The organism is Methyloceanibacter caenitepidi, assembly GCF_000828475.1.
Classification (GTDB): Bacteria; Pseudomonadota; Alphaproteobacteria; order Rhizobiales; family Methyloligellaceae; genus Methyloceanibacter; species Methyloceanibacter caenitepidi.
Genome location: NZ_AP014648.1, coordinates 795618 through 852865 on the forward strand (window position 1 = coordinate 795618; position 57248 = coordinate 852865).

General features: G+C 63.1%; 52 protein-coding genes and 1 tRNA gene (2 of these 53 cut by a window edge). 17 read left to right on the top strand and 36 right to left on the bottom strand.

Annotated features, from left to right (window positions below):
* The 3 genes in view from fmt to murJ are tightly spaced (at most 39 nt apart) and all read left to right on the top strand, a layout consistent with a single transcriptional unit that may run on beyond the window.
* Positions 1 to 166, top strand: partial view of a methionyl-tRNA formyltransferase gene (gene fmt, locus GL4_RS03740; protein WP_052464094.1) — the 3' end only. Its footprint begins 761 nt before the window's first position; 166 of the gene's 927 nt are visible here — the last part of the coding sequence; its start codon lies beyond the left edge, outside the window; its stop codon occupies positions 164 to 166.
* A gap of 14 nt (positions 167 to 180) precedes the next feature.
* The gene (truA, locus tag GL4_RS03745; RefSeq protein ID WP_045364699.1) at positions 181 to 918 is read left to right on the top strand and encodes a tRNA pseudouridine(38-40) synthase TruA; all 738 of its coding nucleotides are present in this window, start codon (positions 181 to 183) and stop codon (positions 916 to 918) included.
* 39 nt (positions 919 to 957) lie between these two features.
* Positions 958 to 2592 carry a murein biosynthesis integral membrane protein MurJ gene (gene murJ, locus GL4_RS03750; protein WP_082025761.1) on the top strand — a complete coding sequence of 545 codons (1635 nt, stop codon included), beginning with the start codon at positions 958 to 960 and terminating at the stop codon, positions 2590 to 2592.
* 16 nt (positions 2593 to 2608) lie between these two features.
* Here murJ and murI read toward each other — a convergent pair whose 3' ends face one another.
* From murI to rpmH, 10 genes are all read right to left on the bottom strand, one after another.
* Positions 2609 to 3439, bottom strand: coding sequence for a glutamate racemase (murI, locus tag GL4_RS03755; protein ID WP_172653286.1), 831 nt, complete (start codon positions 3437 to 3439; stop codon positions 2609 to 2611).
* Complete coding sequence (dapE, locus tag GL4_RS03760; protein ID WP_045364704.1) at positions 3429 to 4619, bottom strand: succinyl-diaminopimelate desuccinylase; 1191 nt, start codon at positions 4617 to 4619, stop codon at positions 3429 to 3431. The genes murI and dapE overlap by 11 nt, the downstream gene beginning before the upstream one ends.
* Positions 4620 to 4771: 152 nt before the next feature.
* Positions 4772 to 5218, bottom strand: a complete 447-nt coding sequence (locus tag GL4_RS03765) for a DUF805 domain-containing protein (protein WP_045369372.1) — start codon at positions 5216 to 5218, stop codon at positions 4772 to 4774.
* A 172-nt stretch (positions 5219 to 5390) separates the two neighbouring features.
* A complete protein-coding gene (dapD, locus tag GL4_RS03770) occupies positions 5391 to 6233 on the bottom strand; it encodes a 2,3,4,5-tetrahydropyridine-2,6-dicarboxylate N-succinyltransferase (RefSeq protein ID WP_045364707.1) in 843 nt (280 codons plus the stop codon).
* 24 nt (positions 6234 to 6257) lie between these two features.
* Entirely contained in the window at positions 6258 to 7043 is a 786-nt protein-coding gene (locus tag GL4_RS03775) for a pyrimidine 5'-nucleotidase (RefSeq protein ID WP_045364710.1), read from the bottom strand.
* On the bottom strand, positions 7040 to 7903 hold the full coding sequence (gene argB / locus GL4_RS03780; protein WP_082025762.1) for an acetylglutamate kinase: 864 nt from the start codon (positions 7901 to 7903) through the stop codon (positions 7040 to 7042). The genes GL4_RS03775 and argB overlap by 4 nt, the downstream gene beginning before the upstream one ends.
* 149 nt (positions 7904 to 8052) lie before the next feature.
* On the bottom strand, positions 8053 to 8727 hold the full coding sequence (yihA, locus tag GL4_RS03785; protein ID WP_045364712.1) for a ribosome biogenesis GTP-binding protein YihA/YsxC: 675 nt from the start codon (positions 8725 to 8727) through the stop codon (positions 8053 to 8055).
* A gap of 52 nt (positions 8728 to 8779) precedes the next feature.
* The gene (gene yidC / locus GL4_RS03790; RefSeq protein ID WP_082025449.1) at positions 8780 to 10846 is read right to left on the bottom strand and encodes a membrane protein insertase YidC; all 2067 of its coding nucleotides are present in this window, start codon (positions 10844 to 10846) and stop codon (positions 8780 to 8782) included.
* A 51-nt stretch (positions 10847 to 10897) separates the two neighbouring features.
* On the bottom strand, positions 10898 to 11284 hold the full coding sequence (gene rnpA / locus GL4_RS03795) for a ribonuclease P protein component (protein WP_045364716.1): 387 nt from the start codon (positions 11282 to 11284) through the stop codon (positions 10898 to 10900).
* A 24-nt stretch (positions 11285 to 11308) separates the two neighbouring features.
* A complete protein-coding gene (gene rpmH / locus GL4_RS17090) occupies positions 11309 to 11443 on the bottom strand; it encodes a 50S ribosomal protein L34 (protein WP_082025450.1) in 135 nt (44 codons plus the stop codon).
* Between the two features lie 299 nt (positions 11444 to 11742).
* Between rpmH and GL4_RS03800 the strand changes: the two genes are divergently transcribed.
* From GL4_RS03800 to GL4_RS03810, 3 genes are all read left to right on the top strand, one after another.
* Positions 11743 to 12534, top strand: a complete 792-nt coding sequence (locus GL4_RS03800) for a TVP38/TMEM64 family protein (RefSeq protein WP_045364719.1) — start codon at positions 11743 to 11745, stop codon at positions 12532 to 12534.
* 43 nt (positions 12535 to 12577) lie between these two features.
* Positions 12578 to 14002, top strand: coding sequence for a dihydrolipoyl dehydrogenase family protein (locus GL4_RS03805; RefSeq protein ID WP_045364722.1), 1425 nt, complete (start codon positions 12578 to 12580; stop codon positions 14000 to 14002).
* A 146-nt stretch (positions 14003 to 14148) separates the two neighbouring features.
* A complete protein-coding gene (locus tag GL4_RS03810; protein ID WP_045364725.1) occupies positions 14149 to 15609 on the top strand; it encodes a sensor histidine kinase in 1461 nt (486 codons plus the stop codon).
* Between the two features lie 31 nt (positions 15610 to 15640).
* On the opposite strand, the gene GL4_RS03815 is transcribed toward GL4_RS03810, so the two are convergent.
* Entirely contained in the window at positions 15641 to 16012 is a 372-nt protein-coding gene (locus GL4_RS03815; protein ID WP_156137376.1) for a hypothetical protein, read from the bottom strand.
* 87 nt (positions 16013 to 16099) lie between these two features.
* Positions 16100 to 16477 (bottom strand): YkgJ family cysteine cluster protein, encoded by a 378-nt coding sequence (locus tag GL4_RS03820; RefSeq protein ID WP_244462674.1) that lies wholly within the window; start codon positions 16475 to 16477, stop codon positions 16100 to 16102.
* Positions 16478 to 16753: 276 nt separating this feature from the next.
* Here GL4_RS03820 and GL4_RS03825 point away from each other — a divergent pair.
* Positions 16754 to 16830, top strand: a tRNA-Arg gene (locus tag GL4_RS03825).
* 90 nt (positions 16831 to 16920) lie between these two features.
* Here the strand turns inward: GL4_RS03825 and GL4_RS03830 are convergent.
* From GL4_RS03830 to GL4_RS03895, 15 genes are all read right to left on the bottom strand, one after another.
* Entirely contained in the window at positions 16921 to 20100 is a 3180-nt protein-coding gene (locus GL4_RS03830; RefSeq protein ID WP_045364747.1) for an efflux RND transporter permease subunit, read from the bottom strand.
* 26 nt (positions 20101 to 20126) lie between these two features.
* The gene (locus GL4_RS03835; protein ID WP_045364749.1) at positions 20127 to 21251 is read right to left on the bottom strand and encodes an efflux RND transporter periplasmic adaptor subunit; all 1125 of its coding nucleotides are present in this window, start codon (positions 21249 to 21251) and stop codon (positions 20127 to 20129) included.
* Positions 21252 to 21485: 234 nt separating this feature from the next.
* Complete coding sequence (locus GL4_RS03840; RefSeq protein WP_045364751.1) at positions 21486 to 22499, bottom strand: alpha/beta fold hydrolase; 1014 nt, start codon at positions 22497 to 22499, stop codon at positions 21486 to 21488.
* A gap of 8 nt (positions 22500 to 22507) precedes the next feature.
* Positions 22508 to 23869 (bottom strand): type III glutamate--ammonia ligase, encoded by a 1362-nt coding sequence (gene glnT / locus GL4_RS03845; protein WP_045364752.1) that lies wholly within the window; start codon positions 23867 to 23869, stop codon positions 22508 to 22510.
* 106 nt (positions 23870 to 23975) lie between these two features.
* Entirely contained in the window at positions 23976 to 24152 is a 177-nt protein-coding gene (locus GL4_RS17695; protein WP_172653287.1) for a hypothetical protein, read from the bottom strand.
* Between the two features lie 39 nt (positions 24153 to 24191).
* Positions 24192 to 25505: an ammonium transporter gene (locus tag GL4_RS03850; RefSeq protein ID WP_045364754.1), complete on the bottom strand. Its 1314-nt coding sequence runs from the start codon at positions 25503 to 25505 to the stop codon at positions 24192 to 24194.
* A 239-nt stretch (positions 25506 to 25744) separates the two neighbouring features.
* Positions 25745 to 27100 (bottom strand): type III glutamate--ammonia ligase, encoded by a 1356-nt coding sequence (gene glnT / locus GL4_RS03855; protein ID WP_045364755.1) that lies wholly within the window; start codon positions 27098 to 27100, stop codon positions 25745 to 25747.
* Positions 27101 to 27225: 125 nt separating this feature from the next.
* Complete coding sequence (locus GL4_RS03860) at positions 27226 to 27954, bottom strand: FadR/GntR family transcriptional regulator (protein ID WP_052464096.1); 729 nt, start codon at positions 27952 to 27954, stop codon at positions 27226 to 27228.
* A 52-nt stretch (positions 27955 to 28006) separates the two neighbouring features.
* The gene (locus tag GL4_RS03865; protein WP_244462675.1) at positions 28007 to 28507 is read right to left on the bottom strand and encodes a GNAT family N-acetyltransferase; all 501 of its coding nucleotides are present in this window, start codon (positions 28505 to 28507) and stop codon (positions 28007 to 28009) included.
* Positions 28507 to 29811, bottom strand: a complete 1305-nt coding sequence (gene glnT, locus GL4_RS03870; protein WP_045364758.1) for a type III glutamate--ammonia ligase — start codon at positions 29809 to 29811, stop codon at positions 28507 to 28509. The genes GL4_RS03865 and glnT (GL4_RS03870) overlap by 1 nt, the downstream gene beginning before the upstream one ends.
* 60 nt (positions 29812 to 29871) lie before the next feature.
* The gene (locus GL4_RS03875) at positions 29872 to 31197 is read right to left on the bottom strand and encodes an FMN-binding glutamate synthase family protein (RefSeq protein WP_045364761.1); all 1326 of its coding nucleotides are present in this window, start codon (positions 31195 to 31197) and stop codon (positions 29872 to 29874) included.
* Positions 31197 to 31886, bottom strand: a complete 690-nt coding sequence (locus tag GL4_RS03880; RefSeq protein ID WP_045364764.1) for a GltB/FmdC/FwdC-like GXGXG domain-containing protein — start codon at positions 31884 to 31886, stop codon at positions 31197 to 31199. Before GL4_RS03880 ends, GL4_RS03875 begins: the two co-directional genes overlap by 1 nt.
* A gap of 2 nt (positions 31887 to 31888) precedes the next feature.
* Positions 31889 to 32779, bottom strand: a complete 891-nt coding sequence (locus tag GL4_RS03885; protein WP_045369380.1) for a class II glutamine amidotransferase — start codon at positions 32777 to 32779, stop codon at positions 31889 to 31891.
* A gap of 115 nt (positions 32780 to 32894) precedes the next feature.
* Positions 32895 to 33596 (bottom strand): helix-turn-helix domain-containing protein, encoded by a 702-nt coding sequence (locus tag GL4_RS03890; RefSeq protein WP_045364767.1) that lies wholly within the window; start codon positions 33594 to 33596, stop codon positions 32895 to 32897.
* Positions 33597 to 33693: 97 nt separating this feature from the next.
* Positions 33694 to 34650 carry a GlxA family transcriptional regulator gene (locus GL4_RS03895; protein ID WP_045364775.1) on the bottom strand — a complete coding sequence of 319 codons (957 nt, stop codon included), beginning with the start codon at positions 34648 to 34650 and terminating at the stop codon, positions 33694 to 33696.
* A gap of 192 nt (positions 34651 to 34842) precedes the next feature.
* On the opposite strand from GL4_RS03895, the gene GL4_RS03900 reads away from it, so the two are divergent.
* The 6 genes from GL4_RS03900 (at position 34843) to GL4_RS03925 (ending at position 42585) form a co-directional block, all read left to right on the top strand.
* On the top strand, positions 34843 to 36093 hold the full coding sequence (locus tag GL4_RS03900; RefSeq protein WP_045364779.1) for a sarcosine oxidase subunit beta family protein: 1251 nt from the start codon (positions 34843 to 34845) through the stop codon (positions 36091 to 36093).
* A 9-nt stretch (positions 36094 to 36102) separates the two neighbouring features.
* On the top strand, positions 36103 to 36366 hold the full coding sequence (locus tag GL4_RS03905; protein ID WP_045364782.1) for a sarcosine oxidase subunit delta: 264 nt from the start codon (positions 36103 to 36105) through the stop codon (positions 36364 to 36366).
* 7 nt (positions 36367 to 36373) lie between these two features.
* Complete coding sequence (locus GL4_RS03910; RefSeq protein WP_045364784.1) at positions 36374 to 39346, top strand: sarcosine oxidase subunit alpha family protein; 2973 nt, start codon at positions 36374 to 36376, stop codon at positions 39344 to 39346.
* Complete coding sequence (locus GL4_RS03915) at positions 39339 to 39941, top strand: sarcosine oxidase subunit gamma (protein ID WP_244462676.1); 603 nt, start codon at positions 39339 to 39341, stop codon at positions 39939 to 39941. The genes GL4_RS03910 and GL4_RS03915 overlap by 8 nt, the downstream gene beginning before the upstream one ends.
* Before the next feature lie 182 nt (positions 39942 to 40123).
* On the top strand, positions 40124 to 40558 hold the full coding sequence (locus GL4_RS03920) for a hypothetical protein (RefSeq protein ID WP_156137377.1): 435 nt from the start codon (positions 40124 to 40126) through the stop codon (positions 40556 to 40558).
* 278 nt (positions 40559 to 40836) lie between these two features.
* Complete coding sequence (locus GL4_RS03925; RefSeq protein WP_045364793.1) at positions 40837 to 42585, top strand: cation:proton antiporter domain-containing protein; 1749 nt, start codon at positions 40837 to 40839, stop codon at positions 42583 to 42585.
* A 20-nt stretch (positions 42586 to 42605) separates the two neighbouring features.
* Here the strand turns inward: GL4_RS03925 and GL4_RS03930 are convergent, their stop codons facing one another.
* The 3 genes from GL4_RS03930 to adh form a co-directional block, all read right to left on the bottom strand.
* Positions 42606 to 42974, bottom strand: a complete 369-nt coding sequence (locus tag GL4_RS03930; protein WP_045364796.1) for a DUF779 domain-containing protein — start codon at positions 42972 to 42974, stop codon at positions 42606 to 42608.
* The gene (locus tag GL4_RS03935; protein ID WP_045364800.1) at positions 42967 to 43377 is read right to left on the bottom strand and encodes a DUF779 domain-containing protein; all 411 of its coding nucleotides are present in this window, start codon (positions 43375 to 43377) and stop codon (positions 42967 to 42969) included. Before GL4_RS03935 ends, GL4_RS03930 begins: the two co-directional genes overlap by 8 nt.
* 84 nt (positions 43378 to 43461) lie before the next feature.
* Positions 43462 to 44982, bottom strand: coding sequence for an aldehyde dehydrogenase (adh, locus tag GL4_RS03940; RefSeq protein ID WP_045364803.1), 1521 nt, complete (start codon positions 44980 to 44982; stop codon positions 43462 to 43464).
* A 399-nt stretch (positions 44983 to 45381) separates the two neighbouring features.
* Between adh and GL4_RS03945 the strand changes: the two genes are divergently transcribed.
* Complete coding sequence (locus tag GL4_RS03945; protein WP_045364805.1) at positions 45382 to 46545, top strand: FIST N-terminal domain-containing protein; 1164 nt, start codon at positions 45382 to 45384, stop codon at positions 46543 to 46545.
* Positions 46545 to 47891: an ATP-binding response regulator gene (locus GL4_RS03950; protein WP_342016318.1), complete on the top strand. Its 1347-nt coding sequence runs from the start codon at positions 46545 to 46547 to the stop codon at positions 47889 to 47891. Before GL4_RS03945 ends, GL4_RS03950 begins: the two co-directional genes overlap by 1 nt.
* A 37-nt stretch (positions 47892 to 47928) precedes the next feature.
* Here GL4_RS03950 and GL4_RS03955 read toward each other — a convergent pair whose 3' ends face one another.
* The 4 genes from GL4_RS03955 to GL4_RS03970 all read right to left on the bottom strand — a co-directional run bounded on the left by GL4_RS03955 (position 47929) and on the right by GL4_RS03970 (position 50783).
* Positions 47929 to 48603 (bottom strand): response regulator, encoded by a 675-nt coding sequence (locus GL4_RS03955; RefSeq protein ID WP_052464097.1) that lies wholly within the window; start codon positions 48601 to 48603, stop codon positions 47929 to 47931.
* Between the two features lie 102 nt (positions 48604 to 48705).
* Positions 48706 to 49704, bottom strand: a complete 999-nt coding sequence (locus GL4_RS03960; protein ID WP_045369381.1) for a zinc-dependent alcohol dehydrogenase family protein — start codon at positions 49702 to 49704, stop codon at positions 48706 to 48708.
* Positions 49705 to 49727: 23 nt separating this feature from the next.
* Positions 49728 to 50144, bottom strand: a complete 417-nt coding sequence (locus tag GL4_RS03965; protein WP_172653288.1) for an Ivy family c-type lysozyme inhibitor — start codon at positions 50142 to 50144, stop codon at positions 49728 to 49730.
* 72 nt (positions 50145 to 50216) lie between these two features.
* Positions 50217 to 50783 carry a hypothetical protein gene (locus tag GL4_RS03970; RefSeq protein ID WP_045364810.1) on the bottom strand — a complete coding sequence of 189 codons (567 nt, stop codon included), beginning with the start codon at positions 50781 to 50783 and terminating at the stop codon, positions 50217 to 50219.
* A 532-nt stretch (positions 50784 to 51315) separates the two neighbouring features.
* Here GL4_RS03970 and apbC point away from each other — a divergent pair.
* Positions 51316 to 52512, top strand: a complete 1197-nt coding sequence (apbC, locus tag GL4_RS03975; RefSeq protein WP_045364811.1) for an iron-sulfur cluster carrier protein ApbC — start codon at positions 51316 to 51318, stop codon at positions 52510 to 52512.
* Positions 52513 to 52626: 114 nt separating this feature from the next.
* Entirely contained in the window at positions 52627 to 54624 is a 1998-nt protein-coding gene (gene asnB, locus GL4_RS03980) for an asparagine synthase (glutamine-hydrolyzing) (RefSeq protein WP_045364814.1), read from the top strand.
* Positions 54625 to 54686: 62 nt separating this feature from the next.
* On the opposite strand, the gene GL4_RS03985 is transcribed toward asnB, so the two are convergent.
* Both GL4_RS03985 and moaA read right to left on the bottom strand, forming a co-directional pair.
* Positions 54687 to 56642, bottom strand: a complete 1956-nt coding sequence (locus tag GL4_RS03985; protein ID WP_052464099.1) for a putative bifunctional diguanylate cyclase/phosphodiesterase — start codon at positions 56640 to 56642, stop codon at positions 54687 to 54689.
* 205 nt (positions 56643 to 56847) lie between these two features.
* Positions 56848 to 57248, bottom strand: the end of a protein-coding gene (moaA, locus tag GL4_RS03990; protein ID WP_045364817.1) for a GTP 3',8-cyclase MoaA. Its footprint extends 604 nt past the window's final position; only the last 401 of its 1005 coding nucleotides appear in the window; its start codon lies beyond the right edge, outside the window — the gene reads right to left on this strand; the stop codon is at positions 56848 to 56850.

Consider the following 57248-nt stretch of genomic DNA (forward strand, 5'->3'; position numbering starts at 1 on the left):
GAAAGGGCGCGGGGCGCCCGGTCAGTTGCTCGACGATCGCCTGACCGTTGCCTGCGCCGATGGCGCTGTGCGCCTGACCCGCGTCCAGCGTGCCGGCAAGAAGCCGATGCTGGCGGACGCGTTTCTACGCGGCGTCGATCTGCCGGTCGGCAGTACGCTTCTCTAGGCGGGCGCGCGATCATGCCCCGCTACAAGCTCCTTCTAGAATATGACGGCACGCCGTTCGTCGGCTGGCAGTTGCAGGACGGCCAGATGTCGGTTCAGGGGCGGCTTGCGCAAGCGGTCGAGGCCTTCTCCGGCGAGGGGGCGATCCCGCGCGGGGCCGGACGAACTGACGCGGGCGTTCATGCAACGGGGCAGGTGGCCCATCTCGATCTCGAGAAGGATTGGGAACCGGCGCGGGTGCGCGATGCTCTCAATGCGCAGCTGCGTCCAGATCCGATCGCCGTGCTGTCGTGCGAGAAGGTCACCGAGGCGTTCGATGCGCGCTTCTCGGCCAAGGCGCGACACTATCTCTATCGCATCGTCGATCGCCGCCCGCCTTTGGCGCTGGAGCGCGACCGGGCCTGGGGCGTGTTTAAGCCGCTCGATGCCGAGGCCATGCATGCGGCCGCGCAGACCCTTCTTGGCCATCACGACTTCACGACGTTCCGCTCCTCGGAGTGTCAGGCGGCATCCCCCAAGAAGACGCTCGATCGGCTCGACGTCTCGCGGCATGGCGAGATCATCCGGGTCGAAGCCTCGGCGCGCTCGTTCCTGCACAATCAGGTGCGCTCCATGGTCGGCTCGCTGAAATGCGTCGGCGAAGGGCGCTGGACGGCCGGTGAGCTGAAATCGGCCTTGGACGCGCGCGACCGGGCGGCCTGCGGACCCGTCGCTCCGGCTTGCGGCCTTTACCTGGTCAAGGTCGACTATTAATCCTGGATGGGCGCCCGAGCGGGCGAAGGGGACACATCCATGATCAGGCGCATTGCCACCGTCGGCGGGCTGACGCTCGTATCGCGCCTCTCGGGTTTCATTCGCGATGTGGTGATGGCCGCCATTCTCGGCGCCGGGCCCGTCGCCGACGCCTTCTTCGTCGCCTTCCGGCTGCCGAACCATTTCCGCGCGATCTTCGCCGAAGGCGCGTTCGCGGCAGCCTTCGTGCCGGCCTATGCCCATACACTGGAGAAGGCGGGGCTGCCTGCGGCGAAACTCTTCGCCGATCAGGTCGGCGCCGCGCTCATCACCATCAACCTCGTCCTGCTGGCGATCGCGCTCCTGTTCACACCGGACGTGGTGATGCTGCTGGCGCCGGGCCTGTCCGACGATCCCCAACGCTTCGACCTCGCTGTCGCGCTCACGCGCATCACATTTCCTTACCTGGCGCTTGTGTCGCTGGAGACGCTGTTCGCAGGCATCCTCAATGCCAACAATCGTTTCGCGTCCGCCGCCGGCGCTTCCATTCTGCTCAACGTCTCGCTGATAGCCACCCTGGCGCTCGCACCCTATTTCGAGAGCGCGGGTCACGCGGCCGCATGGGGCGTGCTAATCGCAGGCGTTGCCATGGTGCTGCTGGTCGGCGGCGACGCGGAGATGCACGGCTACGGCATCCGCCTGCGCATGCCGCGGCTCGACGAGCCCACGAAGCGGTTCTTGAAAGCGCTCGGCCCCGCGATCATCGGGGCGGGCGGCGTGCAACTGGCGCTCTTCGCCGACACGGTGATCGCATCCTTCCTGCCGGCCGGCGCACTATCAGCGCTCTACTACGCCGACCGCATCAACCAGCTTCCCATCGGTGTCGTGGGCATCGCGGTCGGCACGGTGCTGCTGCCGGAAATGTCGCGGCGCCTCGCGGCGGGCGACATCAAGGGTGCGGCATCGGCGCAGGCGCGCGGTATCCAGCTGGCGCTCCTGCTGACGCTCCCGTGCGCGGCGGCAGCGATCGCGATTCCCGATCTGATCATGCGGGCGCTGTTCGCCCGCGGTGCTTTCACGAGCGAAGACGCGCTATCCGCGGGTCATACGCTCGCCGCCTATTCGCTCGGCCTCATTCCCTTCGTGCTACTGCGGAGCTTCACCGCGCCCTTCTACGCGCGCGGGGACACGGCGACCCCCGTGAAGGCCGCGCTACTGGCCGCCGCCGTGAACATCGCGCTGAAGGTTGCTCTGATGGGCCATCTCGCCCAAGTGGGCCTTGCGCTGGCGACCAGCATCGGCGCTTGGATCAATCTGATCCTGCTCGCGGTCTTGGCGCGCCGCCAAGGCTTTGCCGTGTCCGGCGGGGCCATTCGCGGTCCCGTGGCCAAGCTCGCCGCCATCGGTATCGCCTTCGCCGTCGCGCTCTATTTCGGGGGCCTCGCGCTGGAGAATGCCTTGGCCTCCATGACCAAGTTCCGCGAGGAGTCGATACTCGGCATCCTTGTCGTGGTAGGCGGCATCCTCTATTTCGCGGCAGTCTTCCTCATCCTGGGGTGGGGTTGGTTCGCCGGTCTCATGAAGGAGATCGAGCACGAGGCATCGCTGCCCGCGCCGATCAAGCCGGACCTTATCGAAGACCCGACGGATGCGTCGGAAAGCCTTCCGGACTCCGAACCGCCGCCCAAGCTCTAGCCGATCGCGTCTCGGCCTAAGCCATCTTCAGATCGACAAGCGTCACGGCGCCGTCGTCGATGTCTTGCCCGAAGAAGATCGCGCCGATCCGCGCAAAGCGCTCCGGCGAGTCCGTGGCGAAGAAGCGGACGGTGCGGGGCGCGCCGCTAATTCCAGCCTGCAGTGTCGAATTCGCCAGTGTCTCGGCGACCGCCGCCGCCGTGGTCTCGGCCGAATCCACGAGCGTGATGGTGTCGCCTACATGGCGCTGGATGGCGCCTGCGAGGACAGGAAAATGCGTGCAACCGAGCACCAGCGTGTCGGGTGCGTCGGGCCGCGCGAACAGCGGCTCGAGATAATCCTCCACAGCCGCAGTGGTGGCACGCGTGTCCGCCCAGCCTTCCTCGGCCAGCGCGACGAAGACCTGGCACGGTAGCTGGGTGATCTCGGCATCGGCCATGAGACGGTGAATGGCGCGCGCGTACGCCCCGCCTTTGACGGTGCTCTCGGTCGCCAGCACGCCGATGCGCTTGTTACGGGTAGCCGCGACGCCGGCACGCGCGCCCGGTTCGATCACGCCGATCACGGGCACGGGCGCCAGCCCCTCCTGCAGCGCCTCCAGCCCCACCGACGAAGCAGTATTGCAGGCGATCACCACCATCTTCACGTCCTCGCCGAGGAGAAGGTGTGTCGCCTGAAGTGCATAGGCGCGGACGGTGTCCGGGCTTTTGGTGCCGTAGGGGAGACGCGCCGTGTCGCCGAGATAGACGAAGTGCTCGTCCGGCAACCGGGCAGTCAGTGCCCGCAGGACCGTCAAGCCGCCCATACCGGAATCGAAGACGCCGATGGGGCGCGGATCACCGTTCATTGGCGTTCCCAAAGGTCTCGAAATAGCGCGCGATGAACCGGCGGTAGATCGCGGTCAGCGTTTCGAGGTCGGCAAGCACGGCGTTCTCGTCCGTCTTGTGGATCGTCTCGGTCGTCAGTCCGAATTCCACGACGGGGCAATAGTCCTTGATGAAGCGCGCATCGGATGTGCCGCCGTCGGTGGAGAGGACAGGCGTCTTTCCGGTGAACTCTGTCACGGCCTCGGCGAGAAGTTCATCCAGCGCGCCGGGCTTCGTCACGAACGCGTCGCCATGCGGCGCAAAATCCAAAGAGAACGAGAGCGCGGTGCCGGACAGCGCCGCGCCGATGCTCTCGTGGAGCATGGCCTTCAAGGTTTCGGCCTCATGGTTGTCGTTGAAGCGGATATTGAAATGCGCTTCTGCCCGCGCCGGGATCACATTGGTCGCCGGGTTGCCCACGTCGATGCTCGTCACCTCGAGATTGGAGGGCGAGAAGTGGGGGCTGCCGGTGTCGAGAGGCGTCGCATACAGCTTGGCGAGCGCCGTGACGATACCCTTCACAGGATTGGCCGCAAGATGCGGATAGGCCACGTGGCCTTGTTGTCCGGTCACTGTGAGGTGCCCGGTGAGGCTCCCGCGCCGGCCGATCTTGATCGTTTCGCCGAGAACGCTTGGGTTGGACGGCTCCCCCACGAGGCAATGATCGGGGACGAGGTTCGCTTCCTCCATCCAGGCCAAGACCTTTTTCGTGCCGTTGATGGCCGTGCCTTCCTCGTCGCCAGTGATGAGGAGGCTGATCGTGCCCGGCACCTGGCCGCCGCGCTCGGCTACGTAGTCGATCGCCGCGGCGGCGAAACAGGCGACCGCGCCCTTCATGTCCGAGGCACCGCGTCCATAGAGTCGCCCATCGGCGATCTCGGCGGAAAAGGGCGCATGGGCCCACGACGTTTCGTCGCCAGGCGGAACCACGTCCGTATGGCCGGCGAAACACAGATGCGGGGCGCCGCCGCCGATGCGCGCCACGAGGTTGTCGACATCCGCCGTCCCGTCCTCGGTGAAGGTCAGCCGGTCGCACGCAAAGCCGGCCGCCACGAGAGGCCGGGCGAGCGCATCCAAGGCGCCTGCGTCCACCGGCGTGACGCTGGGGCACCGGATGAGGCTTTGCGCGATGGCGACCGCGTTGTCGGCGGGCGATGACATGACCAATGTCCTTAGAATTGCAGCGCGCCCGCACCAGGCGCGGCCACGAACATGACCGCGCGCGCGTCCTATGGCAAGCAGCGGAAAGGGCGGAAATGGGGCGGTTTGCGTGACGAGGATGGCCCGTCGACGGCCTCAGGGTCTCAAGAGACCTAGGTCAGGGCCGCGAGCGGGTCGCCGCCATATTGGTTGGATCCCGGTGTGCCTTTGAGAATGCCCAACTCGATCAGGAACCACAGGCCCACGCCGAGATTCACGAGTACGCAAAGCCAGCCGATAATGTTGAGCTGATCGCCTATGCCGGTCAGGCCCCAGCCGTCGAGCAGGCTTGCGATAAGGGACGGAACCAATCCGTACAGAGCCATCTTCCCGGGCTTGTCCCGGTCCTGGAAGCGCTTGGCGCAGACGGCATAGCTGGGGAAGAACAACGCCAGCGCCACGACGGTCGCCAGGAACCCACCGAAGAAGCCCGTTCCGAAGATCACTTCGATCAGCACGCCGAGAATGATGCTGATAATGCCGAGGATCACCACACCAGCCCACCATTTAGCGCGGTTGATGCGGCCCTCCAGCGACGTGAAGATGTACTGCAGATCCATTGTTTCCCCCATTGTCAGCCTCTGACGCAGGTCTCACGTTTTAGGCCCGAATCGTGACATTGCGAAGGGCGCGAGTCGAATCGCAATCTGTTCAATCTGGTCCTTATGAACCGCAACGCCGCCGGTCGGTCTTGGCCTAAGCCGCCAGACCGCGACCGAACTGCGTGCATTTCTAGTCGCGCAGCAACTCGTTTATGGACGTCTTGGAGCGGGTCTGCTCGTCGACGGTTTTCACGATCACCGCGCAATAGAGCGAAGGGCCCGGCGTTCCGTCCGGCAAGGGCTTGCCCGGCATGGAGCCTGATACGACCACCGAATAAGGCGGCACGCGGCCCTGGTGAACGAAGCCCGTGGCCCGGTCGATGATCTTGGTGGACTGGCCGATATAGACGCCCATGGACAGCACCGAGCCCTCGCCCACGATCACCCCTTCGGCCACTTCGGCGCGGGCGCCGATGAAGCAGTTGTCTTCGATGATCACGGGATTGGCCTGTAGCGGCTCGAGCACGCCGCCAATACCGGCGCCGCCTGACAGATGCACGTTCTTGCCGATCTGCGCGCACGATCCGACGGTGGCCCAGGTATCGATCATGGATCCGCTATCCACATAGGCCCCGAGATTGACGAAGGACGGCATCAGGACGACGCCCGGCGCGATAAAGGCCGAGTGGCGCACGAGGCAGCCCGGTACGGCCCGGAAACCCGCTTCCTTGAAGTCCTTGGCCTTCCATTTCTCGAACTTCATGGGGACCTTGTCCCACCAGGACGAGTCGCCCGGCCCGCCGTCCATCCGCTTCTGATCGTTCAGCTTGAATGAGAGCAGGATGGCCTTCTTGACCCATTGATTGACGACCCACTCGCCGTCGATCTTCTCCGCCACCCGCAACTCGCCCTTGTCGAGCAGGCCCAGAACCTCCTCGACGCCGTCGCGCACCACGCCTTTCGTGTCCGAATTAATATCGGACGCGTGTTCGAATGCGCCGTCGATGAAGTTCTTCAGATGATCGTGCGACATGGACCTCTCCCAAAACTCTCCAGATTATTGTGGGTCCCGCGGGCCGTCGGCAGCCTTGCTGCTCGCCGCGTCCTCCGCGAGCGAAGCGCCGATAGCAGCAACGAAAGGCGCGAGCGCTTCCGTGCGGTGATGAATGTGCTCGGGCAATTCCGCCCAGTCCTCGTGCGCGACATGTTCGGGCCGGCCCATCGCGCGGCAGTCGATCCAGATGGTGGTCATGCCAAGCGCATGCGCGGTCTCGAGATTGTGCGGCAGGTCGTCGAAGATCGCGGCCCGGCTGCTCTCGACCCCATGGGCGGCGACGAAGCGCTCGAAGGCCTCCCGCGACGGCTTGGGGTTCACGTATTCGAGGGCGTGGATGTCGAAAATGTCCTCGAACAAGTCCCGGACCCCGAGCTTGGTGGTGACGCGTTCGGCGTGCTTGCGGCAACCGTTCGTGAAAACCAGCTTCCGCCCCGGCAGCGCCTCGATGGCGGTCCCGAGCTCCGGCGACGGGTCCACCACGCCGAGGTCGATGTCGTGGACATAGTCGAGGAAGTCATGCGGCTTGACGCCATGCAGACGGATCAGTCCGGCCAGCGTCGTTCCGTGCTCGAAATAGTACTTCTTGCGCAAGGCGTGCGCGTCGTCCAGCGTCAGACCTAAAGTTTCGGCGATGAACGAGCCCATGCGGTGGTCGATTTGCGAGAAGAGATCGCACTCGGCCGGGTAGAGCGTATTGTCGAGATCGAAGACCCAAGTCTCCACATGACCGAAGCCGCGCTCCGCGATCGTGTTTGGCTCAAGCGTCGTTTGCGCCGCATCCGTCATGGCTGCCTCGTGCGGTAGCCGTGGGGCCGCCGCCGCTCGATCAGCGTACCGGCGCCATGCTCGGTGAAGAGCTCGAGCAGGACCGAATGGGGCACCTTGCCGTTAATGATGACCACGGCTTCCACGCCCTCGGAGATCACGTCGATGCAGCTCTCGATCTTGGGGATCATGCCGCCAGTGATCGTGCCGTCGGCGATCAGATCAAGCGCTTCCGACGTGGTCATGGAGCGGACCAGCGCTCCATCCTTGTCCAGAACGCCGTCCACGTCCGTGAGCAGCAGCAGACGCTTGGCCTTTAGCGCGACCGCGATGGCGGCGGCGAAGGTGTCTGCATTGATGTTCAGCGTCTCGCCCTCGGGGCCGACGCCGATGGGGGCGACCACGGGGATAAGATCGGACTGAATGATTACGTCGATGATGTGGGGCTCGACGAGGCCGGGCTCCCCCACGAATCCGAGATCGAGAACCTTCTCGATATTGGAGTCGGGATCGCGCACCCGCCGTTCGAGCTTCTTCGCCCGCATCAGATTGGCGTCCTTGCCGCAAATGCCCACGGCCTTGCCGCCCTGGTCGTTGATGGCGGAGACGATTTCCTTGTTGACCGACCCCGCCAGGACCATCTCGACCACGTCGACCGTCTGCCGGTCCGTGACCCGGAGGCCGTCCTGGAACTCGGACTTGATATTGAGGCGCTCCAGCAGCCGGCCGATTTGCGGGCCGCCGCCATGCACCACCACGGGGTTAACGCCGGCCTGCTTGAGCAGCACCACATCGCGCGCGAAATCCTTCGCAAGCTCCGGATCGCCCATGGCGTGGCCGCCATATTTTACGACGACCGTCTCGCGGTCGTAGCGCTGCATATAGGGCAGGGCCTCGGACAGGATCTTGGCCTTATCGTGCACCGAGCCGAGCGCGTCCGTCAGCGCGGCGCCGGTCGCGTCTGTGTCCTGGCCCGAAGGCGGTTTCGAGGTCGTATCTGTCACGGGTGCGCTTATAGCGGCGGAAGGCCTTAAGGTTCAACGTCGTTCGATGTGAGGCCGGCGATTGTCGCCCGGAGTTCAGGGATGCCGACGCCCTCCTTGGCCGAAGTCACAAGGAGATGGGGGAACGCGGCGGGGTGCTTGGCGAGTTCCGCCTCCGTTTTGGCGATGACGGCCTCCAGCTCGCTCAGTTTCGGCTTGTCGGCCTTGGTCAGGACGCCTTGATACGACACGGCGGACTCATCCATGAGCTTCATCGTGTCCCGGTCGTTGGCTTTCAGGCCATGGCGCGCGTCGATCAGGAGGAATACCCGCTTCAGTTCCCGGCGGCCCTTCAGATAGTCCTCGATCAGGCGCGTCCATCCTTTGACGGCAGACCGCGAGACCTTGGCGTAGCCATAACCAGGCATGTCCACGAGGTAGGCGCTGCCGTTCCCGTCGGGCCCTTGGGCGCCCAGCGTGAAGAAATTGAGCTCGCGCGTCCGGCCCGGGGTCACGGAGACGCGCGCCAGCGTCTTGCGGCCGGTCAGGGCGTTGATGAGGCTCGATTTGCCCACGTTCGAGCGCCCGGCAAAGGCGATCTCGGGACGCCCGTCAGCGGGGAGGCCGTCGACGGCCACGGCGCCCAGGACGAAGTCGCAAGGCGCACGAAACAGGGCTTCGCCGCGCGCAAGCTCGCTTTCGGTGAATTCGAAATCGGTCATGGGTATGAAGTGCCCGGCTTCGCGGGCGACCTCAAGCGGAAAGCGCCGGCGCTTACGCCGGGCTTTCTCCGTCTGCTTCGCTGCCGGCCGCCTTGGGGGCGCTCTTCTTGGCCGCCCGCTTGCGCGGCGCGCCCTTCTTCGGTGAGGCCTTCTTGGGCGCCGGGGCCGCGGCTTCGGCGCCGTTGACGGCGTCGTCGGACTCTGCGGCCGCATCGTCGGTTTCGGCAGCGGTTTGCTTGGCAGCCCGCTCCGCGCGCCGCGAGGCCTTGGCGCTGCGCTTCTCCTCGGCCGCCTCGCGCGCCGATTTCGCGTCTTCCGTGTCGTCCACGGGATCCGCTTTCGGCTTCAGGCCGAGATTCTCAAGAAGCGGGATGTCCACGCCCTGACGCCACATGATGACCGATTGCTGAAGGATCGACAGGAAGTTGTTCCACGCCCAGTAGATCACGAGGCCCGACGGGAACGATGCAAGCATGTATGTGAAAACCACCGGCATCCAGCCGAAGATCTTTTGCTGAACCGGATCCGGGGGCGCCGGGTTCAGCTTCATCTGGAACCACATGGTCAGCCCCATGATGATCGGCCATGCGCCGACCATGAGGAACATCGGCGGATCCCACGGAATGAGTCCGAAGAGGTTGAAGACCGTCGTCGGGTCCGGCGCCGAAAGGTCCTGGATCCAGCCGAAGAACGGCGCATGCCGCATTTCGATGGTGACGAACAAGACCTTGTAGAGCGCGAAGAAGACGGGAATTTGCACGAGGATCGGCAAGCAGCCCGAGGCCGGGTTCACCTTTTCCTTCTTGTACAAATCCATCATCGCCTGCTGTTGGCGCATGCGATCGTCGCCGTAGCGCTCCTTGATCTTCTGCATCTCGGGCGCGAGCTTCTTCATCCGGCTCATCGACACGTAGGATTTGTTCGCGAGCGGGAAGAGCACGAGCTTGATCAGCACGGTCACGATCAGGATCGATACGCCGAAATTGCCGACGAGCTTGTAGAAGTAGTCGAGCGCGTAAAAGAGCGGCCTGGTCAGGAAGTAGAACCAGCCCCAATCGATCAGGAGGTCGAACTTCGGGATTTCGTAAGTCGCGGCATACCCGTCCACCACGTTCACTTCCTTGGCGCCGGCGAACACTTGCCCCGATAGGGACACCGTCGCGCCCGGCGGCACGTCCATGGCCTGCATCAGATAATCGGTCTGGAAGTGCTGGCGCCCGCCCTTGTCCGATCCCTTGAACGTAGCGTCGAATGGAATGCCCTGGGCCGGGATTACGGTCGTGGCCCAATACTTGTCGGTGATGCCGAGCCAGCCGCTCTTGCTCTTGAAGGTCGCTGCCGGATCCTCGAGCGCGCTGCTGTAACTGATTTCCTCAAGGCCGTCGTCGACGACGCCGATCAGGCCTTCATGCAGAATGTAGAAGCCTTGGACGTTGGGCAGTTCGTGCCGGGAAACGAGGCCGTAAGGGTAGATCGTCGCCTTTTCGGTCCCTGTGTTAGCCACCTTGTCGTCGATCGTGAACATGTACTTGTCGTCGACGGAAATTGTGCGCGTAAATGTCAGGCCTTCGCCGTTGTCGTAGGTGAGCGTGATCGGCGTATCGGGCGTGAGCTTCCCGTCGCCCTCGGCGGTCCACAGCGTGTCGCCGGTGGGCAACGGCATCTTGTTGCCGGGATCGCCCACATAGCCGCGCTCGGCATAATAGGCATGAGGGCCGCCGGCCGGAGACAGTAGGATCACTTGCGGGCTGTCCGGATCGACCGTCACCCGGTAGTCCTTGAGCGTCAGGTCGTCGATCCGGGCGCCCTTCAGCGAGATCGAGCCGCGTACGCTCGGCGTGTCGATGGCGATGCGGGGCGAGGCCGCGAGTGCCTCCTTCCGGGTCATGCCGGTGGGGGCGCCCTCAGGCTGCGGCGCCGTGCTCGCGCTCGGGCGTGGTGCCTGTCCGGCTGCCGATGAGGTGGGCGTCGTCGCCTCGCCGGACGTCTGGGTCTGCCCTGTCTGAGCGGCTTGCTGCTCCTTGGGCGGCTTCGTCGGCACGAAGAAGAACTGCCACGCGAAAAGCACGGTCATCGACAGCACGATCGCCAGGATAAAATTGCGGTTGTTCTCGTCCATGTCGTCTTTGGGCCCGGTGGCTGTTGTCGTGCTCGTCTGGTCAAATCGGCGCTAGGCCGAAGGAGGTTTGCGGTGCCGCTTCCCCGAAGAGGGCTCGTGCACCTTGGTCAGCGCGCGCTGAAGATCTTTGATCACCTCGGTGAAGGGCCGTTGTACCGCGCCCCCGCGCGCGATCAACACATAATCATAGCCTTCGAGGACCTGGCCGGCGGCCGTCAGGCGCACGGCCTCCTTGAGTCGCCGCCGCGCGCGGTTGCGCACCACGGCGCCTCCGAGGCGTTTCGTCGCGGTAAAACCAAAGCGGGCCAATTCGGGGCTCTGTCCGGTGCCAGGCACGCGCCGACGGGCCTGCAGTACGAGCGAAGGCGTCGCGAAGCGCGTTCCGCCCTTCACGAACATATATTCAGACCGGGTCTTGAGGCGTCCGATGGCCGTCACCGGGGTGAGGCGGTTTGACTCCGCCTAGGCTGACAAGCTCTTGCGGCCCTTGGCTCTCCGGCGCGCAATAACCTTGCGGCCGCCCTTGGTGGCCATACGCGCGCGAAAACCATGGCGGCGTTTGCGGACGAGCCGCGAGGGTTGATAAGTGCGTTTCACGGACTTTCTCCTGCCATCCGTCCACGCCGCTCACAAAAGGAATGCGGGCCTCGGAGGCGAAATGGTTCGGAGCGGCTTATAGGTGCGGGAGGCGGGCAAGTCAATCAATCGGATGACATTTTGGCTCTGAGCGCCCCGAAAAACAGCCTGGGATGACGTCGAGAGGCCGGAATCGCTTCACGGACGCTGACGGACCATCACAAGGCTGCGACAGGCCATTCCCCCGGCCGTTTGGTAGGCTCTATCTATAGACGGCCGGAAATCGAGGAGTCCTTATCCCCCGAAAGGAGCCGGTCGGCATGGAGCGCACAGAGAATATGGCTTTGGGGCCTGCAAATTGGCTGAAACGGCTTTGGCCGCTGCTGCTGTTGGTGGCTGTTACCACCCTGGTCGTCACCATGGGCTGGCACCGCTATCTGACCCTGGAACAGCTGGCGGCGAACCGCGAGAGCCTGCGGGCACTGATGGACGACCACTACGTGCTCGCCCTGACGGCATTCACGGCCCTGTACGCCGTAACGGTCGCTCTTTCGATTCCAGGTGGCGTCGTCCTCACGGTCGCCGCGGGTTTCTTGTTCGGCTGGTTGCTCGGCGGCGTTCTGTCCGTGGTCGGAGCCACGATCGGCGCAACGGCCGTCTTTCTGGTCGCTCGGAGCGCGCTGCGGGATGTCTTGGTCGAGAAGGCCGGCCCGAAGCTGCAACGCTTCGCCGATGGATTTCGCGAAGACGCGACGAGTTACCTTCTCTTCCTCCGGCTCATCCCTGTATTTCCGTTCTGGCTTGTGAATCTCGCGCCCGGGCTCCTGGGCGTGTCGTTCTGGACCTATGTCCTCACGACGTTTGTTGGCATTATCCCCGGAACGTTCGCGTTCGCGCTTGCCGGCAATGGGCTCGATAGCGTGTTCGATGCGCAGCAGGCGTCCTACGAATCCTGCCTTGCAAAGGCGGGTGAGGGCGGTCATGACTCCTGTGAGTTCGGGATTGATCCCGGCGCTCTGCTGACCACGGACGTTATCGTGGCCGTCATGGCGCTGGGGGTGGTGGCGCTCATTCCAGTCGTGGCAAAGAAGCTAAGCCGCCGGACTGTGTAGTGGGTGCAACCGGCCGGTTCGGTGCAAGGGGACCAGAGCAAGAATGGAAGAGGAGCTAACTCCTGACCTGTGCGTGATCGGCGCGGGCTCGGGCGGTCTCTCGGTGGCCGCCGCCGCGGCTCAACTCGGCGTCTCCGTCGTGCTCGTCGAGAAGGGGCTCATGGGCGGCGATTGCCTGAACTACGGCTGTGTTCCATCCAAGGCTCTTCTGGCGGCGGCAAAGCGCGCCGATGCGGTGCGGACGGCTTCCACATTCGGCATTGACGTGCTCGAGGCTCAGATCGACCACCGGGCCGTCCACGACCACGTACACCGCGCGATCGCCAACATCGCCCCCAACGATTCCCTCGAGCGCTTCACCGGCCTTGGCGTGCGTGTGATCCAGGCGCAGGCGAGCTTCCTCGATAAGGAGACGCTGGAGGCGGGCTCCGTGCTTGTCCGTGCGCGGCGCTTTGTGATCGCCACGGGGGGCAAGCCGAACGTGCCCGCGATCCCCGGGCTCGACGAGGTTCCCTACCTGACCAACGAAACCATTTTCGATCTCGGGGAGCGCGTGCAGCACCTGATCGTACTGGGCGGCGGGCCGATCGGACTCGAGCTCGGGCAGGCCTACAACATGCTCGGCGCCGACGTGAGCATCTTCGACACTGGCGAGTTCCTAACCAAGGAGGATCCGGAAGCGGCGCGGGTGGTGCTGAAACGGCTGCACGACTCCGGCGTCGCGATGTATCCAAATACGCGCGTGGAGCGGGTCGAGCCCTCGGTCCAGGGGCTCGCCGTGCATTTCAGCCAGGGCACGGACAACGTTATCGTCAAAGGCTCGCACATCCTCGTGGCGGCGGGGCGCCGGCCGAACCTGAAGTCGCTCAGCCTCGATCGCGCCGGGGTCACGCATTCGGATCGCGGCATCAAGGTCAACGAGCAGCTCAAGACCTCCAACCGAAAAATCTATGCCGTTGGCGATGCCATCGGCGGCCAGCAGTTCACCCATCTCGCCAACTATCATGCGAGCATCGTGATTAAGAACGCGCTGTTCCGGCTGAAGCCGGACGTAAGCGCGATGCCCATTCCCCGGGTGATGTACACCGATCCCGAACTGGCCCAGGTCGGGCTGACGGAGAAGGAAGCGCGGGAGAAAACCCGCCGGATTCGAATCTACCGCTGGCCGTTCGCCGACAACGACCGCGCCCAGTGCGAACGCAGGACCGAAGGCTTTATCAAGGTCATCACGAAAAAGGACGGGACGATCCTCGGCGTCACGCTCGTGGGACCCGAGGCCGGTGAGTTGTTGCAGCTCTGGATCGTCGCGATCGCCAAGGAGATGCGCATCGGCGATCTGACGTCGCTTGTTCTGCCCTATCCGACGTTTTCCGAAATCTCGAAGCGGGTCGCCTTCACCTACTATCGCCCATTGCTGACTAAGCGCTGGCTGCACTGGATCATTGGCCTGCTGCGCAAGCTCGGTTGATTCCCCCTCGTCGTTGAAAAGCCCCTAAACTGACCAGATTCGCAGGCCCACAAACGCGGGATTATTGCCCGATTTGCGAGTATTATGTCGCAATGCCAGGGCGTTGGCCCAATCTGGCTGCGTAGCCGAATAGATGAGCGATACCGGTGAACGACCAGTCTGAGCACAAGAGCCTAGCCTCCTCTCGGGTCACCCGTGCCGTAGCCGGGCTGTCCACGAAGCTGCTTTTGCTGACCATCCTGTTTGTAATGCTGGCGGAGGTCTTGGTGTTCGTGCCGTCGGTGTCGAACTTCCGGCGTCAGTGGTTGATGGAGCGGCTGCAGGCGGCGCAGATCGCCTCGCTCGCCGCGGAGGCTGCGCCGGACGGACGCCTCCCGGACAAGCTGCGCGACGAGCTACTGGATCGCGCCCGGGTCAAGGCCATCTCGGTGAAGCACGAGGATTCGCGCGTGCTCATCGTTCGAATGGCGAAGCCCCAAGAGGTCGAGACTTATGATCTGCGCGACGCCTCGTGGGCGGACCTCATCGGCGATGCGCTCATGGTCTATCTCGCCCCGGACAACCGCGTGATCCGCGTTGTCGGCGAGCCCGACTTCAGCCCCGGCGAAATGGTCGATGTCGTGATGGAGGAGGGGCCGCTCAAGGCGGCCATGCTGAAATACGGCCTCGACATTCTCGGCCTGTCCATCCTGATTTCGATCATCACCGCGACGCTGGTCTTCCTGGCGCTGGATTGGCTGCTCGTGAAGCCCATGACGCAGCTCACCCGCAACATGGTGCGGTTCGCCGAGCAGCCCGAGGATCCGAGCCGAATCATCGCGCCCTCGAGCCGGCGCGACGAGATCGGCACGGCGGAGCGCGAACTCGCCGCGATGCAGAACGAACTCTCGCAGACGCTGTCGCAGAAGACGCGTTTGGCCGCGCTCGGGCTGGCGGTGAGCAAGATTAGTCACGATCTGCGCAACATGCTGTCGAGTGCCCAGCTTCTTTCCGACCGCCTCGCCGAAGTGCGGGACCCAACCGTGCAGCGGCTGGTCCCGAAGCTGATTGCATCGCTCGACCGGGCTATTCGACTCTGCGTCCAGACGCTCGATTTCGGCCAGGCCCAAGAGGCGCCCCCCAATCGGGTGCGCTTCGCGCTGGCCCCGCTCGTGACCGAGGTCGGCGATGCGCTCGGCCTACCGCGCAAGGGGGCGATCGATTGGGACGTGAACCTGGAGAGCGGGATCGAGGTCGATGCGGACCGCGACCACCTCTACCGGGTGCTCTCCAATCTCTGCCGCAACGCGGTTCAGGCCTTCGAAAGCGTGCCCGACGGCATGGGAACGATTAGCGTGTTCGCGCGGCGGGACGGCGCGGTGGTGACGATCGATGTCGCCGACACCGGCCCCGGCGTTCCCGAGCAAGCGCGCAAGCGCCTCTTCCAGGCGTTTCAGAGCGTGGCGCGCAAAGGCGGTTCGGGACTGGGCTTGGCCATCGCGGCCGAGCTGATCATGGCCCACGGGGGCCACATCGAGTTGGTGAGCAACGACGGCGGCGCCACGTTCCGCGTTACCATCCCCGACGTGGTCGTCGAACTGGAGCGGGCGCGGCGCCGCCGTGCTTAGCCGTTAGAGGCGCGTCCGAAGAGGCGTCCTGCTATTTCTTCTCGGCCGGGACGGCGCTGCCTTCTTCCTTGCCGTCTTTGTAGGCCGTCTTGCTGTAGCCGTCGCCTTCCTTGGTGATCTTCGTCACCCATCCGTCCGTCCAGGTAATGGTGGCGGTGTCGCCCTCGGCCTTCCACGAGCCGGTCAGATTGTCGCCGCCCTGGGTCCCGGTGGCCGAACCCTCTTCGTCGAGCGTGACCGTCATGTCATTGCCCTGCGTGTCCTTGGTCGAATAGCTGCCGACGAAGCTGCTGCTCTCCATTCCAGCATCGCTGTCGGACGTCGTGTCGTCGCAGCCGGCCAGCATAAGGGCCATCGCGGCGGCCGCGAAAATGGCGGCGCATTTGGAAACGTATCGAGTCATGGTGCTTCTCCCTTGACAGTTATGGGCACGACTATAGCCGAAAAAAATGCGGGGTTCTCTGTCGCTGTCGTGCTGGGCCGGAGCGTCTCACTCAAATTCGCTCCAATCAACGGTCTCCTCGCTGACCAACTCACCTTTCATGGACGGCCCATCCTCGTGAACGCGATTTCTGTCGCCGCAGATAAGGTAGTGCCATTCTTCGAGCGGCTCCCCTCGGAACACCATGCGATAGGCGCAAGTATGGGGAAGCCAGTTCAGCTGAGCGACGTTTTGAGGTGTGATCTTGACGCAATCGGCCACCCTCGCCTTGCGGTTTTCGTAGTCCGTGCAGCGAAGGGTATCCAAACAAAGTAGTCGGCAGGCGGCGTTGGAAAGGACAATTTCACCCGTGTCGATATCCTCGGCTCTGATCTGGCAGCAGAGCCCACAGCCGTCGCACAGCGATTCCCATTCCTGCTCGCTCATCTCGTGGAGAGGCTTGGCTAGAAACTCTGGCTGGTTGGTCGGGGGCATCGTCTTCTACAGGCTCTCAGTCCGGGGAGTGTTGTGGAACAGCGTCTCGGACGATGCAAACATGGGGTTCGCCCGGCGGTGGACCTATCTCGCAGCCAAATTGCGACAGTTTTGCTCGAAGCTCTTGCTATCGATCTCCCTAGGTATTAGCTAGGCGGGTCTTGGGGACGCCGGTCACGGCACCCTTTTTGCGCCGAACCGCCAACATGTTGCGGTTCTTGGGCTTTTGCGCCGGTAGCTCAGCTGGATAGAGCACCAGACTACGAATCTGGGGGTCGGGAGTTCGAATCTTCCCCGGCGCGCCACCCTTTCCCAATGATCGATGGCATTGCCGCCGTCCCGCGGCGGCGCACGGAAATGTGCGAACGCGGTTGTCTGTCTGCGGATGGGGTTACCTATTCGCCGGGAGCCGGTGACGGCGTCGCCGAAGAGCTTTGCGCACCTGCCGTCTTGCCGTAGCCGGCAAGCCGGAACACGGCGATCGACAGCGCCGGCAGGAAGGTGAGCGTGACCATCGCCGTGCCTAGAATGCCGAACAGGACGATGGCGCCGACGCCGCGGTAGAGCTCAGTACCCGCCCCCGGGATGAACACGAGCGGGGCGAGGCCGCAAATCGTGGTCACCGTCGACATGGCGATGGGGCGAAGCCGCGAGGCGACCGCCTCCATCACGGCCTCCTTGGCGTCGAACGCTTTCTCGCGCAGGTTCGACAGCGCCCGGTCCACGATCAGAATCGGGTTGTTCACCACGGTGCCCATGAGAATGAGGAAGCCGAGCATGGTGATCATGTCGAAGGGCTGCACGAGAGGGTCGAGCCCGAAGCGCGGCATCATCGAGCCCACCCAATTCATAAGCGCGAGCCCCACGAGACCGCCGGCGATGCCCAAGGGGATCGTCGTCATGATGAGGAGCGGATAGCCCCAATGGGTGAAGATCGCGACCAGCAGGAGATAGATGACTACGACCGCCACGAGATAGTTGCCCGAAAGGGCTTCACGCGTCGCATTGAGGTCGTCCGATGCGCCCGAGATCGTCATGGTCACCTCGAAGGGCACTTCGCCCGCACTCTTGAGGTGGTCTATGAGCTGCTCCTGAACGATGCCGACGCCCGTTTCGAGCGCGATGTCGTCCGGCGGGATGACGTTGAGCGTCACGGTCCGGCGCCCGTCGATGCGGCGAATCGTGTTCGTGTCCACGGTCTCGCGAATCTCGGCAACCGAGGACAGCGGCACGATGGTCCCTTGCGGCGTGTAGACCGGCATTTGCGGAAGCTTGTCGAGCGAGGTGCGCAAGGCGTCCTTGCTGTAGAAATAGATGTCGATCTTCTCGTCGCCTCGGAAGAACTCGCCGACATAGGCGCCGTCGGTCAGAGCCGCCACGGTGAAGCCGACATCGGCCGCCGTCATGCCAAGTTCCGCGGCGCGTTCCCATTTCGGTCTCACCTCGATCAGCGGCTGCGACAGGGTGAGCGTAGACGGGTCGGCCTGAATGCGCGGATTGTCGAAGATCTCGTCCGCGCGCTCGTACGCGGTCGCCGCCACCGCATAGACCTCCTCGAGGCTAGGCCCCGCGATATCGAGACTGACACTGCGTGTGCCGCCGTCATTGCTGGTGATAATGGACCCACGCGAAACGAATGAATTCATCCCGGGATAGGTTCGATATTTTTCGCCCACCGCCGCCATGAGCTTGGTGATGTCGGAAGGATCGACGGTCTCGGCAATGATACGAATGCCGTCGGCCTCGACCACCAGGAAGAAGTACTTGACCGCCGGGACTTCCGTGTCTCCGCGATGGAAGCGTGCCGGGTCGTCCTCGACATAGGGCAACAGCCAATCCTGCAGGTCCTTGCCGATCTCCTCCATGGTTTCGAGGTTGTAGCCGGGAGGGGCGTTGAGGCGTGCGAACATCTTTGGTTCCTCGCCCTCGGGAAGATACTCGGCCGGCGGGGTCAGCAGCAGGATGATGGCGGCGCTCGCGCCTGCGACGCCCAGGATGCAGAGTGCACGCCTCACCGCCGTGGCCATGAGCCAGCCGACACCCTTCACGATAGCGCCATCGGCCGCATCCACCGCCTTGTTGTCTTTCGGGGTCAAGTCGAAATGGGCGGCGGCGGTCGGGACGACGGTGATCGCCACGACCATCGAAGCGAGGATGGAAGCGGAAATCGCGATGGCGATATCGGAATAGAGCTGACCGGCTTCCTCTCGAATGAAGACGATAGGCACAAATACCAAGATGGTCGTCAGCGTGGAGGCGAGAATGGCAGGCCAAACCTTGCGCACGCCTTGGATCGCTCCTTTCAGACGCCCGAGGCCTCGCCGCCGCTCCAAATCGATGCTCTCCAGCACGACGATGGTATTGTCGAGTGTCATGCCGATGGCGAAGGCGACGCCGGCGAGCGAGATCACGTTGATGGTGCGTCCCGCCAGAAGCAGTCCGATGAACGCGGCAATGGTGCAGATCGGGATGCCGAGAACGCCGATCACGGTGGCCTTGGCCGAGCGCAGGAACAGGAACATCACCAAGGTCGCTAACACCGCGCCGATGGAGAGGTTCGTCCACACATTGCGGATCGACGATTGCACATAGGTCACGTCGTCCGCAGTCAGCTTCAGCTCCATGCCCGCGGGGATCAGCACGTCGCGGTTGATCTCCTCGACCTCCTTCATCACCGCCTCCTTGATGGCGATGACGTTCGAGCCGGCCTCGCGCCGGATCGAGAGGAATATGCCGGGCCGTTCGTTCACATAGGCGCGGGTATAGATCTCGAAATGTCCGAGCTTGACCTCGGCCACGTCGTCCAGGCGGATGATGTTGTCGCCCCGCCGGGCGATGATCAGTTCTTTCAGATCCTCGGGATCGTCGAACCGGCCGATCGTGCGCAGCAAGTAGCGCCGTTTGCCGCTGTCAATCTCGCCGCCCGATGTGTCGCGATTGCGCTCCGCCACGGCCCGGCGCACATCGGTCAGGGAGATCTTTCGTTCAGCCAGCGCCGCAGGGTCGAAAAGGATTTGGATCTGCTTTTCAGCGCCACCCCACAGGCCGACATCCGATACGTCCTTCACGCTTTCCAGCCGCGCCCGCACGTGGTCGTCGATGAAGTCGCGCATCATCGCAAGGTCGAGATGGCGTGGGTTGCCGGGCAGAGGCGATATCCGGAAATACATGAACGAATTGGCGCTGAAGGAACTCGCGCGTACACGCGGCTGGTCTACGTCCTCCGGATAGGAGGGGACCTGGCTCAGCGCATTGTTGATGCGGATGAGGGTCTCGTTGAGATCGATATTGTAGGGAAATTCCAACTCGATCCGCGCTTCGCCGCTGGAAGAGCGCGAGATGATCCGCTCGAGGCTCGGGATCGAACGCAGATACTCCTCCTGCTCGATCACGATTTCCTTCTCAATGTCCTGAGGGGTGGCGCCTGGCCAGCGCGTCTGCACCGTGACCGTCCGCACCTCGAGATCGGGGATCATCTGAACGGGGATGCGGAATGCCGCGACGATGCCCAGCACGCAGACGATGAGCGTCATCACCGTCACGAGGGTTCCGCGCTGGACAATCCGTTCGAGCATCGGGTGCCTTTCTTCCGCGCTGGGCCTTAGCTGGCCAGTTGGACGGCTTGCCCTTCGCGCAAGGACTCGTTGCCCCGCACGACGACGCGCTCACCCTCTTCGAGGCCCGAGAGCACCTGCACCAGTCCGTCGAAGGCAAGCCCGATTTCCACGCGCCGTTCGGTGACGCTCGTCTTGTCTCCGTCGGTCTTTACGACCCACACGGTGATGCGCCCGTCGGGATAGCGGATCAGCGCGTCACGGCTAACGACGACGTCGCGCGCGCCGGTGTCGAGGTCAATGAGAACGCGAGCGGACATCCCCGGGGTGATGGGGATGTTGTCTCGCGTCGGCAGCACGCGCAGCGTGAAGGTCCTAGCATCCGGATCGCTCACCGGGATCAGCGCGCCGATCTTGGCGGGGATCTCCTCTCCGGGCAGGGTGTCGACTTCGATCGCGACATCGGCGCCGTCGCGCAGCCGCGCGTAGTAGTCCTGCGGCACCGGAACGTCAACGCGGAAATTCTTCATGGCGACGAGTTCGAATACGGGGGTCCCAGGCGTGACCCATTGGCCGACCTCGACCATCCGCTTCGAGATGACGCCGTCGAACGGCGCGCGCAGCTTGTGACGGTCGAGGATCACCGAGCGGCGCTTTTGTTCGGCACGATGGCTGTCATGGGTCGCGGTGTCGATTTCGACTTCGGCTTGCCGTGCTTCGACTTCGTTTTGCGGACCGTATTTCCGCTGGGCGAGGCTCGCTGCGATGTCGAGGCGCCGCTTCGCATCCTTGACCTCGCCTGCAGCTTGAGCCGCCATCGCGGCTGCCTGCTCATAGGCGGCCTGCTCGAGCTCCGAGTCCAGTTCCAACAGCATGTCGCCCTGTTTCACGTAGGCACCACTGTCGAAATGCACCTTGCTCACAAGGCCCGGCACGAGAGTCGATATCTGCGAGGCATGGGGCGAGGAAATGCTCCCGGACAATTCGAGCTTCCGGATCACAGGCGACTGCCGCACGGCCTCGGTCTCGACGGGCGGAACGGGTTGCGCTGCGGCGGTGCCGCAGGCCAGCCCTGTCGCCGCGAGGCATACGGCGAGCAGCGCGAGTCCGGCCTTGGTCAGGCGGCCAGCATGGAGTCTCGTCTCAATCGAAATCTTGTGTTCGCAGTCCATGAACTCTCGGGTTGGCTACGGGCGTCGCGGCCAATGTACGGCAGGACACCCGGCCTCGAACATTACGTTACGGAAAGGTCGCACGAGCCAGCCTCGCGACGGATGGCCGGATTGTACGGATCGGTGGCCAAACGGACTAGGTCGCATTTGGCAAAATAACCGGGATTTGAAGCCGCAAGGCCAGTTTCCGCCCGCCGAATCGCTGGGTAGCGTTAACGCGCACCGGCCGCGGGACTACGAGGCGAGCAGGTCTTTCAGCACTTGGTCGATGAACTGCGTGTCGGGTTCGTTCTGCCCCGCCGCGGACATGTGTCCCCAAATTGAGGGGATCTCGAGGAGACGCCCGCTCTGGAGATGCTGCAATTCGTCCTCGCTGTCGGCGGTCCGGAAATACAGGTCGGTCATGCAGGGCATCAGCACCGTCTTGGCGGTGATCGCCCCAAGCGCCGCGCCGAGATCGCCCCCGAACCGGTCGTTGGCGCTGATGTCGTTGTGGATCCACGTCCACGTCATGGCCATGATGTTGTTTGCGTCGCGTTCCTTGTAGAGCGCATCCCAATAGCCGGTGATGTAGTCGTCGAACGTCTCGTATCCGAGCGCGCGGTATCCCTTCGCCCGGTACCAATCCTGCGAATAGGCCCAGCCCGCATAGATGCGGCCGACCGCTCTCAGGCCGCCCAGCGGCGGCGCGTTGTAGTGGCCGCCTTGGTACAGGCTGTCGGCCTCGATCGCCGCGCGCAGACTTTCGAGGAACACGCGGTTGTGGTCCGTGGTCTTCGCGGTCCCGCACAGACAGGCGAGACGCGGCACCGTGTCCGGGTAAAGAGAGGCCCACTGGAAGGCTTGTTGGGCTCCCATGGACCAGCCGACGGCCATCGCGAACCGCTCAATGCCGAGGACGTCCGTCACCAGCCGGTACTGCTGCCGCACATTGTCGTAGATGGTGATGTCCGGAAAGCCACCGCCGCCATAGGGCGCGGGCGCGTTGGTGGGCGACGAGGAGACGCCATTGCCGAACATATTGGGCACGATGATGAAGTAGCGCTCGGGGTCGAGCGCATGACCCTGTCCGATCATGAATTCGTTCTGCTCGTGCGTGCCCCCGAAACGGGTCGGGAACAGGATCGCATTGGAGTGATCCTCGTTCAGCGCGCCATATGTCTTGTAGACCAGCCGCGCGTCGGGGAGCGGTTCGCCCCCTTGCCGTTCGAGGTCGGCAACGAACTCTGAAATCTCACCTTTGGACACAGTGCACTCTAGAAGAATTTGAGGTAGCGGTCCCGCTCCCAATCGGAGACGTGGTTATGATAGCTCGACCATTCGTCTCTTTTGAAGTCGATCCAGGCCTCGTGCATCGCGGGGCCAAAGACCTGTTTCGTCAGCGGGTCGGCCTCGAAAGCATCGACAGCCTCTTCGAGCGTGCGCGGCAGAAGCTTGACCCCGAGTGCGTCCAACTCTTCCGGCGTCTTCTTGTACATGTTTTCCCGGTACGGTTCGCCGGGATCGACCTTCTCGCGGATGCCCTCCAGCCCCGCCGCCAGCGCCAGCGCGGCGCCGAGATAGGGGTTGCAGGAACTGTCGGCTGGACGCAACTCGACGCGGCCGCCCGCTAGCGGAATGCGCAAGGAGTTGGTGCGGTTGTTGTTGCCGTAGCAGGCGAAGACGGGCGCCCATGTGAAGCCCGACATCGACCCTTGCTTGATGAGGCGCTTGTAGCTGTTGACCATGGGTGAGCAGACAGCGCAGATCGCCGGAACATGGCGGAGCAGCCCGCCGAGAAAATAGTAGCCAAGCTGGGACAACTTGTTGCCGCGGTCGTCGCTCGGCGAGGCGAAGAGGTTCTCGCCGGTCTCGCTGTCGGCCAGCGACATATTGAAATGTGCACCGGAGCCGGCGCGGTCGCCAAGCGGTTTGGGCATGAATGTCGCGAAGGCGCCGTGCTGCCGTGCGATCGAGTTCGCCATGAAGCGGAAGAAAACGTAGCGGTCCGCCATTGTCAGGGCGTCGGCGTAATTGAAGTCGATCTCGAACTGGCCGATGCCGTCCTCGTGGTCGAACGAATACACGCCCCAGCCGAGGCCGTTCATCGCGTCCACCAGATCCGAGAGCCAGGGAAGGTTGTCCAACAGCCGCGTGGCGTCGTACGCGGGCTTGTCCAGGTGGGGAAGTGTCGAGAGCGGTTCGTAGCCGCCGTTCTCTGTGTCCTTGAATACGAAGAACTCGGCCTCCATGCCGAACTTCATCGCAAAGCCCAATTCCGCCGCAGCGTCGATCTGGCGCTTGAGGATGTTGCGCGAGCATGGCTCGAACGGAGCGCCCTCGCACCAAAGGTCGCTGGCGAACCACGCCACCTCGGGCTGCCACGGAAGGATCGTGCAGGACGCAGGGTCGGGATGGGCCGACACTTCCTCGTCGCTGACATCTTGCGGCACACCGTCGAGGGCGGCGCCTGTGTAGAGCTCCGAGCCGGCGAGCATTTGGCCGATATGATCGAGCGGGACAATTTTCGTCTTCGACACACCATGCATGTCGGAGAAGCTGGCCATTAGAAACTTGACGCCCTTGTTCGAAAGCGTTTGCTCCAGCTTTGCCGCGCTGTCCGGCAGATGTTCGTCCATGGGGTCCCTCGGCGATTGTGTTGCGTCTTAGTGTTCTTGGCCCGCCACGACGAACCCCGCCAACCCAAGAGGGGTCAACGGGGCTCGCCGCTTCGGTGGGCTAACTCTAGTCTTTGCCTGCAATCTTCTTGAAGGCTTCAGTTTCGTGTTTCGCGGCCATGACGATCGTACCGAAACAAGCGATCGCCGCTAGAGCCAGGATTAGGTAGAGCACTCCCGGCATGTCCGCGAAGGTGAAGTAGGCGCCAGCCCCTTCCCAGGTTGTGATTGGACTACTGTCCATCGATTTTTCCTTTCGATCTTTGCGTTGCTAGCGGAACGGCTACTCAGCCGGCGCCAGGGTTGCACTCTTGTAACCAGCAGCTTCCGGGTAAGCCTTGGACGGGATTTCCGCCAAGTCGAGCCCGATCTCCTGCACCTCGTCCGGCACCCGCAAGACGCCAAGCGTCTTGAGAAGCAGCGAGACGAGGTAGCCCGGGACGAAGCCGCACAGGACCATCACGATCACGCCGACGAATTGTCCCATGAAGGACGTCGCTGGAGCATCGCCCGGTCCAGGGTAACCGGCGGCGAAGATGCCGACGGCGAGAACCCCGAGAATGCCGGAGAAGCCGTGCACGGAGACCGCGCCAACGGAGTCGTCGACGCCCATTTTGACCAGGAAGTCGTTGCCGGGCTTGATGATCACGCCGCCAACGATACCCAGAAGGAAGGCCAGAGGCGGGTACCAGAGATCCAGACCGGCCGCGGCCACGAAGATGCCTGCCAGGGCACCGGACATCATCCAGAACGGATCGCGCGTGGTGATCCAGGCGCCGATGATGCCGCCCGAGAAGCACATCAGCGTGTTGAAGCCGTAGGCCGAAAGGGTCATCGGCTGACCGTAGATATTCGTCCACTGAGCACCCGGATTGAGGATCGCACAGCCGCCGAGGAAGCCGAAGAAGCCCACGATGATGAGCATCAGTCCGATCAGTACCATCGGAACGTTGTGCGGCAGCAGGTCGTTCGCCGTGCCATCCGCGTTGTACTTGCCGATGCGCGGCCCGAGGTTGAGCAGGACACCAAGCGCGAAGAAACCGGCGACCACATGGATGAGGCCGGCGCAGCCGACGTCATGGTAGCCGAATTTCGTCAGGAGCCACCCGTCCGGATGCCAGCCCCAGGATGCCGCCAGGATCCACGCTCCGGAACCCAGCACAATCGCCAGGATCACGAAGGCCGAGACGCGAATACGCTCGATCACCGCGCCGGAGAACACCGACGCCGTGGTTGCGGCGAACAGCACGAAGGCCGCCCAGAAGACGCCCGTCGCGTTGTCTTGAAGGTTCGGGCCCATCTCTGCCGCCCACGGAAGACCCACATTGCCGTCAGCGGACGGAATGAGGCCGTTCGGGAAGGCGAGATAGATCCACCAACCGAAAAAGAAGAACGTGGGAACGATGAAGGCAAAGGCGAGAATGTTCTTCACGCCGGACGCGAGCACGTTCTTGGCGCGCGACGCCCCCATCTCGTAGGCGAGAAAACCTGCATGAATGCAGATCATGATCGCCGTACACCACCAGTAAAATATTTCTACGTCGACAGTGCCGAGCATGCCGCTCGACTTTGTTAGTTCTGCAATTTGCTGTTCCATCAGCAACACCCCCTTCGAAGCGAATAGGCCTGTTTTTTCAGGCCGATTGCCGCTTTGCGCAGCCAAATCCTATTTCCGCTCAGGAAATAGAATTTACGAGCATTTACAGGAGCAAGGAGTGTGCCAGCCGCAAGAGCGTGCGCGAATCAACGGCTTGCCCAAAGTGGGCCAGGATTGCCGTTCCGCTTGCCAATTTCGCAGGCAGCCGTTTGCCTAAGGATTGACGCGTGGTTCACGGATCAAAAGAACTTCAGGTAGCGGTCGCGTTCCCAATCGGAGATATGGTTGTGATAGGCGTCCCATTCCTCGCGACGGAAAGCGGCGTAGGCCTTGAACATGTCCTCGCCTAGCACCGTTCGCGAGAACGGGTCTGCTTCGAAGGCGTCGATCGCTTCTTCGAGTGTGCGCGGCAGGAGAGCGATACCCAATTCCTGCAACTCGGACGGGGACTTATTGTACATGTTCTCCGTATGCGGGTCGCCGGGATCGAGGCCCTCGCGGATGCCTTCGAGGCCTGCGGAAAGGACCATCGCGGCGCCCAGATAAGGATTGTTGGCCGAGTCGGCAGCCCGCAATTCAACGCGCCCGCCGCCGAGAGGAATGCGCAAGGCATTCGTTCGATTGTTGTTGCCGTAGCACACGAAGACCGGTGCCCAAGTCGAGCCGGACATGGAGCCCTGCTTGATGAGGCGCTTGTAGCTGTTGACCGTCGGCGAGACGACTGCACTGATTGCAGGCAGGTGCCGCAGGACGCCGGCGACGAACTGGTAGCCCAGTTTCGAAAGCCCGCACCCGCGTGGATCGTCAGCATCCTTGAAGAGGTTCTCGCCGGTCTCCAGGCTCGCAAGCGACATGTTGTAGTGGGCGCCGGACCCCGTGCGATTAGCGAACGGTTTCGGCATCCATGAAGCGAAATAACCGTGCTTGCGGGCGATCGCGTTGGCCATCATGCGCAAGAAGACGAAGCGGTCCGCCATGGTCATCGCATCGGCGAAGCTGAAGTCGATCTCGAACTGCCCATTGCCGTCTTCGTGATCGAAGGAATAGACGTCCCAGCCGAGGTCATCCATGGCGTTCACGAGTTCCGAAAGCCAATGGAGGTTGTCGAGAACGCCGTAGCCGTCATAGCAGGGCTTATCGAGCGTATCGCGCTCGGACACTGTGGTGGCGCCGTTCTCGGTTTGCTTCAGCACATAGAACTCGGCCTCCATGCCGAGATTCATGACGAGGCCCATATCCGCGGCCGCCTTCGTCGCGCGCGCCAGGATGTTCCGGCTGCAGGCCTCGAACGGCTTTCCTTCGCACCAGAGATTGCTTGCGAACCAGGCCACATCAGGCTGCCACGGCAGGATGATGCACGATGCGGGATCCGGGCGCGCGGAGACCTCCTCGTCGCTCACATCTTGAGGAACGCCATCAAGAGCCGCGCCCGTATAGAGCTCCGACCCGGCCATCATTTGTTCGAGATGAGACAGAGGCACCATCTTGGTCTTCGACACGCCATGCATGTCGGAGAAGCTCGCCATCATGTACTCCACGCCCTTGTTGCTCAGTTGACGGTGGAGTGTTTCGAACTCAGTAGGCGTGGACGACATGCTGTTCTCCCATTGCTGACAGCGAACCAGGGTGAGTGAATGCTAGCAATGAAGCGAGGATCCGTAAGAGGTTTTGTCTTCGCAAGCCTCTTGTGCCGCACTGTGTCGCAGCATGATCTCAGCGACTAAGGATTGAGAGCCTTCAAGAGGTCGTTTCGCGCAGTTTCCAGATGCTCGGCCATGCGCTTCTGCGCCAGCAACGGATCGCGCGACTCGATGGCGTCGAGAACGGCTCTATGCTGACGGTTATACTCCGCGATGGCGTCCGGCATCAGGATGTTGGCCTTCATCTCCCCCCATTGCGCGTTGAGGCGAACGTGGTTGATCTGCCGGAAGACGTGGATCAGAAACGGATTGGCCGAAGCCTGGGCCAGAAGGAGATGGAACTCTCCATCCCATTTCGAGAAGTCGTCCTGGTCGCGCGTGGCCCCGGCATTTTCCAAAACCCCCTCCAAGTCCTCGATCATCCCGGCGTCAGCGTGCTCGGCGGCAAGCCGTGCGGTAAAGGGCTCGACGGCGGCGCGGGCATCGATCAGGTCCAAGGGAGTCAGCCCGCCGATGAAATCAAGGAGTGAGCCGCCCGACTGAGGGGCTGCGCCGACAAACGTCCCGCTGCCGAGCCGTCGCGAGACGAGGCCGGCCTCCTCAAGCTTGTCGAGCGCGCGCCGTACGGTCGAGCGCGCGGTGTTGAATGTCTGAGCAAGCTGGCGCTCTGCGGGAAGGCGCTCCCCTTGCGAGTAGGCGCCGGTCTCGATCGCACGCTGAAGGTACGCGGAGACGACCTTGACGCCGGACGGACGCTTGGGAGCTTGCGCGGCCGGGAGCTCGGTATCGTCGTTCGATTGAGGCTTCACTCAAGGAGCTCCTTGCTGCCGGCTTGGCTTGCCGGACTGCTTGGCCACGAGTTTAACCGATCGCTTCGCGGTCGCTATTACCCCATTCGATATAGTCGCTTAGGGGAATGCGGTAGCGCACGAAACTGTCGGCTTTCGTATAGCGGTCGTAAAGCGCGCGGGCGGTCTCGTTCCCGGCGTCAGTGTGCCAGTAGAGCCGGTCCCAGCCCTTCTTTTTGGCGAGATGGAGGAGGTCGTCGATCAGCGCGCGCCCAATGCCGCGAGCGCGCATATTTTGATCGACGAAGAGATCCTCGAGATAGCAGTTCGGCCCTGCCGTCCAAGTCGAGGGATGAAGCGTCGAGATCGCAAAGCCTGCGATGTCGCCGCCCATCTCCGCGATACGCGCGAACACCGGACTATCCGGATCGAGAATGCGGGACCAGGTAAGAGCGGTCACCGCCTTGGGCACATCGACTTGGTAGAACTTCGTGTAGCCGGACCAGAGGCGGCGCCAAGCCGCCTCATCGCGCGGGTCCGGATCACGGATCAGTATCTCTGCGGCATCCGACACTAGCAATCGAGCGTGTTGGCCCGCTCCCAGCTCGTGAGTTCGCGCGAGAACTCGTTCCAGTTCTTCATCTTCAGCTTGACGTAGGCATCCACGAACTCATCGCCGAGCTCGCGCCGCAGCATTTCCGAGCCGTCTGTCAGCCGAAGGGCGTCGAGAAGATTGAGCGGCAGCTTTTTGACGTTGGCAGGTGCCTTGTAGCCCTCCGCGTACATGTCGATGTCGAGCGGTTTGCCCGGATCGGATTTTTTGGCGATGCCGTCCAGGCCGCTGGCCAGCACAACGGCCGGGAACAGGTAGGCATTCGTCGCACCATCGGCGAGACGGAATTCAAACCGGCCGCCGCCGGGCACGCGGATCATGTGCGTACGGTTGTTGCCGGCGAATGTCACGGTGTTGGGCGCCCAAGTCGCCCCGGACGACGTCACTGGCGCATTGATGCGTTTGTACGAGTTGACCGTGGGATTGGTGATCGAGCAGATCTCGTCCGCGTGGTCGATCAGGCCGCCGATGAAGTTGTATGCGTCCTTGGAGAGGCCAAGCGCGTCATCGGAATCCTGGAACAAGTTCTTGTCGCCGTTCCACATGGACAAATGCATGTGGCAGCCATTGCCCGTGAGGTGGGCGAACGGCTTCGGCATGAAGGTCGCGCGGATACCGTGCTTCTCCGCGATGGCTTTCACCATGTATTTGAAGAACACCATGCGGTCCGCGGTGGTCAGAGCGTCGGCGAAATCCCAGTTCATTTCGAACTGGCCATTCGCGTCCTCGTGGTCGTTCTGATAGGGCCCCCAGCCGAGTTCCAGCATGCAGTCGCAAATCTCGCGGACCACGTCGAAACGGCGCATCAATGCCGATTGGTCGTAACAAGGCTTGGCTTGAATGTCGCTGGCGTCGCTAAGAGCCTCGCCGTCGGCGCTGACGAGGAAATATTCCGGCTCCACGCCGCTCTTCATCGTGTAGCCGGCATCCTCCGCCTTCTTGAGCAGGCGCTTCAGGACGTTGCGGGGGGCTTGTTCGACAGGTTTTCCGTCCATGTACGGGTCGGCGGCAAGCCAGCCGACTTCCGGTTTCCAAGGAAGTTGGATGAGGCTGTCCGGATCCGGAATGGCCAGCATATCCGGATGCGCCGGCGTCATGTCGAGCCAGCTCGCAAATCCGGCAAAACCGGCGCCTTCCTTCGCCATATCCGAGATGGCACTGGCCGGCGCCAGTTTGGCGCGCAAGGTTCCGAACAAATCGACAAATGAGATGAGGAAATACTTGATGCCCCGGTCCTGGGCCTCTTTCGCAAGATCGATCGCCATTATCGTCCCTTTCATATGAGAAGAGGCCCGCAAGCGCGGGCCTCTGAATGTGTGTTCAATCTAGTTGCCGGTCAGGCCCGGAATCCATTTCGTACCCGCCAGAGGCACCTGAGCCATGGCGGCGGCTTCGACGGTGAGAGCTACGAGATCCTCGGGTTCGAGGTTGTGGACGTGGCTCTTGCCGCAAGCCCGCGCAATGGTCTGGGCTTCGAGCGTCAGCACCGAGAGATAGTTGGCCAGCCGCCGTCCACCGAGTTCCGGATTGAGACGCTTCGCCAGTTCCGGGTTCTGGGTGCTGATGCCGGCCGGGCAATTGCCCTCGTGCCAGTCATCGTACGCGCCGGCCGTCGTACCCAGGCGCTGATACTCTTCTTCATAGGCCGGGTCGTTGTCGCCGATGGCCACGAGCGCGGCCGTACCGATCGCAACGGCATCCGCGCCGAGGGCAAGCGCCTTGGCAACGTCCGCGCCCGAGCGGATGCCGCCGGACACGATCAGTTGCACTTTGCGATGCATGCCCAAGTCCTGCAGAGCCTGGACCGCCGGACGGATCGCACCGAGCAGGGGCAGGCCGATATGCTCGATGAACACTTCCTGCGTCGCCGCGGTGCCGCCTTGCATGCCGTCCAGCACCACCACGTCGGCGCCCGACTTCACCGCAAGCGCGGTGTCGTAGTAGGGACGCGACCCACCCACCTTGATGTAGATAGGCTTCTGCCAGTCGGTGATCTCCCGGAGTTCCTGAATCTTGATTTCAAGATCGTCGGGGCCCGTCCAGTCGGGATGACGGCAGGCGGAACGCTGATCGATGCCCTTCGGCAAGGTCCGCATCTCGGCCACGCGGTCGGAGATCTTCTGGCCGAGCAGCATGCCGCCGCCGCCGGGCTTCGCACCTTGGCCGATGACGACCTCGATCGCGTCCGCGCGGCGCAGATCGTCCGGGTTCATGCCGTAGCGGGACGGAAGCAGCTGATAGACGAGAATAGAAGAGTGGCCTCTTTCTTCCTCGGTCATGCCGCCGTCGCCCGTCGTCGTCGATGTGCCCATCTTGCTGGCGCCGCGGCCAAGGGACTCCTTGGCTTGCGCGGACAGGGAGCCGAAGCTCATGCCGGCAATCGTAACTGGGATCTTGAGGTGAATTGGCTTTTGCGCAAACCGCGTTCCCAGCCACACATCCGTCGAGCATTTTTCGCGATAGCCCTCTAGCGGATACCGGCTCATCGACGCGCCCAGAAAGAGAAGATCGTCGAAGTTCGGCAGCTTGCGCTTCGCACCGCCGCCGCGAATGTCGTAGATGCCGCTGGCTGCCGCCCGGCGAATCTCAGACAGCGTATAGTCGTCGAACGTCGCGGACTTGCGCGGTGTCGTAATTGGTGTCGCGTCCATTAGTATTCCCCAGCGTGGTCGACATTGAAGTTGTAGAGCTGGCGAGCCGAGCCGTACCGCTTGAATTCGGATGGATCGACCTCGCCGTTGAATCCGGCCTTGGTCAGGATGTCGTGAATGGCGGCCTTGTGCTCGTCTCTCATTTCTTTCTCGATGCAGTCAGCGCCCAAACTCTTTACGCCGCCGCGGACGAACAGCCGGGCTTCGTAGATGGAGTCCCCAAGAGCATCGCCCGCGTCACCGAACACGATGAGATTGCCCGCCTGCGCCATGAAGGCGCTCATATGGCCGACAGAGCCTTTCACCACGATATCGATGCCCTTCATGGAGATGCCGCAGCGCGACGACGCATTGCCGTCGATGCGCAGGAGTCCACCGCGGCCCGTCGCGCCAGCCGCCTGGCTTGCGTCGCCGCTCACATGCACGAAGCCGCTCATCATGTTTTCGGCGACGCCAACGCCCGCATTGCCGTGAACCTGCACGGTCGCAAGCTTGTTCATGCCGGCGCAATAGTAGCCAACGGGACCGTTGATCTCGACGTTCAGCGGTGCGTCGAGACCGGCGGCGATGGCGTGCTGCCCGGCCGGGTTCTCAATGACCCAGTGCGTTTCGTTCGTGTCTTTGGGGAGCTTGTGCAGCGCCCCGTTGAGTTCTCTTAGTGGCGTAACGCCAAGATCGATTTCCGGCATTCTCAGCGCTCCCAGAAGTAAACAGTGGCGGGCTCCGGCTCCCAAATCCGCGCCTCGCCGATACCCGGCAAGTCGGCGAGAACCCGGTATTCGGATCCGAAGGCGACGTATTGATCGGTTTCGGCCATGACCGCGGGCTTGCAGGCGATGCCGTCGCGCAGCACGCCAAAGCCGTTCTCGGTGCCGACGACAAAGGTGTAGAAGCCGTCCAGGTCCTCAAGACCCACTTCCAGCGCGTCGCCGAGGGAGAGCCCCTCGTGCATGCGGTGAGTGAGGTAACCGGCGGCCACTTCCGTGTCGTTCTCCGTCTCGAACGTCATGCCTTCGCGGCGAAGCTCGCGGCGGAGGTTGTTGTGGTTCGAGAGCGATCCGTTATGGACCAGGCACTGGTCGTCGCCGGTCGAGTAGGGGTGCGCGCCATTCGTGGTGACAGCGGACTCGGTTGCCATGCGGGTATGGCCGATGGCATGGGTGCCGCTCATCGTGGCGAGCCCGAAGCGGGCCGCGACCTCGGCCGGCAAGCCCACTTCCTTGAAAATCTCCATGCGGCTGCCGCGGCCCACGATCTCGGTGTCGAGACTCTCGGCCGCTAGCCATTCGTCAAGACGGCGCTCGTCCTCGTCCGGGACCGAAACGACCGCATGAGTATCATGCAGTACTGCTTTCGCCTCCGGGAAGGCCTTCTCGATATTCGAGACAGTCTCGCGGATGGCGCCGGCGGACGTGCCGCGCAGCGTAATCTTGGTTCGGCCTTCCTCACCGGCGCCATACACGGCGAAACCGGCACTGTCGGGCCCGCGTCCCGTCATGGTCTCGAGCATGCGTGCCGTCAGGCGGCCGAGCTCAGGCTCGAGAGCGGGGTCCTTTATGAATAGTCCAACAATCCCACACATGTGATCGTGCTCCAGTTTTCCACTGCCGGCAGCATGCGACAAAGCGCCTGCCGGCGTCAACCAGCAAGAAATAATTTTTCCTAAGAGGAAATACAAGGGCTGTATGGGAGACAGCCTATTGGCGCGGGTAGACGATGATGGAGAGGTAAGTCATTGGAGTCGTGACAAGTTCTTCGGGCCCATGGAGCGCGCCGGCGTCAAAGAAAAGGGAGTCGCCGGGTCCCAGCGGGTAGAGCTTGTCTGCATGGCGGTAAACGACCTTGCCGCTGAGCATATAAATGAACTCCATCCCGTCATGCTGGAACTGCGTGTAGGTGCTGGCGTCCTTGCTGAGCCGGATCAAATAGGGCTCTACGACGATGTCGCCGGCGAGGGAGTGGCCCAGGAGTTCGTAGTGGTGGCCCGCTTTGGTGCCACGCCGCTCAATTCTGACACCTTGGCCGGCGGGCACGAAGGAGCAATCGCGCCGTTCCTCGAAATCGGCGAAGAAGCTCGTCATGGGCACATGCAGGGCCTCTGCAAGCGCCCTCAGCGTCGACAGCGACGGGGACGTGCCGCCGTTCTCGATCTTGGACAACATGCCCGGTGAGAGCCCGGCCTGCGCCGCCAGATCGGTCGCAGTGAGTTGGAGCCGCTGACGCAGCGCGCGGACTCGGCGGCCGATGGACGCCTCGAGGTTGAGGTCGTTCGAGGGGGCATTGGAGCCCGTGACCGACGCGGGCGCCGCGGCCTGCTTGGCGGGTTCGCTGCGCGCAGCCGATCGCTTTCTCGTCTGGGTGCGCGCGCGGAGTTCCTTCGAAGTCAATCGTGACGCCATGGCTCCCCCTCCGTGGCCCTCATGGAAAAGTTTGCCGGCAGCTCACCTTTCCCGGCAGCCCAAAACTCTAGCACCAATGGTTTGGCCGGCGCGACTGCTACGTCAGCGTTCGTGTACGGCTGGGGGGCTCGCCGAAGGTTTGCGCATAAGCCCGCGAAAATTGGCTGGCGGAGCCGAAACCGGTCGCGAGCGCCACATCGAGGACGGGGAGCGACGTCTCGCGCAGGAGATGACGGGCCCGTTCCAGTCTAAGCCAGCGATAGTGCTGGTGAATGCCGTGGCCCACGTATTCGTGGAACAACCGCTCAAGCTGTCTCAGCGATATCCCGGCTTCTTGCGCGAGCTCGTCGCGTGGGACGGGTTGTTCGAGATTCATCTCCATCACGCCCAAGACGCGCAGCACCTTCTCGTCGGCGATGCCGAGGCGGTAGCGCAGGTCGAGGCGCTGAGGCCCGTAGCCCTCGCGAATGTGTGTATGCAGGAACCAGTCGCCCACGGCAGCCGCCAGGGGACGCCCGTGGTCCCGCTCGATCAGCGCCACCATCATGTCGAGCGCCGAAATGCCTCCCGAGCAGGTAATGCGGTTGCCGTCGATCTCGAAGAGCGACGGCACCACCGCCACGTGAGGGAAGGCCTCGCGAAAGGCCGGCAGGTGCTCCCAATGCAGCGTGACCCGGCGATCGTCCAGCAGCCCGGCGCGTGCCAGGAGGAACGGGCCGCCCGAGATCCCGCCGAGCACCGTACCCTTGCGCGCCAGCCGGCGAAGCCAAGAAAAAGTGGTTCGGTCGTTGAAGGTCGCCGGGTTGCCCCCGGCGCACACGAAGACCATATCGGCGGTTCTTTCCGTGCGCGTGCCGCAGTCCGGTAGCACCACCACGCCGTTCGACGCGGAGACGGGTTCCCCCGACGGCGCCGCATGCCACCAGCGATACAGGGTTTTGCCGGACAGCAGGTTCGCCGCGCGCAACGGCTCGATTGCCGCGGTGTACGACATGAGCGCGAAGCCGGGGACGAGCAAAAAGCCCACAGTTGTGCCCGAGGTATCACGAGTCATTCGTCATCTCGTACCGTGTTGCGCTGGAGGGCCCTGCGCACGATGGGATGGGGACTGGACGCGCCGTATGCTGACCCATCGGGCGCGCGTTTTCGACTATCCCAAAAGTCGTAATCCTCCAAAGGCGGGAAAGCTCAAGTATATGTCGTAAAATGTCAATCAACAAAAACACCGTCGCGCACAGTTGCGCTCATGCGTTACTCACTCGCCAGCCTCTTCGCGAATGCACTGACCGGCAACCGGAACTGGAAACCGGTCTGGCGCGAGCCGGAACCGAAGCCGTCCTACGACGTGGTCATCGTCGGTGGCGGCGGGCACGGACTCGCCACGGCGCACTACCTTGCCAAGGTTCACGGCATTACGAATGTCGCCGTGATCGAGAAGTCCTATCTCGGTTCGGGCAATGTGGGGCGCAATACCACGATTGTGCGCTCCAACTATCTGCTCCCCGGCAACGAGCCCTTCTACGAATGGTCGATGAAGCTCTGGGAAGGGCTTGAGCAGGATATCAACTACAACGCCATGGTAAGTCAGCGCGGCGTGCTGAACGTTTTCCATTCCGATGGACAACGCGACGCATTCGTTCGCCGCGGCAACGCCATGCGCTTTCACGGCGCCGATGCCGAACTGCTGGACAAGGAACAAGTCCGGGCGCTGGTGCCGTTCGTCGATTTCGAGAACGCACGCTTCCCCGTCAAGGGCGGCCTATATCAGCCGCGCGGCGGCACGGTGCGCCACGACGCCGTGGTCTGGGGCTATGCGCGCTCGGCGGACCAGCACGGCGTGGACATCATTCAGAACTGCGCGGCGACGGGCTTCCGTGTCGAGAACGGGCGCATCGTCGGCGTCGAGACCGAAAAGGGCTTCATCGGTGCCAAGAAAGTCGCGCTGTCCGTCGCGGGAAGCTCCTCGCGGGTGGCGGAGATGGCGGGCATGCGCCTGCCCATCGAGGCACACGTGCTGCAGGCCTTCGTCACCGAAGGCATCAAGCCGCTGCTCGATACGGTTATCACCTTCGGCGCGGGCCATTTCTATTGCAGCCAGTCCGACAAGGGCGGTCTCGTCTTCGGTGGCGACATCGATGGCTACAACACCTATGCCCAACGCGGGAATCTACCTGTTGTCGAAGATGTCGCCGAAGGCGGCATGGCGCTGATCCCCGCGATCGGGCGTCTGCGTATCCTCCGGTCCTGGGGTGGCCTGCTCGACATGTCGATGGACGGGTCGCCCATCATCGATCAAACCCATATCGACGGGCTCTACTTCAACGGTGGCTGGTGCTACGGCGGCTTCAAGGCGACACCCGCCGCTGGGTGGTGCTTCGCCCATCTCATCGCCACCGGTCAGTCTCATCCCTTCGCCGCAGCCTATCGCTTCGATCGCTTCGCCTCCGGCCGTGTGATCGACGAGAAGGGCATGGGCGCCCAACCGAATTTGCACTGAGGAAGGGCTATGCGGATCACCTGTCCCTATTGCGGCGCGCGTAACCTCGAAGAGTTCACCTATCGCGGCGATGCGACCGTGAAGCGGCCCGAGAGCATCGAAGAGACCGCGCGGGACGCCTGGATCGACTACGTCTACCTCCGCGACAATCCGGCCGGTCTTCACAAGGAGCTCTGGCACCACAGCGCGGGCTGCCACGCTTGGCTTCAAGTGACGCGCGATACCACCACCCATGAAATCGTTGACGTCGAACGTGTGGCGAAGGAGCGCTGAGAAGACGATGGGTCAGATCAATCGGCTATCGGGCAAAGGCCTTGTCGACCAGGGTAAGACGGTGTCGTTCCGCTTCGATGGACAGGAGTTCCAGGGCCATCCGGGCGACACGCTGGCGTCGGCGCTTCTCGCCAACGGTATTCGTTTGGTCGGCCGGTCGTTCAAGTATCACCGCCCGCGCGGCATTCTCACAGCAGGCTCAGAGGAACCCAATGCACTGGTCGAGCTTCGCACCGGTGCGCGGCGTGAGCCAAACACGCGCGCGACCACGATCGAGCTCTACGACGGCTTGGACGCCACGAGCCAGAACCGCTGGCCGTCGCTGAAATACGACCTCCTGTCGGTGAATCAGCTGGCCTCGCCGATCTTCGGCGCCGGGTTCTACTACAAGACCTTCATGTGGCCGGCCTCCTTCTGGGAGAAGCTCTACGAGCCGATGATCCGCCGGGCCGCCGGCTTAGGCTATCCGTCGAAGGAGCCCGACCCCGACACGTATGAGAAGACGAATGCGTTCTGCGATGTCCTCGTCATTGGCGCCGGCGCGGCCGGGCTTTCCGCGGCTTTGGCGGCCGCGCGGGCAGGCGCGCGCGTTATTCTGTGTGACGAGGACTTCGCTCTGGGCGGCCGCCTCTTGGCGGAACGTGGCGAGATCGACGGTCAGTCGACGCAAGACTGGGCGCAGTCCGCGGTAGCCGAACTCGAGAGCCTTCCCAATTGCCGTATCTTACCGCGCACGACGCTCTTCGGCGTTTATGACGGCGGGATTTATGCAGCGGTCGAGCGCGTGGGCGATCACCTTCCCGAGCCGGAACCCCATTCGCCGCGGCAGCGCCTCTGGCGGATCGTCGCCAAGCAATCAGTTCTATGCGCCGGCGCATTCGAACGGCCGATCGTGTTCGGCGACAACGACCGCCCCGGCGTGATGCTGGCGGGGGCCGTGCGCGCCTACGTTAATCGCTTCGGCGTCACCCCCGGCCGCAATGCCGTGATCTTCGCCGATAATCACGATGCGTTGCGGACGGCCACGGACCTGGCGGATGCCGGCATCGCGGTGCGCGCCATCGTCGACCCGAGGCCCCAGCGCTCCGCCGCGGCGGAACAGGTCGCCTCTGCGGCGGGGGCGATCTACGTCAACGGAATCATCGACGGCGTCAGTGGCGCCCATGGCATCAAGTCCGTCCGGATCAAGGATGCGCAAGGTGCCGTCACTGTGGTCCCGTGCGATCTTCTGGCGGTGTCCGGCGGTTGGAATCCGGCGCTGAATCTCACGACCCATTTGGGCGGCAAGCCCGCCTGGGACGAGGCCCTGTCTTGCCTCGTCCCAGGCAAGCTTCCGCCCGGCATGCGCGTTGCGGGCGCCGCAGCGGGTCAGTTCTCTTTGCAAGCCTGTCTGGCGAGCGGGGAGGCGGCGGGTGCCGGATCTGCTGAGGAATGCGGATTCTCTCCCTCGGCGCCCAGCCGTCCCGCGCCTGCGCCAAACGCCGGCCCGGCCACGCCCGTGTGGCATGTCGAAAGCAGAAGCGGCAAGGCCTTCGTCGATTTTCAGAACGACGTTGCCGCCTCCGACGTGAAGCTCGCGGCGCGGGAAGGTTTCCGCGTGCCCGATCACGTCAAGCGCTACACCACGCTCGGCATGGCGACGGACCAGGGCAAGACGTCGAATCTCAACGGCGCGGCCGTGCTGGCCGAGGCGACGGGGCGGCATCTCGGCGCTGTTGGCTCCACCACGTTCCGTCCACCTTTTACGCCGGTGGCCATTGGCGCACTCGCCGGTCATCATCGCGGGAAGGACTTCCGCCCCACGCGTCTGCCGCCCTCGCACGCTTGGGCCGAAGAGCAGGGCGCCGTGTTTGTCGAGGTCGGCGCGTGGATGCGCGCGCTGATGTTCCCGAAGGCCGGGGAGACGGCGCAACAGACCGTCGATCGCGAGGTCGCCAACACACGCACCAATGTCGGCGTCTGCGATGTGTCGACGCTGGGCAAGATCGACGTGCAAGGGTCCGATGCCGGAACGTTCCTCGATCTCGTCTACATCAACGGCTTCTCCAAGCTCGCTGTGGGCAAGGCGCGTTACGGGCTCATGCTGCGCGAGGACGGCTTCGCCATGGACGACGGCACGACAGCGCGCCTCGCCGAGGACCACTTCTACATGACGACCACCACGGCAAACGCGGTGAAGGTCAGTCAGCACCTGGAGTTCTGCCAGCAAGTGCTGTGGCCAGAGCTCGACGTGCAGACCGTGTCGCAGACCGAGCAATGGGCACAGTATGCCGTCGCGGGGCCGAACGCCCGCAAGGTCATCGAGGCATTGCTCGATGCAGGCCAGGATATTTCGAACGAAGCCTTCCCCTACATGGCGTGCGGGACCTTTACGGTGTGCGGCGGCACGCCAGCTCGGTTGTTCCGGCTCTCGTTCTCCGGCGAACTCGCCTACGAGATTGGTGTGCCCGCACGGTTCGGCGATGGGCTGATCCGCGCGATCATGGACGCCGGCGCCGAACATGGCATCGCGCCCTACGGTACCGACGCCCTCGGCGTCATGCGGATCGAGAAGGGCCATGCCGCGGGGCCGGAGCTCAACGGTCAGACCACGGCGCATGATCTTGGGCTCGGGAAGATGATGTCCAAGAAGAAGGATTTCATCGGCCGCTTCATGGGCGAGCGCGAGGCGCTGAACGAACCTGCGCGGGCTGCGATGGTGGGCCTCAAGCCACTCGATCCGAAGATGCGGATCAACGCCGGCGCCCATCTTGTTCCCAAGGATGCCGCCGCCGTCGCCGCCAACGATCAAGGCTATGTGACGTCCCAGGCCTATTCGCCGGAGCTCAAGAGCTTCATTGGCCTGGCGATGCTGGCCGACGGACCTACACGCTACGGCGAAGTGGTCAAGGTCTGCGATCCGTTGCGCAACTACGAAACGCTCGCCGAGGTGTGCAGTCCTCACTTTGTCGATCCGGAAGGGGGGCGACTCCGTGTCTAAGCTGAAATCCATGTCCGCTCTTGAGAGTGTGGCGGTCCCGGGACGCCATGGCAAATCCGACGGTCCGGCGGGCGTTACCTTGCAGGAGCGCGCCGATCTCGGTCTGGCAACGCTTGAGGTTCGCAAAGGTCAAGCGGCCGCTCTCGATGCCGCGGTCCAAGCCGCCTATGGCGTCGCGCTCCCGAACGGGCCCGTGTCGGCCGTAGGCAAGGGCGTCCGCTTTGTCGGCGTCGGCCCCGGTCAATGGTTCGCCGTATCCGAGACGCACGCGAACGAAGCCCTGGCGAACGATCTGGCCACAAAGCTCGAAGGTCTGGCTTCCGTCGCCGACCACAGCAGCGGCCGGGCCGTGGTTCGCGTCGAAGGGCCGTCCGTCCGCGATGTGCTGGCCAAGGGGCTCGCTATCGATCTCGACCCGGGCGTCTTCGGCGACGGGGCGGCGGCCGTCACCAATATCAGCCATATGGGCGTCCTAGTCTGGCGGGACGGCGAGGCTTTCGACCTGGCGGTTTTTCGCAGCGTTGCCGGCAGTTTCTATGGCTGGCTCGAGGAAGCGGCAGCCGCATACGGCCTGGATGTCGTCACGACATCGTGACCGGCTGACGCGTGGCCACGGCCCTTGCGGACGGCAAGCTGCTTGGGAATCCTGGCAGTTCCTATTAGACTTATTCTAACTGGGGGAGGTCGGGGCATCAGCCCCGAAGCGGCGTCGGCCGGCCGCGGGCAAGATTCTCGGTGAGAGCGTGGCCGTCAGCTCTCGAAACGTGAGAGACGACAATGAGATCTCCCGTGATCCTTGCCTTCGCGCTCGGCGCTTTGTTCTGCGGCCCCGTCATGGCCGAACCCGACCAGCCGACCCGCATGGGGGCGGACAAAGAAAAGACCGTATACGTACAGCTCATCGTCAAGGCGTGCCCCGCGGCAGAGACCCCGCTTGAGCCGACCAATCAGGGCAAGATTTACGACAACGAGAAGTCGCTGACCCCCGAGGAGCGCAAGGCGGCGCTCGTGTCGCTGGGCTGCATCGACGTTCCCGTGCCCATGGAATTCCTCGCCGACGCCATGTCGCCGAACGCTTGTATCGGCCGCGGCGGCTTCATGGCCGCCATGCAATTCCTGCAACAGCGCCAGGATCTACACGACTTTCCGGCGGTCGGGTCCTGGCACTGTGTGATCTCCGATCACGAGGTCATCGGCGCGTCGACCATGTAGGACGCGCCGGACACGCGTCCGCCCGGCGCGACCGGCACGGACCCGAGATCCGCGAAAAGAAGAGGCACGGGGGCCGTTCACCGTGCCCTTTTTTTGTGTGGGCTGGGCTGATCGTGCCAATTTTGCCAAGGTTCTGAAAAACCTTGGCCCACACCAAAACTTTCGTCACAGGGCGGCAGGGATGTCGTATTGAGGACGATGGGGCTTGCCGCCGGCTGACTCCCAGGTCGGCCCGCGCACGTTCCCACGATGACGACGGCCAGCCGGGACTGATTGAAATGCTACATGTGCCACCACTCGTTTCGACACTGACGATTGGTCTGGTGCTTGCTTTCAGCCTGGGCCTCGTGGCGCACCGGCTGAAGTTCCCGCCGCTCGTGGGCTACCTGGTGGCGGGGATCGTCATCGGCTTCGCGCCCGCCGTCGGTGCCGATCAGAACATCGCCAACCAGCTGTCCGAAGTCGGTGTGATTCTGCTCCTGTTCGGCGTCGGGCTTCATTTCTCCCTGCAGGATCTATTGTCGGTCCGCGCCATCGCGATTCCCGGGGCCATTGCGCAGGGCCTTATCGCGACGCCCCTCGGGATGGCGGTCGGGTGGGCGCTTGGCTGGTCTCCGGCCGCCGGGTTCATCTTCGGTCTCTCCCTGTCGGTCGCGAGTACCGTGGTGCTCCTGCGCATGCTGCAGGAACGCCGTCTGCTCGAGACCGAGCGCGGCAAGATCACTATTGGCTGGCTGATCGTTCAGGACATCGCCATGGTTCTCGCGTTGGTGCTTCTGCCGGCCATCACCGGGCTCTTTCAGGGCGAAGCGCCACCCGATTTGAGCGTGATGCTGCGGCAGGTCGCCGAGGTGGTCGGCAAACTGCTCGTCTTTACCTTGGCGATGCTCGTGGTGGGCAAGAAGCTGATCCCGGCCCTGCTTCATTACGTTGCCCACACCGGCAGCCGCGAACTGTTTCGCCTCGCCGTGCTTTCGATCGCGCTCGGCTTCGCTTTCCTCGCGGCTGAACTCTTCGGCGTGTCCCTCGCGCTCGGCGCCTTCTTCGCCGGGATGGTGCTGAGCGAGTCGCAGCTCAGCCAACAGGCGGCGACGGAATCGCTGCCGCTGCGCGATGCCTTCGCGGTGCTGTTCTTCGTCTCTGTGGGTATGTTGTTCCACCCCGCCATCATGATCGATGCCCCGCTTGCCGTGCTCGCGACGGTAGTGATCATCATCATCGGCAAATCACTCGCGGCCTTTGCCGTGGTGCGTCTGTTCGGCCAGTCGTCCGACACGGGCCTGATGATCTCGGCATCGCTCGCGCAGATCGGTGAATTCTCCTTCATCCTCGCGAGCCTTGGTTTGGCCTTGGGTGTCCTGCCGAACGAGGGCCGCGATCTGATCCTGGCGGGGGCGATCATCACGATCCTGCTGAACCCGCTTCTGTTCGGGGCGCTCGACCGTTACTTCGCGCGGCGCGACCAGACGCGTGCCGAAGAGGCCGCCCCCGAGGCGACGGAAGAAGAAGGCGATGAGAAGGAAGCCACGCCGACCCGCGAGCCCATTCCTGAGACGGCATTGACCGACCATGTCGTACTGATCGGGCACGGACGCGTGGGGCGGTATGTCTCAAAGCAACTTCTGGAAAAGGGTATCCCCGTCTACATCGTCGAGGACAACGCAGAGGATGCCGCCGAGCTGAACGCGAACGGCATCGAGGCCTTGCACGGCAATGCGGCCGATCCCGAGGTCATCAAGTCGGCCAATCTCGGCCAAGCGCGGTGTCTCCTGGTGGCTATTCCCGACGCTTTCGAAGGCGGGCAAGTGGTCGAGCAGGCCCGTGCCATCAATCCGAAGCTCCGGATCGTGGCCCGCGCCCATTCGGAGGCCGAAATCGACCACCTGGCCAAGCACGGAGCGGACTTCGTGGTGATGGGCGAGCATGAGATCGGCAAAGCCATGCTCGGAGAACTGAATGGTCTGAAGCGGCCCGTCACCGATGCGATGGCCAGTATGGCGACGGCCGGTCCCATTCGCGGCCGCTAAAGGCGCTTCACGGCTTTCTCTCAGGAGGCAGCTTCCGCCGCGAGCGCATCCGCTTCATCGTCCGTGAAAACGCGGCCGCGCGTCAGGAACCGGACGCCTTCCGGCGCCTCGAGAGAAAACCCGGAGCCGCGTCCCGTGACCACGTCGATCGTGAGCTGCGTGTGCTTCCAATACTCGAACTGATCGGCGCTCATATAGAAGGGGCACCCGCCGATCTCTCCGAGTTGCACGTCGCTCTGGCCCACGCGGAATTCGCCTGCCGGGTAGCACATCGGCGCGGAGCCGTCACAGCACCCGCCGGACTGATGAAACATCAACGGCCCATGCATGCCCCGGAGCTTGTCGATCAGCTCGAGAGCCGCATCCGTCGCCAAAACCCGCTCAACCATTAACTCGGTCTCCTTCGTGTCGCGCTCTGTCGCCGCCGGACTTGTCACCAATTTCCAAGGCCGCCTTTTCCGAGTCGGTGAATTCTCGGCTCCGCGTGATGAAGCGGAGGCCCTCGGGAGTCTCCATCGAAAAAGCAGAACCCTGGCCGACCGCCACGTCGACCGTCAGCTGTGCGTGCCGGCAAGTTTCGAACTGATCGGCGTCCATGTAAACAGGGCAACCGCCGATCTCACCAAGGCGAATATCGTTCACGCCTAGCGCGAACTCGCGGTCGAGGTGACACATTGGAGCGGATCCGTAGCTGCACCCGCCGGACTGGTGAAACATCAGCGGTCCGTGCTTGGTTCGGAGCTTGTCGATGATCTCGAGAGCCGCATCCGTTGCCAGAACTCGCTCAACCATCTCTTCGCCTTCTAAAGTAAAACGGCCCGGCGAGTATACCCGCCGGGCCGTCAATGACGATTGTCTTGATCAGATCCGTCCGGCTTAGAAGAAGCCCAGCGCTTTGGGGCTGTAGCTCACCAGCATGTTCTTGGTCTGCTGGTAATGGTCGAGCATCATCTTGTGGGTCTCGCGCCCGATGCCGGACTTCTTGTAGCCGCCAAAGGCCGCGTGGGCCGGATACAGGTGGTAGCAGTTCGTCCAAACCCGTCCGGCCTGAATGCCGCGGCCAAAGTGGTAGGCGCGGTTGATGTCGCGGGTCCACACGCCGGAGCCGAGGCCGTAGAGCGTGTCGTTAGCGATCTCAAGCGCTTCCGCGTCGTCCTTGAAGGTCGTGACCGACAGAACCGGGCCGAAGATCTCTTCCTGGAAGATGCGCATCTTGTTGTGGCCGCGGAATACCGTGGGCTTCATGTAATATCCCTCGGCCAGGTCGCCTTCATGGACGGCCCGTTCGCCGCCGGTCAGCAACTCTGCGCCTTCCTTATTGCCGATATCGACATAGGAGAGGATCTTTTCGAGCTGATCGTTGGACGCCTGGGCGCCGATCATCGTGTCCATCTCGAGCGGGTTGCCAAGCTTGATCTTCTCGACGCGGGCGATCGCCTTCTCCATGAAGCGGTCGTAGATCGATTCCTGCACCAGCGCGCGCGACGGGCAGGTGCAGACCTCGCCCTGGTTCAGGGCGAACATCGCGAAGCCTTCGAGCGCCTTATCGAAATAATCGTCGTCCTCGGCCATCACGTCGGCGAAGAAGATGTTCGGCGACTTGCCGCCGAGTTCCAGCGTCACCGGGATCAGGTTCTCCGAGGCGTACTGCATGATGAGGCGCCCGGTCGTGGTCTCGCCAGTAAACGCGATCTTGGCGATGCGCGGGTTCTGGGCCAGCGGCTTACCGGCCTCGACGCCGAAACCGTTCACGATGTTGAGGACGCCGGCAGGCAGGATGTCGCCGATGACGTCCATCAGCACCATGATCGACATGGGCGTCTGTTCGGCCGGCTTCATCACCACGCAATTGCCGGCGGCAAGCGCGGGTGCGAGTTTCCAGCACGCCATCAAAATCGGGAAGTTCCACGGAATGATCTGGCCGACGACGCCGAGAGGCTCGTGGAAATGATAGGCAACGGTGTCGTGGTCCAATTCGCCGAGTGTGCCTTCCTGCGCGCGAACGCAAGACGCGAAGTAGCGGAAATGGTCGATGGCCAGCGGAATGTCGGCCGCCGTGGTCTCGCGGATCGGCTTGCCGTTGTCGATGGTCTCGACCGCCGCCAGAAGCTGGAGGTTCTCCTCCATCCGATCGGCGATCTTGTTGAGAAGCTTCGCGCGTTCGGCCGGAGCCGTCTTGCCCCAGGACTCGCGCACCTTGTGGGCCGCGTCGAGCGCGAGCTCGATATCGGCAGCCTGAGAGCGGGCGATCTGGCAGACGCTCTTGCCAGTGACGGGGCTGATATTGTCGAAATACTGCCCGTCCACCGGGGCGACCCAGTCGCCGCCGATGAAATTGTCGTACCGCGACCGGATGGCCACGCGTGCATTCAGAGTTTCGATGACCTCGTGAAGCATTGTTATCTCCCTAGATTTTCGGCGATTTCGCCATTTTTACCCAACTACGAGCGGCGAATTCATCACCGGTTCTCGGGTGCGGCCCGTTACGCTCGATAGGTTACCGGGTAGACTAGTCGACTTTCTGCAAAGGTAGAATTCTACTTTTGGAGCAATGCGGGCTCAAGAAAGGGCTGAACAGCCCGTCCACCCGTGCGACGTCCAAGCTCCGTATTTGCGGTTGCGTTACTACGCATTTGCAATGCCGCCGGAATATGACACTCCATTGATTGCTTCTCCGTACGGGTATTGTACTTTGGTCGCATAGCGCTGCTTGGCGCGGCAACAGACCCGGAAATCGCTGGCGTGAACCAGGATGGATCGAACCGGGCGTGCCAGGGGCGATGGAGGAAACGTGCTGTGCCCAGAGCGCATGCAGAACGTCGGGCTTGTGGCGTCCAGACGGCCTGGACCTGTGCCGGTACCCCGGAAACGGCGGTTGCCGAGATCGCCGGTGTTGTGGACCCGTCCGATATCGGGCAGCTGCTGGTGTTCTTCTCTCAGCCCTACGAGGCCGAGGGGCTGATCGCCGCCCTGTCCGAGACTTTTCCCGGCGTCCCGGTTGCTGGCTGCAGTACGTCCGGAGAGATCACGTCCGATGGCTTCAGCGAGCGCAGTGTCCTTGTGGTGGCTTTCCCGACGTCGGGCTTCCGCTTCGTCAGTTGCGTCATTCCCGAGGTCCGTTCCTTGAGCGTGGACCGTGCCTCCGAGGTCGTGCAGGCGTTGCGCGCGCGCCTCGACAAGGAGACCGGCGAGCGCCACCCCAACCTGTTCGCCATCTCGCTCATCGACGGGCTGTCCCGGTGCGAGGAGGCCATCGTGTCGGCCATCGCGTGGGCGCTCGGCGACGTGCCCCTGGTCGGCGGCTCGGCGGGGGATGGCTTGACGCTTTCGGGCACGAGCCTGCTGCATGATGGGCGCGTGCATAGAGGCGCCGCGCTGTTGCTTCTCGTCGAGACCGAGCACCCGGTGCGGAGTTTCTGCTGCGATCATTTCGAGCCGACCGACACGAAGCTCGTCGTTACGGCCTCCGACACGACCACGAGAACCGTCTACGAGCTCAACGCCGAGCCGGCGGCCTTGGAATACGCAAATTCGGTGGGACTCGAGCCGTCTTCCTTGGCGCCCATGAGTTTCGCGGCCCATCCCGTGGTCGTGCGCGTTGGCGGAGACTATTATTGCCGCTCCATTCAGCGCATGAACGACGACGGCTCCTTGTCCTTCTTTTGCGCCATCGACGATGGGGTGGTGCTGACCGTCGCCGAGCCGAGAGACATGGTTAAGTCGATGGAGACCGAGCTGGAACGGCTGGACGAAGAGGTTGGGGGCGTCGATTTCGTCCTGGGGTTCGAATGCGTGCTCCGCCGGCTCGATGCCGAAAACCGGCAGGTCAGGCATAAGGTCAGCGACCTTTACCGCCGTTATCATGTGGTCGGTTTCCATACCTATGGCGAGCAGTACAACGCGATGCATCTCAACCAGACCTTCACGGGCGTTGCGATCGGGACGAACGGGGCCAATTGATGCAACGCGACGATCTCGAAAATTCCTCGAGTGGCTTTGATGAGGAGGGGCTGGAGCGGCGCGTCGAGAAGCTCGCCAAGATCAACGCCGTCCTGATGGATCGCGTCGAGCGCTCGATGGATCAGCAGGGCAATGCCTTCTCCCTGTTTCAAACCGCGATTGGCCTCGATGCGAAGGTCCGTTCCCGGACGGAAGAGCTAACCGCGGTCCTGCGCCGGCTCGAATGCTCGAACGAGGCGCTTGTCGAGGCGAAGGACGAGGCCGAACGGGCCAATCTCAGCAAGACGCGCTTCCTGGCCGCTGCAAGTCATGACCTTCTGCAGCCGTTGAACGCGGCGCGGCTGACCATTTCGGTTCTCGCCGATTTGCAGGAGAGCGACGACACGCGGCAGTTGGCAGGCCGGGTCGATCAGTCTCTGCAAACGATCGAGGACTTGATCAAGACGCTGCTCGATATTTCGAAGCTCGACGCCGGGGTCGTCACTCCGGAGATCCAGTCGTTCGCCCTCGACGAGGTGCTCGACGTACTCGAGGCCAGCTTCATGCCGCAGGCGGAAGCGAAGGCTTTGAAACTCAAGGTCCGGCGCTCGGGACTGCTGGTGCAGAGCGATCCCTTGCTCCTGCAACGCGTGCTGCAGAACCTCATCTCAAATGCCGTGCGTTACACGTCAAAGGGCGGTGTTCTTATCGGTGCACGGAAGCACGGCGAGAAGTGCTTGATCGACGTCGTGGACACCGGCTGCGGTATCTCGGAGGTGGAACTCGAGACGATGTTCGAAGAGTTCTATCGAGGCGCCGCCGCGGCCAAGAGCGACCACGCGGGCCTCGGTCTCGGTCTTTCGATCGTGCAGCGCACCGTCCAGGCGTTGGGGCACACCCTCGAGGTGAGGTCGAGGCCCGGATGGGGGTCGACCTTCCGGCTCACGCTGGACTGTGCCAGCGTCGCGACGTCTCTTCCAGATCGTCAGCCGACGGAGCGTACCAGCCCGGAGATTACGCGCGGTGCAGCCGTTGTCCTAATCGAGAACGACCGGGATGTTCTCGATGCGACGGTCCGGCTGCTGACCAATTGGTCGTGCAAGACGCTGGCCGGATCCCGTCTCGACGAGGTGGAACAGGCCCTGGCCGACCTCGGCCGCCCGCCGGATATTGCCCTCGTTGATTATCATCTCGACGAGGGCCGGACGGGCGTCGATGCCGTGAAGGCCTTGCGCGATCGGTTCGGCGCGGATTTCCCGGCGGTCGTGGTGACCGGCGATTGGAGCCCCGAGGTCGCGGCCGATGTATCGGCAGCCAACTGCGAACTTCTCCGCAAGCCCACCCGGCCCGCGGAGTTCGTGCCTTGATGACCCATCTTTTGGGGACGTACGGCGCGCCGAAGGCTTAGCTGCTGGGCGCCCCTTCGTCGCCTGCGATCGCCTCGAAGTCGAGCTGTGAGGTCTTGATCACGGCCTGGGTGCGGCTCACCACGTTCAATTTTCGCAGAATCTCAGAGACATGAGCTTTGACCGTCGTCTCGCTCACGCCGAGCTCGTAGGCAATTTGCTTGTTGAGCTGGCCATGGCGAATGAGCTGAAGAACGCGCATTTGCGCCGGCGTAAGGTTGGCCACGAGATCGGCAATATCGCTCGCACGCGAGGCAGCCCGCGGCCCTTGGGCGTTCTGGTCCAGTTCCGGCGGTACGAAGACTGAGCCGCTCAAGACTTCCGAGAGGCCCTGGGCCAGCGTGGCCTTGTCGACCGATTTCGGCACGAAGCCCGCGGCGCCGAGCCGGATGGCTTCCTGGACGATTTTGGGATCGTCGAGACCGGAAACGATCATGATCGGCGTTCTTGGAAATGCCGAGCGCAGGAGCATGAGGCCGTCGAAGCCAGTCGTTCCGGGCAGGGAAAGGTCCAGCAGCACGATTTCGATGCCCGGGTCGTCCCGGATGATCTCATGGGCGGCGTCAATACTGCCAGCTTCGAGAATTTCGGCATCGTCGCGCGAGAACTTCACGGCGCTGCGCAAGGCCTCGCGAAACATAGGATGATCGTCAACGATCAGGATCTTTGTCATCGTCTGCGGCCGTTCGGTTGATGGGCTCTCTACGGAACCCCCGATCGCTAGTGTGCCGCAATTCTCAAAAAGTCGTAAGGCCCAACCGCGTACAATTCCTGCTCAAGGAATAAGGACCGCGGCGCCCGTAAGGGCCCCTTCGCGCAGACGCGTCAGCGCTTCGTTCGCCTCGGAGAGTTTCATCGGCACAACCGTCGTCCGTACCGGAACTTCGGGCGCCAGCGCAAGAAACTCGCGCGCATCGTCCCGCGTCAGGTTCGCGACCGAGCGAATTTCGCGTTCTTCCCATAGGATATCGTAAGAGAAGGCTGGAATTTCGCTCATATGGATGCCGCCGCAGACGACGACGCCGCCCTTGCGAAGCGCCTTCAACGCGGCGGGGATGAGCGGGCCCACCGGGGCGAATATGAGCGCCGCATCGAGTTCGTCGGGCGCCTTTTCATCGGACCCGCCAGCCCAAACGGCGCCGAGGGACCGGGCGAAATCTTGAGCCTGGGTGTCGCCCGGGCTCGTAAAGGCGTAGACGGAGCAGCCTTGATATCGCGCCACCTGGGCCACGATATGCGCCGCCGCGCCGAATCCGTAGATGCCGAGGCGCTTGGTTTCGCCCTGAAGGGCGTCCTCGGCCATTTTAAATGAGCGGTAGCCGATAAGGCCGGCGCACAGGAGCGGCGCGGCCTCCGCATCGGAATAGCCGTCCGGTATCGCAAAGCAGTAGCGCTCGTCGGCCACCGTGTAGGCCGCATAGCCCCCATCGATCTGGTAACCCGTGAACTTCGGCTCGTCGCAGAGGTTCTCATGTCCCTCTCGGCAGTAGCGGCAGGTGCCGTCCGTATAGCCAAGCCAGGGTACGCCGACACGCATGCCCACCTCGAAGCCGGAGGTTTCGGGACCGACGGCTTCGACCCGGCCGACGATCTCGTGGCCAAGCACGAGGGGGAGCTTCGGATGGTCGAGTTCGCCGTCGTAGATGTGCAGGTCCGTCCGGCAGACACCGCAGGCCAGGACTTTCAGCAGAATTTGTCCACGGCCCGGCGTGGGAACCGGCAGCGTCGTGGAACGGAGCGGCTGGCCGGCCCGTTCCAGAAGCATCGCTGCCATTGTGTCGGTCATGGCGCCTTCTACTATTTCTGTAATGCCGCGGTGATGGCCGCTCGAATGCGTTCGTCAGGCTCGCCGAGCCAGGTAACGCCAGTCAGAGGGGACCCCATCAGTGCCCATGCCTGGCTTCCATCCGGGGCGAAGAGGACGAAGATCTGGAACTGCTCGCACTCGTTCGGCTTGCACGTGAAAGCCAGGGAGTAGGTTTGATTGTCGACGGTGACGGGAATACTGGGCACCGGAGGACCATCCAGGGTCTTGGTGTACTCCGCCAGCCAGTCAGGCGTTCTTTCGCCGCCGATTAGGGTCTGCCAGGAGTTGAAATAGGCCGGGTTCGTGAGGAGGTCTCCGAGGACGGGCCCAGCCGGTTCGGCCGCGTCTTGCGCGAGCGCAGGCGAACTTAACGACAGCAGCAGGGCCAGCAAGATAGAAAGGCGCATCGGGTACTCCGTCATCCATTATGAAGGGCGAACGGCTCGCACCAAAGGATGACGTTATTATAACAGCGCGTCCTAGTGCCTCAGGAGAGGCCAGCCTTCCACGGGCCGGTCCACGGCCGCAAGCGGTGCGTCCTTCGCGCAGGCTTCTGCCGCGAGTGATCCGGCCGCCGCGTGGATATTCAGCAGATGGGCGGGAATCCGGTCGGACGCGGCCCACAACGCCTTGAAGGCGTGAGCGCCACGCAGGAGTGCGGCCGGCGCGTTGTCGAACAGAACGAGCCGGTTCCGCTTGTCCGCATCGCGGCGGACCGCATCCCCGGTCCAGCAAAGCTCAGGTCCGTAAACGGCTTGCTCGTGGGCATCCATGAGCCGCGGATCGCGCGCCCAGCGCACATGATCGTCGAGATCGGCATCGGGCAGGAGCGCCGAAAGCGCCGCAAAAAGGGCATGCAGATCCGGCTCGGGGTCAACCTTGGTCAGGATGATTTTGACCGTAACGCCGGCCGCAGCCAGCGCATCCCGGGCCTGTACGAGTGCCCGGGCCGGCGCCGATTTGGCCGAGCGGATGACGAGGGTACAGACCGGCGGGTCGATTTCCATATTGAGGGCCTGTTCGGTCAACCGCGTTAGAGCGTTCACATGGCACTCCAGCTCGTCTTGCAGGGAATGTTGACCCCGGCAGTTCGTCCCGTTCCGTCCGGCCACAACGCGCATATGTCCCCCATCGGTTTTGCTGCTGCGCAGGCTGCCTCTGCATCGCAACCCTTGGTAATGAGGATGCAGCCGGGCTGGTTAAAGAAGGCTTGATGAGTGTTTCTTTTTGAGGGGAGGAGGAGGCGATTTTCGGGGGAAATTGGTGCCGGGGACCGGAACCATTTTCCGGTCCGCACGTTCACCATACCGGCCGGCGGTGTGCGCACCCTACCCGAACCCAAGCTCCGCTTGGCCGATGGCTCTCCCCAAGCCCGAAAGCCCGGCGGCAACGCCGGGCTTTTTCTTTCCCAATAAAACTGGCAGACCATGCGGTTACCCGCTGGGCATAACGGAAAGCGGGCCGGCCCGCTCGGGGCCTCCCTCGGCGCCCCGTTTACCGGAAGGGCGTTTGAAATTTTGCACTGCGGTGCCTTCCTCACTACATTCCGGCGAAGGGTACGACACCAAAACACGGAAAATGACGGAAACACTCACAAAAGACCAAATCCTGGCCGCGCTGAAAGGCGTCAAAGGTCCTGATCTGTCTGACAATATTGTCTCGCTCGGTCTTGTCTCCGAGGTCGTCATCAACAAGGGCAAGGTCTACTTTGCGATCTCGGTGGATCCGGCCCGGGCCACGGAACTCGAAGGGCTCCGGCAAGCCGCCGCGACGGTCGTCGAAGGGCTGCCGGGCGTCACGAGCGCCATGGTGACTTTGACGGCGGATCGCGAGCCGGGCAGCGCGGAAAAGAGCCCGGTCTCGACGTCGCGCGCCGCGCCTCGACCCGCGCCTGCCCCGACAGCGGCGCCAACCCCGGCAAGCGCGAAAACGCCTGCCGCGTCCCAGCCGCCACGCCAAAGTGGAGGCGGCATTCCGGGCATTCGAAGGATCATCGCCGTCGCGTCAGGCAAGGGCGGCGTTGGCAAGTCCACGACAGCCGTCAACATCGCACTGGCGCTGAAAGACCAGGGGTTGAAGGTCGGCATTCTCGATGCGGACATCTATGGGCCGTCGCTGCCGCGCCTGTTGGGGCTCAGCGGTCAGCCGCAGCAGTTGGCGGGAAATAAGCTCGACCCGATGCGGCGCCATGGCGTCAAGGTCATGTCCATGGGGTTCCTGGTCGATGAAGAGACGCCCATGATTTGGCGCGGCCCGATGGTGATTTCGGCCATTTCCCAGATGCTGAAGGACGTTGCCTGGGGCGAGCTCGATGTCCTCGTGGTCGACATGCCGCCCGGCACGGGCGATGCACAGCTCACCATGGCGCAGCAGGTACCGCTCGCCGGGGCCGTGATCGTGTCCACCCCGCAGGATCTTGCGCTGATCGACGCGCGCAAAGGCCTCAACATGTTCACGAAGGTCAACGTGCCCGTACTCGGCATCGTTGAGAATATGTCCACTTTCATCTGCCCCCATTGCGGCGGCCGGTCGGATATTTTCGGCCATGGCGGCGCTAAAGAGGAAGCCAAAAAGCTAGGCGTCCCCTTCCTGGGCGAGGTGCCTCTCACAATGGCGGTTCGGGAAACATCCGACAGCGGAGAGCCGGTGGTTGCGAGCGATCCAGACAGCGAAGTGTCCAAGGCGTACCGCGATATCGCCCGGACGGCGTGGGCCGAGATTGAGCGCGCGTCGAGCGATGCCCGGCCTGCACCGAAGATCGTAATGGAGAACTAGCCGCACGCGGCGCCGTAAGGTTCAACACGTGGGGAAGCCGCCGTCGGCGCGCTTGCCTCTATTTGGCGTGAGCGCTTCCGAACGGGCGCCGCGCCGCAAAAGGAATGATTGCGTATGTGTGGCATTGCCGGATCGATCGACCTAGCAGGCAAGCGACTACCAGATCGGGGCATGCTGCAACGGATGGCGGACGCCCTCGTCCATCGAGGGCCCGAGGACGAGGGATTTTTGTCCGCGCCAGGCGTGGGATTGGCGCAGCGTCGCTTGAGCATCGTCGGGCTCGAGGACGGGCGGCAGCCGATCTACAACGAAGACCGTAGCATCGCCGTGATCTGCAATGGCGAATTCTTCGAATACCCGGAGCGCCGAGCCGATCTCGAGGCGAAGGGGCACGTGTTTCGGACCCATAGCGACAGCGAGATTCTGGTCCATCTTTATGAGGAGCATGGCGAGGATCTGTTCCCCTATCTAAAAGGACAGTTCGCGTTCGCGATCGTGGATCTCGCGCGCGGTGTCGTCCTGCTCGGCCGGGACCGCGTCGGCATCTGTCCGTTATTCTGGTCGCGTCAGGGCGACACGATCTATTTCGCATCCGAGATCAAGGCGCTCATCGCCTCCGGCGCCGTTCGGCCGGAAGCCGATCCCCGGGGTTTGGACCATCTCTTCACGTTCTTTGCGATGGGTTCGAGTCGCACCGCATTCAAGGGCGTTCAGTCGCTTGGGCCGGGGCACTATCTGCGGATCGACCTGCCAAGTGGCGTCGGGGTGGCGAGCCCCGTCGAGCGCAAATACTGGGATTTCGATTTCCCCGATTGGGGCGACGAACTGGACGGCGACGTGGGCCAGCTCACCGATACCTTCCAGTCTGTGTTCGAACGCGCGGTCGATATCCGGCTGCGCGCGGACGTGCCCGTCGTCGGTTATCTGAGCGGCGGCGTGGATTCGGCCTTCGTCATGGCGACGGCGGCGCGCGTTGCCGGCCGTCCTCTTCCGAGCTTCACGCTTCGCATTCCCAAGGAAGGGCTCGATGAGGTTGACGAGGCGATGGAGGCAGCCGAAGCGATCGGCGCGCATCCGACCGTCGTGCATGCCTGCTCCAACCTCATCATGGACTCATACGAGGCCCTGACCCGCGCTGCGGAGTGCCCCGTTCTCGACACGTCATGTGCCGCGCTGTTGGCGTTGTCGCGCGAAGTCCGTTCCCAGGGTTACAAGGTTGTCTTGACGGGTGAGGGTGCCGACGAAGGCTTTGCCGGTTACATCTGGTTCAAGATGCGCGAGATGGCACGCCTGCTTGACTACGGCGACGCCTTCACGCCGACTACCGTGCTCAGCCGGGCCGTCCGCAAAATCGGTGCGAAGCAGAGCTCCGAGGAGCTCAAGCATATCGATGCGCTTGTCGGTGGACCGCACGCCCAATCGGTCATGTACAGCCTCGTGTCGACGTCGCGAGACCGCTATTTCAGCGCAGGCTTCAAGGAAGAGCTCGGCGGTCACGTCGCGTATGAGGATTTCGATCTGGACCTTGAGCGCATGGCGCGTTGGCATCCGCTCAACCGGTCGCTCTACTTTGGCTACAAGGTGCACCTCGCGGGGCTGCTTCTCACGCAGAAGGGCGACCGCATCGCAATGGCCAACAGCGTGGAGACCCGCTACCCCTTCCTGGACGAGGACGTCATTGGTTTCATGTCGCAACTCAGTCCACGGTGGAAACTGCGCCGGCGCATGCGCGACAAGTTCCTGCTCAGACAGGCCGCGGAGCGGATCTTGCCGAAGAATATCGCGCAGCGTCGAAAGCACATGTTCCAGGCGCCGCTGGCGGACAGTTTTCTCGTGCACGCGCCGCAATTCGTGCGCGAACTCATCAGCGAGGAGAGCCTGAAACAGACGGGCTATTTCGATGTCGAGCAGGTGCGGCGGGATTGCGCCATGGTGGCCGAGGAGGGATCGAGCCGCAGTCTCGGCAGGTTCTACAGCCTCGGTCTCGGCGGCGTCGTCGCCACACAGCTTTGGCACCATGTCTATCTCGGCGGGGGGCTTTGCAGTCTGCCGGCCTACGCACCGGCCGAGCCGCAGGAAGAGGCCCCGCTCGAAGCGGCTGTTTCCGCATAGCGCCTATTTTCACGAACTGGGAATTGCTGCCGCCTTTGGCGCTGGCCGCCAGTGTCCGGCTGCTAGGCAGCGCTGTGGCGCTTGGGAAGCGGCGAAACCTTGGCGGTCGCCTTCAGCGCGCCCTGGGCGTGAACCTCGGCGGTCTCTGGCCGGCCGTACAGGAAGCCCTGAACTTGCGGACAGCCGAAGCGCCGCAGCATGCGGGCTTGCTCGGGCGTCTCGACGCCTTCCGCCGTAACGGCGATACGCAGCGACTTCCCGAGGGCAACGACCGATTTCACGATGGCGCGCATGGCCGGGTCGCGGGTCATGTTGCGAACGAACTGCTGGTCGATCTTGATTTTGGAGAACGGGAACCGCGCGAGATAGCTCAAGCTCGAATAGCCGGTGCCGAAATCGTCCATGGCGATCCTGACACCCAGCGAACGGAGCCGGTTCAGCTTTGCCAAAACCTCTTCGGTGTCGTTGATCAGAAGGCTTTCCGTGATCTCCAGTTCCAGTCTTCTCGCGGGCAAACCCGTTTGATGAAGGACATCGGCCACCGTTTCGGTGATGTCGCCGACGCGGAATTGCGCCGGAGAGAGATTTACCGCGACCGTCAGGTGCTCGGGCCATTGGGTAGCGTCGGCGCAGGCCTGGCGCAGCACCCACTCGCCGATTGGAACGATGAGCCCGGTCTCTTCAGCAATGGGAATGAAATGGCCCGGCGAAATGAGCCCATGGTCGGGGTGGCGCCAACGGATCAGCGCTTCCGACCCGCACGGCATCTCGCTCTTCAAATCGTACTGGGGCTGGTAGACGATCTCGAACTCGTTGCGCCTCAGCGCGTGCCGCAGGTCTTGTTCGATAGTGTGGCGCCGCTGAAGGGCCTGGTCCATGCTTTCTTCGTAGAAGCAAACGCGTTGCCCGCCATCGGCCTTTGCCCGTGAGAGGGCGATTGCCGCGTGCCGCAGCAGGACGTCGGACGTATCGCCATCGGCGGGCGCCAGCGCGATTCCGACGCTGGTAGCCAGGACGACCTCGCGGTTGCTGACGTGGAACGGCTGAGCCAAAGCAGTGCCCAAGCGGTGCATGAAGGCCATCACATCGCTGAGCGCTGCGATGTCGGTCAAAGCGATCGCGAACTCGTCGCCGTCGATGCGTGCAACGATATCGGTGTCCCGCGCGAGGTGCTGGATGCGGCTTCCGAAATCATGGAGGACGCGGTCGCCGCCGTGGCCCTCCAAAGATTCGTTGAGTTCCTGGAAGCGGTCGATGTCGAGGCTGATAAGCGCCAAGTGCTTTTGGTCGGATTTCGTCCGCTCAAGGGCATGGTCGAGACGATCAGTAAGCGTGGCCCGGTTCGCAAGACCGGTCAGCGCGTCGTGCTCTTGTAAGTACCGGACTTCTTCGCTGGCGCGGCGCTGCGCACGGCCTCGGCTCCAGGCCAGGAGAAGGGGGATCGCGATCCCTGCGCTGACGAGACCGAGAATGGCGAGCGCGACGACGCCGAAATAGCTGGATAGGACGCCGGCTTGCTCGGTCTGGTCCAAATAGACCTCCACCGAGCCATGCACTTTGCCGCGGAGGCTGATGGGGATGTGCAGGCGTGCGAAGTGCGACGGCTTGGTGCGGTCATCCGTGCCGTACAGACCGATCGTAGCGCCATTCATATTCGGATTGATGGCTGCGGCGATCGCCGACTCGTCCAGCCGAAGATCGGCACGGCCGCTCGTGTAGATCACGTCGCCTTTAGAGTCGTACAGCTCGTAACGCAGCACGCGCCGTCCGTATCCGGCTTCCGTGAAAACGTCCGCCAACTGCGCGCCGCCGCCGGGAACCGTCATCGCCTGCAGGACAACCTGCGGATCGGACAAGACCGCCTCGCGGATTCGGTCCTCGGCCGAGAAAGCCTCGCGTTCCAGTTCGAGCAGGCTAATGCGATTCGGAGCCACCAGTGCGGCCAGCGCAATCGCTATGGCGAACGAGGTCAACCCGAGCCAGTGCCAGTATTCTTTCAACAGTTCTTGAAGGCGCATGGTGCCACTGCGACGGAAGTCGTTCGATCTGCTCTGTTCAACTTACGGCAAAATTTGGCCTCAGGAGGTTAAGAAACGACGTAAGCGGAGGGAACTAAAGTAGTTTTCTCGCGCGAGTGGCGCGATTTTGAGCAGAATCCGTAGTGCTCGTGACAAAATTCCCCGGTTTTCCGAGGATTAAACGCCTTCTTAAGCGCGTTCGCAGTTAGCCGCCGGTCGCCGACATGAATCGAGGCACGGAGGGCGTGGTGTCCCGATCGATGACGAAATCGTGCCCCTTTGGCTTCCGAGCGATGGCTTCCTCGATGGCCGCATGCAGCAAGTCGTCGTTGCTGCTGGCGCGCATGGGCGCCCTGAGATCGGCAGCGTCCTCTTGGCCGAGGCACATGTAGAGCGTGCCGGTGCAGGTCACCCGGACCCTGTTGCACGATTCGCAAAAATTGTGGGTCATCGGCGTAATGAAGCCGAGACGACCCCCCGTTTCTCGAACGCGCACGTAGCGAGCCGGGCCGCCTGTTCGGTCGGGAAGGTCGTCCAGGGTGAAGTGCTGCGCCAGCCGGGTCCGCACAAGAGAGAGCGGCAAATATTGGTCTGTACGGTCGGTGC

Coding starts and splice junctions, on each gene's coding strand:
- murJ (WP_082025761.1), top strand. CDS start 958: ATGATCAGGCGCATTGCCACCGTCGGCGGGCTGACGCTCGTATCGCGC.
- GL4_RS03955 (WP_052464097.1), bottom strand. CDS start 48,603: ATGACAAAGATCCTGATCGTTGACGATCATCCTATGTTTCGCGAGGCC.
- dapE (WP_045364704.1), bottom strand. CDS start 4,619: ATGTCATCGCCCGCCGACAACGCGGTCGCCATCGCGCAAAGCCTCATC.
- murI (WP_172653286.1), bottom strand. CDS start 3,439: ATGAACGGTGATCCGCGCCCCATCGGCGTCTTCGATTCCGGTATGGGC.
- GL4_RS03800 (WP_045364719.1), top strand. CDS start 11,743: ATGGAGCGCACAGAGAATATGGCTTTGGGGCCTGCAAATTGGCTGAAA.
- GL4_RS03830 (WP_045364747.1), bottom strand. CDS start 20,100: ATGCTCGAACGGATTGTCCAGCGCGGAACCCTCGTGACGGTGATGACG.
- GL4_RS03820 (WP_244462674.1), bottom strand. CDS start 16,477: ATGAGCGAGCAGGAATGGGAATCGCTGTGCGACGGCTGTGGGCTCTGC.
- yidC (WP_082025449.1), bottom strand. CDS start 10,846: ATGGACGAGAACAACCGCAATTTTATCCTGGCGATCGTGCTGTCGATG.
- GL4_RS03895 (WP_045364775.1), bottom strand. CDS start 34,650: ATGACTCGTGATACCTCGGGCACAACTGTGGGCTTTTTGCTCGTCCCC.
- GL4_RS03835 (WP_045364749.1), bottom strand. CDS start 21,251: ATGGACTGCGAACACAAGATTTCGATTGAGACGAGACTCCATGCTGGC.
- GL4_RS03880 (WP_045364764.1), bottom strand. CDS start 31,886: ATGCCGGAAATCGATCTTGGCGTTACGCCACTAAGAGAACTCAACGGG.
- asnB (WP_045364814.1), top strand. CDS start 52,627: ATGTGTGGCATTGCCGGATCGATCGACCTAGCAGGCAAGCGACTACCA.
- argB (WP_082025762.1), bottom strand. CDS start 7,903: ATGCAGCGCTACGACCGCGAGACGGTCGTCGTAAAATATGGCGGCCAC.
- GL4_RS03890 (WP_045364767.1), bottom strand. CDS start 33,596: ATGGCGTCACGATTGACTTCGAAGGAACTCCGCGCGCGCACCCAGACG.
- glnT (WP_045364752.1), bottom strand. CDS start 23,869: ATGGACGAACATCTGCCGGACAGCGCGGCAAAGCTGGAGCAAACGCTT.
- GL4_RS03920 (WP_156137377.1), top strand. CDS start 40,124: ATGAGATCTCCCGTGATCCTTGCCTTCGCGCTCGGCGCTTTGTTCTGC.
- GL4_RS03985 (WP_052464099.1), bottom strand. CDS start 56,642: ATGCGCCTTCAAGAACTGTTGAAAGAATACTGGCACTGGCTCGGGTTG.
- GL4_RS03850 (WP_045364754.1), bottom strand. CDS start 25,505: ATGGAACAGCAAATTGCAGAACTAACAAAGTCGAGCGGCATGCTCGGC.
- GL4_RS03930 (WP_045364796.1), bottom strand. CDS start 42,974: ATGGTTGAGCGGGTTTTGGCGACGGATGCGGCTCTCGAGCTGATCGAC.
- yihA (WP_045364712.1), bottom strand. CDS start 8,727: ATGACCGATTTCGAATTCACCGAAAGCGAGCTTGCGCGCGGCGAAGCC.
- GL4_RS03900 (WP_045364779.1), top strand. CDS start 34,843: ATGCGTTACTCACTCGCCAGCCTCTTCGCGAATGCACTGACCGGCAAC.
- adh (WP_045364803.1), bottom strand. CDS start 44,982: ATGCTTCACGAGGTCATCGAAACTCTGAATGCACGCGTGGCCATCCGG.
- GL4_RS17695 (WP_172653287.1), bottom strand. CDS start 24,152: ATGGACAGTAGTCCAATCACAACCTGGGAAGGGGCTGGCGCCTACTTC.
- GL4_RS03910 (WP_045364784.1), top strand. CDS start 36,374: ATGGGTCAGATCAATCGGCTATCGGGCAAAGGCCTTGTCGACCAGGGT.
- GL4_RS03805 (WP_045364722.1), top strand. CDS start 12,578: ATGGAAGAGGAGCTAACTCCTGACCTGTGCGTGATCGGCGCGGGCTCG.
- GL4_RS03960 (WP_045369381.1), bottom strand. CDS start 49,704: ATGGCAGCGATGCTTCTGGAACGGGCCGGCCAGCCGCTCCGTTCCACG.
- GL4_RS03765 (WP_045369372.1), bottom strand. CDS start 5,218: ATGGATCTGCAGTACATCTTCACGTCGCTGGAGGGCCGCATCAACCGC.
- GL4_RS03935 (WP_045364800.1), bottom strand. CDS start 43,377: ATGGTTGAGCGAGTTCTGGCAACGGATGCGGCTCTCGAGATCATCGAC.
- GL4_RS03950 (WP_342016318.1), top strand. CDS start 46,545: ATGCAACGCGACGATCTCGAAAATTCCTCGAGTGGCTTTGATGAGGAG.
- GL4_RS03875 (WP_045364761.1), bottom strand. CDS start 31,197: ATGGACGCGACACCAATTACGACACCGCGCAAGTCCGCGACGTTCGAC.
- GL4_RS03925 (WP_045364793.1), top strand. CDS start 40,837: ATGCTACATGTGCCACCACTCGTTTCGACACTGACGATTGGTCTGGTG.
- GL4_RS03885 (WP_045369380.1), bottom strand. CDS start 32,779: ATGTGTGGGATTGTTGGACTATTCATAAAGGACCCCGCTCTCGAGCCT.
- apbC (WP_045364811.1), top strand. CDS start 51,316: ATGACGGAAACACTCACAAAAGACCAAATCCTGGCCGCGCTGAAAGGC.
- GL4_RS03775 (WP_045364710.1), bottom strand. CDS start 7,043: ATGACGGATGCGGCGCAAACGACGCTTGAGCCAAACACGATCGCGGAG.
- GL4_RS03905 (WP_045364782.1), top strand. CDS start 36,103: ATGCGGATCACCTGTCCCTATTGCGGCGCGCGTAACCTCGAAGAGTTC.
- glnT (WP_045364755.1), bottom strand. CDS start 27,100: ATGTCGTCCACGCCTACTGAGTTCGAAACACTCCACCGTCAACTGAGC.
- dapD (WP_045364707.1), bottom strand. CDS start 6,233: ATGTCGCACGATCATCTGAAGAACTTCATCGACGGCGCATTCGAACAC.
- truA (WP_045364699.1), top strand. CDS start 181: ATGCCCCGCTACAAGCTCCTTCTAGAATATGACGGCACGCCGTTCGTC.
- GL4_RS03965 (WP_172653288.1), bottom strand. CDS start 50,144: ATGCGCCTTTCTATCTTGCTGGCCCTGCTGCTGTCGTTAAGTTCGCCT.
- GL4_RS03815 (WP_156137376.1), bottom strand. CDS start 16,012: ATGACTCGATACGTTTCCAAATGCGCCGCCATTTTCGCGGCCGCCGCG.
- glnT (WP_045364758.1), bottom strand. CDS start 29,811: ATGGCGATCGATCTTGCGAAAGAGGCCCAGGACCGGGGCATCAAGTAT.